45 protein-coding genes and 1 pseudogene are annotated in these 40,691 nt (G+C 71.0%); 27 read left to right on the top strand and 19 right to left on the bottom strand.

Annotated features, from left to right (window positions below):
* Positions 1-210: 210 nt before the first annotated feature.
* From FNH04_RS06930 to FNH04_RS06900, 7 genes are all read left to right on the top strand, one after another.
* Positions 211-1,038, top strand: coding sequence for a helix-turn-helix domain-containing protein (locus FNH04_RS06930; protein WP_322722686.1), 828 nt, complete (start codon positions 211-213; stop codon positions 1,036-1,038).
* Positions 1,035-1,250 carry a DUF397 domain-containing protein gene (locus tag FNH04_RS06925; RefSeq protein ID WP_152781392.1) on the top strand — a complete coding sequence of 72 codons (216 nt, stop codon included), beginning with the start codon at positions 1,035-1,037 and terminating at the stop codon, positions 1,248-1,250. Before FNH04_RS06930 ends, FNH04_RS06925 begins: the two co-directional genes overlap by 4 nt.
* Entirely contained in the window at positions 1,247-1,846 is a 600-nt protein-coding gene (locus FNH04_RS06920) for a histidine phosphatase family protein (RefSeq protein ID WP_152781390.1), read from the top strand. The genes FNH04_RS06925 and FNH04_RS06920 overlap by 4 nt, the downstream gene beginning before the upstream one ends.
* Before the next feature lie 25 nt (positions 1,847-1,871).
* Positions 1,872-2,513 (top strand): hypothetical protein, encoded by a 642-nt coding sequence (locus FNH04_RS06915; RefSeq protein ID WP_322722684.1) that lies wholly within the window; start codon positions 1,872-1,874, stop codon positions 2,511-2,513.
* Between the two features lie 108 nt (positions 2,514-2,621).
* The gene (locus FNH04_RS06910) at positions 2,622-3,044 is read left to right on the top strand and encodes an acyl-CoA thioesterase (protein WP_322722683.1); all 423 of its coding nucleotides are present in this window, start codon (positions 2,622-2,624) and stop codon (positions 3,042-3,044) included.
* A 123-nt stretch (positions 3,045-3,167) separates the two neighbouring features.
* Entirely contained in the window at positions 3,168-3,773 is a 606-nt protein-coding gene (locus FNH04_RS06905) for a 3'-5' exonuclease family protein (protein WP_152781384.1), read from the top strand.
* A 213-nt stretch (positions 3,774-3,986) separates the two neighbouring features.
* Positions 3,987-4,802, top strand: a complete 816-nt coding sequence (locus FNH04_RS06900; protein ID WP_386574057.1) for a chitosanase — start codon at positions 3,987-3,989, stop codon at positions 4,800-4,802.
* 30 nt (positions 4,803-4,832) lie between these two features.
* On the opposite strand, the gene FNH04_RS06895 is transcribed toward FNH04_RS06900, so the two are convergent.
* From FNH04_RS06895 to FNH04_RS06870, 6 genes are all read right to left on the bottom strand, one after another.
* Positions 4,833-6,206, bottom strand: a complete 1,374-nt coding sequence (locus tag FNH04_RS06895) for an 8-oxoguanine deaminase (protein WP_152781383.1) — start codon at positions 6,204-6,206, stop codon at positions 4,833-4,835.
* A gap of 55 nt (positions 6,207-6,261) precedes the next feature.
* Positions 6,262-7,164 carry a factor-independent urate hydroxylase gene (gene pucL / locus FNH04_RS06890; protein ID WP_152781376.1) on the bottom strand — a complete coding sequence of 301 codons (903 nt, stop codon included), beginning with the start codon at positions 7,162-7,164 and terminating at the stop codon, positions 6,262-6,264.
* Positions 7,165-7,170: 6 nt separating this feature from the next.
* On the bottom strand, positions 7,171-7,521 hold the full coding sequence (uraH, locus tag FNH04_RS06885) for a hydroxyisourate hydrolase (RefSeq protein ID WP_152781375.1): 351 nt from the start codon (positions 7,519-7,521) through the stop codon (positions 7,171-7,173).
* Positions 7,521-8,087 (bottom strand): 2-oxo-4-hydroxy-4-carboxy-5-ureidoimidazoline decarboxylase, encoded by a 567-nt coding sequence (gene uraD, locus FNH04_RS06880; RefSeq protein WP_322722682.1) that lies wholly within the window; start codon positions 8,085-8,087, stop codon positions 7,521-7,523. The genes uraH and uraD overlap by 1 nt, the downstream gene beginning before the upstream one ends.
* A gap of 60 nt (positions 8,088-8,147) precedes the next feature.
* The gene (locus FNH04_RS06875; RefSeq protein ID WP_152781372.1) at positions 8,148-8,909 is read right to left on the bottom strand and encodes a class I SAM-dependent DNA methyltransferase; all 762 of its coding nucleotides are present in this window, start codon (positions 8,907-8,909) and stop codon (positions 8,148-8,150) included.
* A gap of 78 nt (positions 8,910-8,987) precedes the next feature.
* The gene (locus FNH04_RS06870; RefSeq protein WP_152781370.1) at positions 8,988-9,524 is read right to left on the bottom strand and encodes a GNAT family N-acetyltransferase; all 537 of its coding nucleotides are present in this window, start codon (positions 9,522-9,524) and stop codon (positions 8,988-8,990) included.
* A 415-nt stretch (positions 9,525-9,939) separates the two neighbouring features.
* Between FNH04_RS06870 and FNH04_RS06860 the strand changes: the two genes are divergently transcribed.
* Positions 9,940-10,965, top strand: coding sequence for a 6-phosphofructokinase (locus FNH04_RS06860; RefSeq protein WP_152781366.1), 1,026 nt, complete (start codon positions 9,940-9,942; stop codon positions 10,963-10,965).
* A gap of 108 nt (positions 10,966-11,073) precedes the next feature.
* Here the strand turns inward: FNH04_RS06860 and FNH04_RS06855 are convergent, their stop codons facing one another.
* From FNH04_RS06855 to polX, 5 genes are all read right to left on the bottom strand, one after another.
* Complete coding sequence (locus FNH04_RS06855; protein ID WP_152781365.1) at positions 11,074-11,973, bottom strand: universal stress protein; 900 nt, start codon at positions 11,971-11,973, stop codon at positions 11,074-11,076.
* A gap of 244 nt (positions 11,974-12,217) precedes the next feature.
* Entirely contained in the window at positions 12,218-12,640 is a 423-nt protein-coding gene (locus FNH04_RS06850) for a hypothetical protein (protein WP_152781363.1), read from the bottom strand.
* A gap of 157 nt (positions 12,641-12,797) precedes the next feature.
* The gene (locus FNH04_RS06845) at positions 12,798-13,211 is read right to left on the bottom strand and encodes a helix-turn-helix domain-containing protein (RefSeq protein ID WP_322722681.1); all 414 of its coding nucleotides are present in this window, start codon (positions 13,209-13,211) and stop codon (positions 12,798-12,800) included.
* Positions 13,208-13,468 (bottom strand): thiamine-binding protein, encoded by a 261-nt coding sequence (locus FNH04_RS06840; RefSeq protein WP_152781362.1) that lies wholly within the window; start codon positions 13,466-13,468, stop codon positions 13,208-13,210. Before FNH04_RS06840 ends, FNH04_RS06845 begins: the two co-directional genes overlap by 4 nt.
* 144 nt (positions 13,469-13,612) lie before the next feature.
* Entirely contained in the window at positions 13,613-15,370 is a 1,758-nt protein-coding gene (gene polX / locus FNH04_RS06835; RefSeq protein ID WP_322722680.1) for a DNA polymerase/3'-5' exonuclease PolX, read from the bottom strand.
* A gap of 241 nt (positions 15,371-15,611) precedes the next feature.
* Between polX and FNH04_RS06830 the strand changes: the two genes are divergently transcribed.
* Positions 15,612-16,661, top strand: coding sequence for a sigma-70 family RNA polymerase sigma factor (locus tag FNH04_RS06830; protein ID WP_152781359.1), 1,050 nt, complete (start codon positions 15,612-15,614; stop codon positions 16,659-16,661).
* A 52-nt stretch (positions 16,662-16,713) separates the two neighbouring features.
* On the opposite strand, the gene FNH04_RS06825 is transcribed toward FNH04_RS06830, so the two are convergent.
* Complete coding sequence (locus tag FNH04_RS06825) at positions 16,714-16,974, bottom strand: YciI family protein (RefSeq protein ID WP_152781357.1); 261 nt, start codon at positions 16,972-16,974, stop codon at positions 16,714-16,716.
* Positions 16,975-17,293: 319 nt separating this feature from the next.
* On the opposite strand from FNH04_RS06825, the gene FNH04_RS06820 reads away from it, so the two are divergent.
* From FNH04_RS06820 to FNH04_RS06750, 16 genes and pseudogenes are all read left to right on the top strand, one after another.
* Positions 17,294-18,250: an ABC transporter ATP-binding protein gene (locus FNH04_RS06820; RefSeq protein WP_152781355.1), complete on the top strand. Its 957-nt coding sequence runs from the start codon at positions 17,294-17,296 to the stop codon at positions 18,248-18,250.
* Positions 18,247-19,017: an MlaE family ABC transporter permease gene (locus tag FNH04_RS06815; RefSeq protein WP_152781353.1), complete on the top strand. Its 771-nt coding sequence runs from the start codon at positions 18,247-18,249 to the stop codon at positions 19,015-19,017. Before FNH04_RS06820 ends, FNH04_RS06815 begins: the two co-directional genes overlap by 4 nt.
* A gap of 3 nt (positions 19,018-19,020) precedes the next feature.
* Entirely contained in the window at positions 19,021-19,824 is an 804-nt protein-coding gene (locus FNH04_RS06810) for an MlaE family ABC transporter permease (protein ID WP_152781351.1), read from the top strand.
* A gap of 11 nt (positions 19,825-19,835) precedes the next feature.
* Positions 19,836-21,086, top strand: coding sequence for an MCE family protein (locus tag FNH04_RS06805; protein ID WP_152781349.1), 1,251 nt, complete (start codon positions 19,836-19,838; stop codon positions 21,084-21,086).
* Complete coding sequence (locus tag FNH04_RS06800) at positions 21,083-22,120, top strand: MCE family protein (RefSeq protein ID WP_152781347.1); 1,038 nt, start codon at positions 21,083-21,085, stop codon at positions 22,118-22,120. The genes FNH04_RS06805 and FNH04_RS06800 overlap by 4 nt, the downstream gene beginning before the upstream one ends.
* Positions 22,117-23,295 carry an MCE family protein gene (locus FNH04_RS06795; protein WP_228031195.1) on the top strand — a complete coding sequence of 393 codons (1,179 nt, stop codon included), beginning with the start codon at positions 22,117-22,119 and terminating at the stop codon, positions 23,293-23,295. Before FNH04_RS06800 ends, FNH04_RS06795 begins: the two co-directional genes overlap by 4 nt.
* Complete coding sequence (locus FNH04_RS06790) at positions 23,292-24,425, top strand: MCE family protein (protein ID WP_152781345.1); 1,134 nt, start codon at positions 23,292-23,294, stop codon at positions 24,423-24,425. Before FNH04_RS06795 ends, FNH04_RS06790 begins: the two co-directional genes overlap by 4 nt.
* Positions 24,422-25,732 (top strand): MCE family protein, encoded by a 1,311-nt coding sequence (locus tag FNH04_RS06785; protein ID WP_152781343.1) that lies wholly within the window; start codon positions 24,422-24,424, stop codon positions 25,730-25,732. The genes FNH04_RS06790 and FNH04_RS06785 overlap by 4 nt, the downstream gene beginning before the upstream one ends.
* Positions 25,729-27,018: an MlaD family protein gene (locus tag FNH04_RS06780; protein ID WP_322722679.1), complete on the top strand. Its 1,290-nt coding sequence runs from the start codon at positions 25,729-25,731 to the stop codon at positions 27,016-27,018. The genes FNH04_RS06785 and FNH04_RS06780 overlap by 4 nt, the downstream gene beginning before the upstream one ends.
* Before the next feature lie 77 nt (positions 27,019-27,095).
* Positions 27,096-27,578: a hypothetical protein gene (locus tag FNH04_RS06775; RefSeq protein WP_322722685.1), complete on the top strand. Its 483-nt coding sequence runs from the start codon at positions 27,096-27,098 to the stop codon at positions 27,576-27,578.
* A gap of 39 nt (positions 27,579-27,617) precedes the next feature.
* Positions 27,618-28,463 carry a hypothetical protein gene (locus FNH04_RS06770; RefSeq protein ID WP_322722678.1) on the top strand — a complete coding sequence of 282 codons (846 nt, stop codon included), beginning with the start codon at positions 27,618-27,620 and terminating at the stop codon, positions 28,461-28,463.
* A 32-nt stretch (positions 28,464-28,495) separates the two neighbouring features.
* A pseudogene (locus FNH04_RS49330) lies at positions 28,496-28,585 on the top strand (2-hydroxy-3-oxopropionate reductase); the annotation flags it as partial.
* 337 nt (positions 28,586-28,922) lie between these two features.
* Positions 28,923-29,498, top strand: coding sequence for a hypothetical protein (locus FNH04_RS06765; protein ID WP_152781337.1), 576 nt, complete (start codon positions 28,923-28,925; stop codon positions 29,496-29,498).
* 130 nt (positions 29,499-29,628) lie between these two features.
* On the top strand, positions 29,629-30,339 hold the full coding sequence (locus tag FNH04_RS06760; RefSeq protein ID WP_152781335.1) for a class F sortase: 711 nt from the start codon (positions 29,629-29,631) through the stop codon (positions 30,337-30,339).
* Positions 30,340-30,477: 138 nt separating this feature from the next.
* Positions 30,478-31,536, top strand: coding sequence for a right-handed parallel beta-helix repeat-containing protein (locus tag FNH04_RS06755; protein WP_152781333.1), 1,059 nt, complete (start codon positions 30,478-30,480; stop codon positions 31,534-31,536).
* 64 nt (positions 31,537-31,600) lie between these two features.
* Positions 31,601-32,629, top strand: a complete 1,029-nt coding sequence (locus tag FNH04_RS06750; protein WP_152781331.1) for a methyltransferase — start codon at positions 31,601-31,603, stop codon at positions 32,627-32,629.
* Positions 32,630-32,712: 83 nt separating this feature from the next.
* Here FNH04_RS06750 and FNH04_RS06745 read toward each other — a convergent pair whose 3' ends face one another.
* From FNH04_RS06745 to FNH04_RS06715, 7 genes are all read right to left on the bottom strand, one after another.
* The gene (locus FNH04_RS06745; protein ID WP_152781329.1) at positions 32,713-33,045 is read right to left on the bottom strand and encodes a TcmI family type II polyketide cyclase; all 333 of its coding nucleotides are present in this window, start codon (positions 33,043-33,045) and stop codon (positions 32,713-32,715) included.
* Positions 33,046-33,122: 77 nt separating this feature from the next.
* The gene (locus FNH04_RS06740) at positions 33,123-33,608 is read right to left on the bottom strand and encodes an SRPBCC family protein (RefSeq protein ID WP_152781327.1); all 486 of its coding nucleotides are present in this window, start codon (positions 33,606-33,608) and stop codon (positions 33,123-33,125) included.
* Position 33,609: 1 nt separating this feature from the next.
* Complete coding sequence (locus FNH04_RS06735; protein ID WP_152781325.1) at positions 33,610-33,867, bottom strand: acyl carrier protein; 258 nt, start codon at positions 33,865-33,867, stop codon at positions 33,610-33,612.
* 28 nt (positions 33,868-33,895) lie between these two features.
* Complete coding sequence (locus FNH04_RS06730) at positions 33,896-35,146, bottom strand: ketosynthase chain-length factor (RefSeq protein WP_152781323.1); 1,251 nt, start codon at positions 35,144-35,146, stop codon at positions 33,896-33,898.
* Positions 35,143-36,411, bottom strand: a complete 1,269-nt coding sequence (locus FNH04_RS06725) for a beta-ketoacyl-[acyl-carrier-protein] synthase family protein (RefSeq protein ID WP_152781321.1) — start codon at positions 36,409-36,411, stop codon at positions 35,143-35,145. The genes FNH04_RS06730 and FNH04_RS06725 overlap by 4 nt, the downstream gene beginning before the upstream one ends.
* The gene (locus FNH04_RS06720) at positions 36,408-36,884 is read right to left on the bottom strand and encodes a cupin domain-containing protein (protein ID WP_152781319.1); all 477 of its coding nucleotides are present in this window, start codon (positions 36,882-36,884) and stop codon (positions 36,408-36,410) included. The genes FNH04_RS06725 and FNH04_RS06720 overlap by 4 nt, the downstream gene beginning before the upstream one ends.
* A gap of 20 nt (positions 36,885-36,904) precedes the next feature.
* Positions 36,905-38,062, bottom strand: a complete 1,158-nt coding sequence (locus FNH04_RS06715; RefSeq protein WP_152781317.1) for a SchA/CurD-like domain-containing protein — start codon at positions 38,060-38,062, stop codon at positions 36,905-36,907.
* Between the two features lie 199 nt (positions 38,063-38,261).
* Here FNH04_RS06715 and FNH04_RS06710 point away from each other — a divergent pair, with 199 nt between their 5' ends.
* Both FNH04_RS06710 and FNH04_RS06705 read left to right on the top strand, forming a co-directional pair.
* Positions 38,262-39,899, top strand: coding sequence for an FAD-dependent oxidoreductase (locus FNH04_RS06710; protein ID WP_152781315.1), 1,638 nt, complete (start codon positions 38,262-38,264; stop codon positions 39,897-39,899).
* A 105-nt stretch (positions 39,900-40,004) separates the two neighbouring features.
* Entirely contained in the window at positions 40,005-40,259 is a 255-nt protein-coding gene (locus tag FNH04_RS06705; protein ID WP_152781313.1) for a hypothetical protein, read from the top strand.
* Positions 40,260-40,691 lie beyond the last annotated feature (432 nt).

The following is a 40,691-nucleotide window of genomic DNA, read 5'->3' as shown; positions in this document are numbered from 1 at the left end:
GCGTTGGGCGGGGCCGTCAGCGGGCACCGCCGAGTGGGCAATCTCGGTGTTCATGTGACTCAGCGTGGCCACTTGTGTTTACGCTGGCCAGCACCGTCGACAGTACCCAGCGTCACTGTCCGGTCGCTGTCCGGATCTGTCCGGGCGGCGCCGCGTGACGTCGTACGCCGATGGGGAGTTGGGTACGGCGGCGCGTGGAGGTGTCGGAGCGTGGACATTACGGTCGGCGAGGACGACGACTCGGGGGCCGTGCTGCGCACGGTCGGCAAGGTCATCAAGATGTGGCGCGAGCGTGCGGGACTCCGGCAGGCCGAGTTGGGCACGGCCATCGGCTACAGCGAGGAGCAGGTGTCCTCGGTGGAGCGGGGGCGGCGGGCGCCGAAGAAGCAGTTCCTCGAGGCGGCTGACGCTGTGCTCGATGCGGGCGGGATGATCTCCGGGTTGATGAAGGACGTGGAGGTTGCGAGATACCCGAAGAAGGTTCGGGATCTGGCGAAGCTCGAGGCGGAGGCCGTTGAGATCTGCGCGTACGACAACTCCGTCGTCAACGGGCTCCTCCAGACACCGGAGTACCTGCGGGCCGTCTTCGGCTCACGATGCCCCGCCTTCTCCGAGGATGACCTGGAGCAACGAGTCGCCGCACGTCTGGCTCGTCAGGCGATCATCGACGGCACCCAGACGACCCCGGCATTCAGCTTCGTCCATGACGAGGCGGCGCTGCGGCGGCATGTCGGAGGCAGAATGGTGCTGCGCCGACAGCTCGAACGGCTGCTGGATATCGGGCACATGCGGAACGTGGAGATCCAGGTGCTGCCTCTGGACCGTGAGGACAACGCCGGTCTCGGTGGGCCCTTCCACTTGCTGCGGCTCAAGGAGGGCACCACGGTGGGGTACAACGAGGTTCAGCGGGTCAGCCGACTGATCTCGGAATCCAGGGAGGTCCAGATCCTTGAGCTGCGTTACGGGGTCATCCGGTCTCAGGCCCTCCCACCACGAGAGTCGCTTGCCTTCATCGAAAAAGTGCTGGGAGAGACATGAGCGTGAAGCCTTCGGCCGGTGACCGTCCCGAGTTGAAGTGGTTCAAGAGCAGCTACAGCACCGACGACGGCCCTGCTTGCCTCGAAGTTGCGACAACACCCGGCACCGTCCATGTACGGGACTCGAAGAACATACAAGGCCCCCGCCTCGCGTTCGGGCCCACCCAGTGGACCGCCTTCGTCTCGTACGCCGCCGTAGCCTGTGACATATGAGTGATCTTCTCCTCGTACGGCACGGCGAGACCGAGTGGTCGTGGTCCGGGCAGCACACCAGCTGGACGGACCTCCCGCTCACCGACAGAGGCCGTGAGCAGGCTCGTATGGTCGCGCCCCTGCTGGGCGGGCAGCGGATCGGGGCCGTGTTCGTCAGTCCCATGAAGCGGGCCCGGGAGACGGCGGAGCTGGCCGGACTGCATGACGTGCGGATCGACGCCGATCTGAGCGAGTGGGACTACGGCGGGTACGAGGGGATCACGACCGCCGAGATCCACCGCACCCGGCCCGACTGGTTCCTGTTCACGGACGGTGTCGCGGCCGGCCCGCCCGAACACCCCGGGGAGACCCCGGAGGAGGTCGGGGCGCGGGCCGACCGGATGCTGGCCAAGGTGAGGGCCGCGTCCGAGCATGCCGAGGGCAGCATCGTGCTGGTGGCCCACGGGCACTTCCTGCGCGTGCTGACCGCGCGGTGGCTGGGGCTGCCGGCCTCGGGCGGGGCGCTGTTCCGGCTGGAGACCGCCACCGTCAGCCGGCTCGGCACGGAGCACGGGCGTCCGGTCATCGCGAGCTGGAATGTCAGTCCCTCCGCCTAGTCTCGAAGGACTGGAAGGAGGGGGTGTGACACGACCGCCGACCGCCGCGCAGCGGCGGGTCATCGACGCCGCCGACCCCGTGACCGGTCGACTGAGGGGCACGGAGGCGCAGCTCACCGCGCTCGTCAGGCGCGGACTCGCCTTCCGGCACCCGCGCCCGCCGCACGACCACTTCCTGACCCCGGCCGGGCACCGTGTACGGGAGGCGGTCCAGGAGGCAGACACACCCGCCGCCTCGCCGCCCCCCGCACCCACTGGGACCGCGGTGTTCGCCGCGCGGATCGGGGGTGAGGAGGGGGCCGAGCCGGCCGGTCCCGCCCGGCTGCGTGAGGTGCGCGGCGCCTGGCAGGGGCTTCTGGAGCTGCGCCGGATGACCAACCCCGACGGCGCCACGGACCGGCCCTGCGCCTGGGAGCGTGCCCATCTCGTGCAGGCCGCCGCCCTCGCCCTGGAGGCGGCCGGCCATGGACCCGCCTCGGGCGCAGAAGGCGGCGGCTACCTCGTACGGGCCACCCCGCAGCCCGAGGCTGTCGCCGTGCACGAGCCTGACGTCGCGGCGCTGCGCGGCTGCGCGGCCACGCTGGCGGACGCGGGCTGGCAGGTCAGTGAGCACGGGGAGCCGCGCACCGGGGTGCGGTACGTGCTGGCTTCGCCGCGCCGGGTGTGAGGCCGCACCCGGCGGGCCGGGTCCCATCGAAAGGGCTTACGGTACAGGGCAGTTGAAGTGATCTCGTGAACCACTCCAGCGCTCCTGTCCGTCGCAAAAGGGGACTTCGTGACCGAGCAGTATGCCGTCAAGGTGACCGTCCGCGGGTACGAGACCGATGCCCTGGGTCACCTCAACCAGAGCGTCTACCTGCAGTACGCGGAGCACGCCCGCTGGTCGTTGCTGCAGGAGGCGGGCATCGCCCCGAGCGAGCTGCTGGCGAAGGGCGTGGGTCCCGTGACGCTGGAGCAGACCATCCGCTATCTGCGGGAGCTGCGCGCGGGCGACGAGACCGAGGTGACGTGCTCGTTCATCTGGGACGAGGGCAAGACGCACCGGATCGAGCAGACGATACGGAAGGCGGACGGCACGGTGGCCGCCGAGATCTCGGTGAAGTGGGGGCTGATGGACCTCAAGGAGCGCAGGCTCGTCGCCGACTCGCGCGAGGTCTTCAAGGCGATGGCGTCCGACGCGAAGGCGTTCGGCCTCTGATCCAACTCCCGTGCGTGCGGCCGGAGTGAGTTCGTACTCGGCCTTGGGCGGCCCCTCGTCGTCCTGTGCGCGGGCTCGGAAATCCGGATGCGCCGCCCGCCCAACTCCCGCCATCCTCACCCCATGTCACCGCGCAAGCTCAAACCGAGCCTCTACATCTCCGTCGACATCGAGGCCGACGGCCCGATCCCCGGCCCGTACTCGATGCTCAGCTTCGGCGCGGCCGTGGCGGGGCGCCAGGACGCCGACGGGTTCGCGCCGGCCGACCCGGAGGAGCGGACCTTCTACCGTGAACTCCGGCCGATCAGCGAGGAGTTCGTGCCCGAGGCGCTGGCCGTGAGCGGGCTCGACCGTGCTGCGCTGGCCGAGAAGGGTGCCGAACCGGCCGTCGCGCTCGCGGAGTTCGGCGCCTGGGTGCGCGAGGTGGGTGCGGAAGCGGGTGCTCAGCCCGTGATGTGCGGGTATCCGGCGTCGTACGACTGGACGTTCCTGTACTGGTATCTGATCCGCTTCACCGGCGAGAGCCCCTTCGGGCACTCCGGCTGCCTCGACATGAAGACGCTGTACGCGACGAAGGCCGGGGTGCCGTTGCGCGCGGTCGCCAAGGGGACCATGCCGCGCGAGCTGCTGTCCCGGCGCCGGCACACGCACCACTCCCTCGACGACGCGATCGAGCAGGCGGAGCTGCTGGCGAACCTGATGACCTGGGAGGGCGCCGCGCGGGGGTAGCCGCGACCCTGGCCCCCTCGCGACCCGGCCGACCGGGGACACGTACGCCCTCGCGGCCCAGGTCAGGGCCCGGCTCACAGCGTCCGCCCAACAGGTCACAGTAACCTGCTACCGCACGCCAACGGCATTGCTACCGCACGCTTACCGCATTCCCACACCGGCACGCGACCCTCGATCACCGCCCTGAAGTACTGACTTGGAGAGCCTGTGCCGTTGCCCACCGGGCCCCTGTCCCGCCGTCTGCTGCTGATCGCGTTCGGCGCCGGTCTGCTCGCCCTTCCGTCCCTCTCGGACCAGGCGGCGGACGCGGCCACGACGACCACCGGGCTGGACGATCCGGAGAAGAAGGACATCGCCATGCGGCTGGTGTCGAGCGCCGAGAACTCCTCGCTGGCCTGGGAGGAGCAGTACGACTACATCGAGGACATCGGCGACGGCCGCGGCTACACGGGAGGCGTCATCGGCTTCTGCTCCGGTACGAGCGACATGCTGGCCCTCGTCGAGCTCTACACCGTGCGCGTCGCGGACAACCCGCTCGCCGACTATCTGCCCGCCCTGCGCGCGGTGAACGGCACGGACTCGCACGAGGGACTGGGTTCGGGCTTCACGGCCGCCTGGCGGAAGGCGGCGCGGACCGCGGCCTTCCGCAGAGCCCAGCGCGACGAGCGGGACCGGGTCTACTTCGACCCTGCGGTGGCCCTCGGTGAGAAGGACGGACTCGGCACCCTGGGCCAGTTCGTCTACTACGACGCCCTGGTCATGCACGGCCCCGGCACCGACAGCCTCAGCTTCGGCGCCATCCGCGAGCGCGCGCTGAACAACGCCGGGACTCCCGCCCGGGGCGGCGACGAGACGGCCTACCTGCACGCCTTCCTCGACGCACGAGTCCGGGCCATGGAGCAGGAGCCCGCGCACAGCGACACCTCCCGCGTGGACACGGCCCAGCGCGTGTTCCTGGAGGCGGGCAACCTGGACCTGGATCTCCCGCTCAGGTGGCAGGTGTACGGGGACGGTTACGCGATCGACTGACACCTGCCTGCCGTCGAGAGGTTCCAGGGCTCAGCCCCGTGCGGCGATCTCCGCCAGGCGCCGTGCCTCCGCCCGGGTGGAGCGGGCGACGGCGTCCTCGTCCACCCGCAGCAGACGGCCGTGCTCCACGATCTGCTCGCCGTTCACGAAGGACGCGGTGACGGGCGCCGCGGCGCCGAGAACGAGCGCGGCGACCGGGTCGGCGATCGACGCGTGGGCCAGGGTGTCCATCCGCCACAGCACCAGGTCGGCGAGCTTGCCCGGCTCGAGGGAGCCGGTCTCCCGGGCGCGGCCCAGGACCTGCGCGCCGCCGAACGTGCCGAGGCGCAGGGCCTGACGGGCGTTCAGCGCGGCCTCCCTGTGCGGGCCGAGGCGGCCCACGAGCAGCGCGTTGCGCAGTTCGGTGTGGAGTTCGCCGGACTCGTTGGACGCGGTGCCGTCAACGCCGAGGCCGACCGGGACGCCGGAGGCCAGCATGTCGGGGACCCGTGCGATGCCGGCCGCCAGACGGGCGTTGGAGGAGGGGCAGTGGGCGACACCGGTCCTCGTACGGGCGAACGCGGCGATGTCGGAGTCGTTCATGTGGACGCAGTGGGCCATCCAGACGTCCTCGCCGAGCCAGCCGGTGGACTCGAAGTAGTCGGTCGGGCCCATGCCGAACAACTCGTGGCAGAACTTCTCCTCCTCCACCGTCTCCGAGCCGTGGGTGTGCAGCCGCACGCCCTTGCGGCGAGCCAGCTCGGCGCCCTGCTTGAGGAGTTCGGTGGAGACCGAGAAGGGTGAGCAGGGGGCGACGGCCACCTGGGTCATCGCGTCGAAGGAGGCGTCGTGGTGCTCGTCGACGGTCGCCTCGGTCGCGGCGAGGGCGCCTTCGAGGGTCTCGACGGCGAAGTCCGGCGGGAGTCCGCCGTCCTTCTCGCTGCGGTCCATCGAGCCGCGGGCGAGGGTGAAGCGGACCCCCGTCTCACGGGCGGCGCGGATGATGGAGCCCGACAGGTCGCCGGAACCCTTCGGGAAGACGTAGTGGTGGTCCATGGCGGTGGTGACCCCGCCGCGGGCCATCATCGCGAGGGACCCCTGCGCTGCCGCGTACGTCATCCGCTCGTCGATGCGCGCCCAGGTCGGGTACAGCGCGACCAGCCAGTCGAACAGGTTGTGGTCCGTGGCCAGGCCCCGGGTGATCCACTGGTAGAAGTGGTGGTGGGTGTTGACCAGGCCCGGGGTCACGAGATGGCCGGTGGCGTCGATACGGCGTACGACGTCCTCCAGGCCCTCGGGGGCCCGTCCCTCGCCGAGCGACTCGATCAGGTTGTCCGCCAGGACCACGTACCCCGAGGCGTACTCGGTGTCGTTCGCGTCCACGGTCGCGATCGCCGCGTTCTCGATGACGATGCGCTGAGCCATCGTTCGTCCTCTGCTTTCCGTGTCGTGCGGTGCGTCCTGGCTGATCGTGTCCGTGTCAGAGGTTGGTGAGGTCGGCCGGGATCCCCGCCTCGCAGCCGTCGCGCAGGACGGTGGCCTCGATCAGGCCGTACGGGCGGTCGGCGGCGAAGTACACGGCTTCGTCGGCGGTGGGGTTCTTCAGCCCGAAGGGCTCCAGGTCCACCAGGAAGTGGTGCCTGTTCGGGAGCGAGAAGCGGACCTCGTCGATCTCGGCCCGGTGGTCGATGATCCGCGCGCCCATCGCGTGGAGCGTCTGCTGGAGCGAGAGGGAGTACGTCTCGGCGAAGGCCCGGAGCAGGTGCTGCTTCGTCTGTTCGTAGGACTCGTCCCAGTCGGGCATCGGCTGGTCGTCGTCGGACCAGTTGAAGCGCCAGCGTCCGGACACGGAGGTCGCGAGGATACGGTCGTACGCCTCCGGGAGCGTCGTGTACTTGTCCTTGACGTAGCCCCAGAACTCGGAGTTGGTCGAGTTCAGCACGGTCAGGTCGGTGAGGCCGGAGACGACCTCCCAGGTGTCCCCGTCGTACGTGATCTGGGCGAGCCGGGTCTCCTGGCCGGTGCGGACGAAGGAGTGTTCGCCCTCACCGGAGTTCTCGATGCGCTCCCATCCGTACTCCTCGATACGGATGCGGGCCCGGTGGATCGACGGCTGGGAGGTCACGAAGTGGCGGGCGAGACGGATGCCGAACTGCTCGGCGGACTCGATGCCGTGCTCCTTGGCGAACGCGTACACCGTGTTCTTGGTGGTGTCCGTGGGCAGGACGTTCGCGTTCGAGCCGGAGTAGTGGACCTCGTCCATGTCACCGGAGAGGGACACGGAGACGTTGAGGTCCTTGATGTGGTGGGTGGTGCCGTCCCGCGTGATCTTGACGACCCGGTTCTCGGCCTTGCCGTACTGGTTCTGTCCAAGGATGGGCATCGTGCGCTAGCTCCCTCGGTATACGGAGTAGCCGAACGGGTTGAGCAGCAGCGGAACGTGATAGTGCTCGCCCGGTACGACGGCGAAGGTGACCGTCACCTCCGGGAAGAACGCCTCGCCGTCCCGGTGCGCGGAGAGGTACGCCTCGGTCTCGAAGCGAAGCCGTACGTGTGTGGTGCCCCGCGGTGGCGGCGGGAGGTCCTTGCAGCGTCCGTCGGCGTCGGTGGCGGAGGCACCGAGCGCGGTCCACCCGGCCTCGGTGCCCGCTCCGCGTGCCGACAGCGAGACGGGGACGCCCTGGGCGGGGCGGCCGATGCTGGTGTCCAGGATGTGGGTGGACACCGATGCGGTGCTCATCAGTCGTCGTCCTCTTCGTGCGCGGGGGCTTCCACGGGCTCTTCCCCGGCCTCGTCCGAGAGGTCTGCCACCAGCCGGGTGAGGCGGATGCGGTTGATCCTGCCCAGTTCGGTGCGGACGATCTCGCGTTCCCGCTCGGGCGCGTTGCCGATGCGGTCCTTGGCCGCGTCGCGCATCTGCTCGCCGGTCAGTCCGGTGGCGCAGATCAGGAACACATGACCGAACTTCTCCTGGTAGGCCAGGTTGAGTTCGAGCATCTCGGCCCTGAGTTCCTCGGAGGCGCCTGCCATGCCGCGCTGCTCCCGCGCGGATGCCGGATCGCCGGGTTTCGGACGGCCGATCGGCGGGTGCCCGGCCATGGCCTCCTCCAGGTCGCCCGTGGTCAGCTCCGCCATGGCGGCGTCACTCGCGGCGAGGAGGTCGTCGACCGTGGCGTACGGGCGGCCGGCGAGCAGCCCGCGCCCCCACTCCGCCGAGGCGCACGCCTCGTGGAGCACCTCGGCGGCCACGCGCCCCTCCAGGGCGTTGAACCGGGCGAGACCGGCAACGGAAGAAGTCGAAGTCACGGCACCAGCTAACGCCCTGCGACGACACGGCGTCAACAGTTTGTTGAAAAACGCGGGCGGCTACCGCGTGGGCGGGACGCGGTAGACGGAGACATGAGAACGAGACTCGGCGGTGAACTCGGTGCCGGACCAGTCGGCGTGCCTGGTCTCCGGTTCGAACCCGGCCAGCTGGGCCATGAGATCGAGTTCGGCCGGCCAGATGTAGCGGTGGGGGCTGCGGAACAGCCGGGCCTGCTCGGTGTCGTCGAAGTGGACGTGGTGCGACACGACGCGCTGGCGCAGGATGTCGTAGGTGTCGAGACCGATGTAGCCGGAGTCGGACCGCCAGACGGTGGCCGTCTGACCCGGCGGGAGCTTGCGCAGCTCGGGCACCCACAGCTCGATCACGAACCGGCCGCCGGGCGTGAGATGGCGGGCGGCGTTGCGGAAGCACTCGACCTGCTCGGCCTGGGTGAGCAGGTTGGAGATCGTGTTGTAGACGAGGTAGACGAGGGTGTACTCGCCCGGGACGACGGTGGTCGCCATGTCACCGATGATCACCGGGATCGTCGCTTCGTCCGCCTTGGTGCGCAGCTGCTCCACCATCGGCCGCGACAGCTCGATGCCGGTGACGGGCACCCCCCGCTCGGCGAGCGGGACGGCCACCCGGCCGGTCCCGACGGCGAACTCGAGCGCCGCTCCGTCACCCGCGAGCCCGGCGAGGCGCTCCACGGTCGGCCCCAGGACCTCGGGCGCGAACATGCCCGTACCGGGCGTGTCATAGCGCCGGGCCGTGTCGGCGTCCCAGATCTTCTCCTGCCGCGTTCCCGTCTCCTGCTGCATTCCGTCAACGCTCGCGGCCGGCTCGTGCGGTGTCCAACGAATTAGCACCCGGTGGACCACTTCACGCCGGGCCGGGCGTCAGCCGACCCGCCGGGCCAGCACCTGGCCCGGCCAGCCCAGGGACTCGGACACGAAACGGTCGGTGGGGGTGAAGCCGTTGCGTTCGTAGTACGCGACCAGTTCGCCCCCGCCGCCCGCCCAGCAGTCGACCCGCAGCAGCTCCACGCCGGCCCGTCGGGTCTCCTCGACGGCATGGGCCAGCAGCGCCGCTCCGATGCCCCGGCCGGCGTACCGCCGGTCGGAGATCAGCAGCCGGACGTACCGCTCGGGTTCCCCGGCCGGTGCGATCGGCATCTGCGGGCTGGGGCCGGAGTCCAGTACGACGGCTCCGACAGGAGTTCCGTCCAGCTCCGCGACGTAGGGGTCGTTCTCGGTCGTGTACCGCTCGATCCTCTCCACCCCGCCGGGTTTCCGCGAGTACGGTGTCGTGCCCCACTGCTCGGTGTTGCCGCGCTCGTTCATCCAGACCACCGCGCCGTCGAGCATGTCCAGGATGGCCTGTGCGTCAGCCGGGCTGCCCGGCCGGATCCGTAAGTCCTGTGTGGTGTTGTGCATGGCGGAAGCCTAGGCGACCCTGACGGCCCCTCACGGAGCGGCCGGTCGTGGGGCACCACCGTGAAAGAGCAGCCCACGTGATGGATGACCGCGTGGGTGACCGGGCCGGTGCGCGGACCACCGGCCGCCCGGCCAGGCGGTGGCCGACGACCAGCGCGACCGAACCCGCCGGGAACCCGGTGCACCCGCTCGGTCCACGCGAGCCCGGCACCAGCGGCTCGGCCTGCTCCGCCGCCTGGGCCTAAGCCGCCTGGGCCGTGCCGGGAGTCCGTGGAGTGGCCACTGCGGATCGGATGGAGAGAGGCTGGAGGGAGAAGTTCCCGCCCCGGCAGCGGTTCCGATCGCGGTTCCGATCGCGGTTCCGATCACCGAGACGCCGCGGCCGGGCGGGGTGACCAGCGGAAGGGAGGCAGCCATGAGGGTCGGCGTACTGACCGGCGGTGGCGACTGTCCCGGCCTCAACGCCGTGATCCGCAGCGTCGTCCGCAAGGGCGTCCAGGAGTACGCCTTCGACTTCGCCGGAGTGCGGGACGGCTGGCTCGGTGCGCTCGAGGGCAACGTCACGCCGCTGGACATCACCAACGTGCGCGGAATCCTCCCCCGCGGCGGAACCATCCTCGGCTCCTCCCGCACCAACCCGTTCAAGCACGAGGACGGGCCGCGACGCGTTCAGGACACCCTTGCCGCGCACAAGCTGGACGCACTCATCGTGATCGGTGGCGAGGACACGCTCGGTGTGGCCGCCGAACTGAGCCGGCAGGGGATCGATCTGGTCGGCGTCCCGAAGACCATCGACAACGACGTGTCCGGCACCGACTGCACCTTCGGCTTCGATACGGCCGTCGGCGTCGCGACCGAGGCCATCGACCGTCTCCACACCACGGCCGAGTCGCACATGCGCACCCTGGTGGTGGAGGTGATGGGGCGGCACTCCGGGTGGATCGCCCTGCACGCGGGCGTCGCGGGCGGCGCCAACGTGATCCTCGTCCCTGAACGGCCGTTCGACATCGATCAGGTCTGCGCATGGGTGCAGAGCCGATTCAAGATCAACTACGCGCCGATCGTCGTGGTGGCCGAAGGGGCCGTCCCCAAGGAGGGGCAGATGATCCTCAAGGACCGGACGCTGGACGAGTTCGGCCATGTGCGGCTGTCCGGCATCGGCGAGTGGCTGGCCCAGGAGATCTCGGACCGCACGGGCACGGATGCCCGTACGACGGTCCTCGGCCACATCCAGCGCGGCGGCACCCCGAGCGCCTTCGACCGCTGGCTGGCGACCCGCTTCGGGCTGCACGCCGTCGACGCGGTCAAGGACGGTGACTTCGGCACGATGGTGGCCCTGCGCGGCAACCGGATCATCCGCCTTCCCCTCGCCGAGGCCACAGCAGGGACCAAGAAGGTCGATCCGTCGCTGTACGACGAGTTCGCGGTGTTCTTCGGCTGAGGTTCGCGGTGTTCCCGGCCGGTTCGGCTTGTTCCCGGCCGGTTCGGCTGGATGTCCGGGCAACCCGCCGCACAGCCGCCGGTCCTGCCGGCCCGCTGCCGGCCCGCCTCAGTCGGCGTACGGTACGACCGCCACCGGGCAGCGGGCGTGGTGCAGTACGGCGTGGGTGACCGGCCCCAGTCGCCCCTCCGCCGCCTGCGGATCGATGCGGCGGCCCACGACGAGCAGGTCCGCTTCCCGGGACGCGTTCAGGAGGGCTTGCGCGGGGTGGAGCAGGACGACGTCGGAGCGGACCGTCACGTCCGGGTACTTCTCCCGCCACGCGCGCAGGGCATCGGAGAGCTGCTGGACCTCCTGGTCCTCCCAGGTGGCGCGGTCCTCCTCGGTCACCACCAGTGTCCGGGGGGAGACGGAGTCGGCCGGCAGGGCCCACGCCCGTACCGCCCACAGGGGCGCCCCGCGCGCCTCAGCGGCCGAGAACGCGAAGTCCGCCGCCTCGCCGACCGGGTGGTGCGCGTCGAAGCCCACCACGACCGGGGCGGCACCGCCCCGCGAGCGCATCGCTCCCGCAAAGGTGCCGGAGGTGCCGGTGGGCTGCTGGGGCACGACGGCGACGGGGCGAACGGCTGCCGCCGCCACCCGCAGGGCCACTGAGCCGACCGCCAGACCGTCGAAGCCGCCCGCCCCCCGTGCGCCGACGACGAGGAGCCCGGCATCGCGCGCCGCGGCGAGGAGTGCCGCGGCCGGGGCGTCCTGCGCCTGCTCACCCCGCACCGTGAGGTCCGGATGACGGTGGCCGAGTTCGGCGACCGCCCGCTGGAGCATCCGCTCACCGATGCGACGCAGCGTCTCCTCGGCCGAGACCGGCACGTCGGGGCCCGGAAGCGGTGGAGAGGCGTGTACGAGGCGCAGCGGAGCGCCTCGCAGCGCCGCTTCCCGCGCCGCCCAGTCGACTGCCGCCAGACTGCGCTCGGACCCGTCGATCCCCGCCACCACGGAGTGACTCATCGTGTCCTCCTCGCCAGGCACGCGCCTCTGCAGGCGCCACACGGCCGGCCTCCTTCCACTGTTCCACGGGGAGACCCGCGGTGCCCGTGCCGTAGGTGGCCTCGAAGGTCCCGGCGCAGAGGTCTCATCGAACAAGAGCGCGGCCGGAGGAGGCTGTTGGAGCCAGCGCATTCTCCTCCGGCCGCGCGGAAAAGGCATCGTGCGTCGATGTGCTCATGATCGCCTTGCCAGGGCTCGGCCGCCCTTACTCACCCGTGGACGACTCCTCACCCTCGGCCGCCGGTACCTCCTCATCCTCCGCACTCTCTTCGCCCGTCGACTCTTCGCCCGTCGACTCCTCACCCTCAGCCGGAGCCGCCTCGGACTCCACGGACTCACCAGCCTCGCCGGCCTCCCCCTCCGCCTCGCCGGCCTCGCCCTCAGCCTCGGCCGCCGACTCCTCGCCCTCGGCCGCCGGCGCCTCCTCATCCTCCGCACTCTCTTCGCCCGCTGACTCCTCGCCTGTCGGCTCCTCGCCCGCCGACTCCTCACCCTCGGCCGCAGCCGCCTCGGACTCCTCGGACTCCACGGACTCGCCGGCCTCCCCCTCTGCCGCCTCGGCAGCCGACTCCTCATCCTCGGTTGGGGTCACCTCGGGTTCCTCGGGAGCCTGTTCGGTGTCGTTCATGTGTTCACCTCCTGCGCGCGGAACGCGGCGCACGGTCAAGAGGTCGGCTTCGGCCGCCTGGGGTCACCGAAACCCAAAGCGCACCACATTCACACGCTTTATGCCCTTTGTCCTATGCCTCGAAGGTGAGGATGTCAACAGGTTCCGGACTGCGGCGTCAGCCGTCCTGCCGCGACCGCTCGTCGCCCTCACGAGCCCTGGCCCGCTGCTCGTTGACGTAGTTGAGGTAGTTGTAGACAGTGAAGCGGCTGACGCCGAGCGCGCTCGCCACGGTCTCCACGCCGTGCCGTACGGAGAAGGCGCCGCGTGCCTCCAGCGTCCGGACGACCTGCTGCTTGGCCTTGCGGTCCAGCTCGGCCAGCGGCCTGCCCCGTTCGCGCGCCATGGCGGCCAGGATGTGGTCGAGCGACTCGGCGAGCTGCGGCAGCCGTACGGCGACGACGTCGGCGCCCTCCCAGGAGAGCACCACGTCGTCCGGGCCGGCCTCGTCCGGCGGAAGCATCTCGCCGCCCATGGCGTCGACCAACGGCTTCACGGCCGTGACGAAGGGATCGTCCCCGATACCGGTCACCTACCGGCCTCCCCGGCCGTGTCGATCACGTTCACCTGCAACGACACCCGGGTGGCACCGGCCTCCAGGGTCCTGCGCAGCACGGCGTCGACGGCACTGAGCACCTCGTCGGCGCGGCCCTCCGCGGTGTTGCCGAACGGACCGACCTCCACCGCGTCGAGATCGGCCACCTCCACGACCTCGCGGGCCACCAGCGCGTGCGCGGGCACGTCGTCGAGGTCGAAGGGCTCGGTCGTGAACTCCACCCGCAATCGCATACTGCCCCCAAACCCGGTCCGGCCCGGCCTGACCTGGCCTGACTGCGCCGTTACCCGGATCGCCCGCCGCGGTCCGTCGCCTGGCAGCGACTCTAACCGACGTGTGGTTCCCGCCGGCCGGGAGTCGGCCTCACCTCGACGCCCTCACGAGCGGCCCCGTTCCTCACGTCCCTTGCGCAGGAAGCGCCGCAGCCGAGCCTCCGGCCAGGTGTTGATCACGTCGTCGCAGGTGAGCCAGCCGCGTTGCGCCGTTCCCACCCCGTAGCGCATCTCGGCCAGGTGGATGGTGGCGTGGGCGTCACTGTCGACGGCGAACCTCACCCCGTGCCGCCTGGCTCGCAGGATGTCGGCGTCGCGCAGGTCGAGCCGGTCCGGGTGGGCGTTGATCTCCAGGGCCGTGCCGGTGCGCGCGCAGGCCGCGAAGATCTCGTCGAGGTCGGCGTCGATGCCCGGGCGCTTGCCGATGATGCGGGTGGTGGGGTGGCCGATGATGTTGACGTACGGGTTCTCGCAGGCCCGTACGATCCGGCGGGTCAGCTCCTCGCGGCCCTGGCTGAAGTGCGAGTGCACCGAGGCCACGCACAGGTCGAAGCCGGCCAGGAAGTCGTCGGGCCAGTCGACGCCGCCGTCGGGGCCGATGTTCAGCTCAGCACCGTGCAGCAGCCGCATACCGCCGCGCCCGCCCCGTCCGCCGTACGCGCGGTCGAGTTCCCGTACGTGCTCCCGCTGGGCCAGCATCCGCTCGTCGGTCATCCGCTGCATGTACAGGTCCGGCCCGTGGTCGGTGATCGCGTAGTAGGCGTAGCCGCGCTCGGCGGCCACCGCGGCCATCTCCTCCAGCGGGGCGAGGCCGTCGGTGAGGTCGGTGTGCGTGTGCAGGTCGCCCCGGATGTCCTCCTCGGTCACCAGGTCGGGCAGTTCGCCGCGCAGGCCGGCCTCGATCTCTCCGCGGTCCTCGCGCAGTGTCGGCGGGATCCACGGCAGGCCGAGCCGGGCGTACACGTCCTCCTCCGTCTCGGAGACGATCTTCCCCCCGCTCTCGACGTCGAACAGCCCGTATTCGGAGAGCTTGAGTCCCTGGTGCACGGCCAGCTCGCGGGTGCGGATGTTGTGCGCCTTCGAACCGGTGAAGTACTGCAGCCCCGCTCCCCAGGAGTCCGGGGGGATGACGCGGAGATCCACCGCCAGGCCCTTGTCGGTGCGGACGGACGTCTTGGTCTCGCCCCGCGCGACGACCTCGGTGACGTACGGCAGCTCGGTGAACGCCTCCATCAGCGGCTCCGACCTCTTCGCCGCGGCGAGGACGTCGATGTCGCCGATCGTCTCGCGCAGGCGGCGCAGCGACCCGGCGTACGCGCAGCGCAGGCAGCCGGTGACCCGGGACAGCCGGGAGACGATGTCCTCGGCGAGGTCCATGGCGACGTCGACCAGGACACGGTCACCGGCGGCCCGCAGGAGACCGATGCCGTGGAGGATCTTCTCCTCCGTCCTGGGCCCGAAGCCCTTCAGGTCGCGCAGCCGCTCGGCGTGGACGGCCTCGACCAGTTCGTCGATCGTGGAGATGCCCAGTTCCTCGTACAGCGCCAGCGCCTTCTTCGGGCCGAGCGTGGGGATGGCCGTCAGCCGCCGCACACCGGCCGGGATCTTCGACCGCAGCTCCTCGACGGCGGACACGCTGCCGGTGTCGAAGTACTCGAGGACCTTTCCGGCGATGGACTTGCCGACGTTGGGGATCTCCTGGAGTCCCTTGAGGTCGAGCGTCGAGACGTCGGCGTGGTAGCCGCCGATCGCCCGGGCAGCCTTCTCGTAGACGCGTGCCCTGAACGCGTCTCCTCCGGTGATCGAGATCAGGTCCGCGTACTCCTGGAACAGCGCGGCGACCTCGTCGTTGGACCGGGCCACGGTTCCAGGGTAGGCGCGGGGGCGGGGCCGTACGAGGTCGGGCGTCGCCGTACGAGGCCAGCAGGCCGGGACGCGCACCGTGGGAGACCGCCACGGCGACGTCAGGGACCGTTCGGCCGGCTCGGTCGGCTCCGGCATCCCGGTTGATGGGGTCCACCCCCTCCACAACCGCGACTACCGGGCGGTAATCTCGCCACCCGCCGGATGCACAGGGCCGGCGGGTGAGCACGAAGGGGTCCTCATGGCGACGGACACGCACGCGGAGACGCCGGCGGCACAGGACCGCTGGGAGCGCATGTGGAGCCACCGCGAGCAGCTGCTCAAGGTGGCCCGGCGCCGGTCGATGAGTCAGGAGGACGCCGAGGACGCCGTGCACGAGGCGATGCTGCGGGCCGCCGAACGGCCGGACCTCGACGACGAGCGCCTCGGCGCGTGGCTGACGACCGTGACCATGCGGCTGTGCGTCGACCGGTACCGGCAGGTCAACCGCGAGGCCGAGGTGCGCAGCAGCCCCACGCTCGTCGCGCCGGGCCCCGTGCCCGTCGAGGAGGCGGTGTGCGACCGGGCCGAGGCCAGGTGGCTGGCCGTGCGCAGCGGTGAGCTGCCCGCCCGGCAGGCGGAGGCGCTGCGGCTCAAGTCCGAGGACCTCGATGTCGGCCAGGTCGCCGTACGGATGGGTCTGAGCTACCGGACCGTCGAGTCGCTGCTCGCACGGGCCCGGCGGACACTGCGCGCCTCGCTGGCCGGGACGCTCGGGGCCGTGCTGTTCCTGCTCGGGCGGGGGCGGCCGCGCGGCGGCGGGAATGCCCAGGCCATAGCGGTCGCCTCGACGGCGGCGACCCTGGCGGTGGTGGGTTTCGCGCTGCCGTACGTGCTCGACGGAAGCGGGGACGACCCGGCTCCGCGACCGTCCGTGTCGGGCACCCCGGAGGCCCTGCGCCCCGACGGCACGGGCCGGGCCGGGACTCCGGACGCGTCCGGCGCCACGACGCCGAAGGCCGCGGAGCCCGGTGCGCCGGCCTCGCCCGGGGACGGGACACTCCTACCGCTGTCCGTGCCGACCCTGCCCGGTGTCCCGGTGTCGCCGCTGCCCGCGCTGTCGGCCCCGGAGGTACCGGCGGTGCCCGAGGTACCGGGCGTGTCGGGCCTCCCGGAGCTGCCGGACGTGCCCGACGCACGGGACGTACAGGATGTGGACCTGCCGGACGCACCGGCCGGTTCCGCCGTCCCGGCGCTGCCGGGGATCCCGTCGGCCGAGGCCGAGGGAACCGCCCCGCCCAGGCTCCCTTGACACTCCCGACCGGATGACCTCCCCGCCGGCGGGTGCGTCGTCGGCCTGGTCGTCAGCCGAGGATCGGCCGCCACTCGCGCAGTTGCTCGACGCGGACGCCCTCGGTGCTGTAGTACGGGTCCTCGCCCAGCAGTTGGTCGAGGGCGGCCCGGTCCGGGACGTCGAAGACGAGCACCGCACCCGAGTCGTCGGCGAGCGGCCCGGCCATCCGGACGCGTCCCTTTTCGTGCAGGGCCGCCAGCTTCTCCCGGTGCGCGGGGCGCGCTGCGAGCCTCTCGGGGGCGTCGGTGAAGGAGAGTTCAACGAGCCACATGGGTGGATGTTCCCTTCGTAGGGCGGAGTGACCAACTGGTCCGGGGACGGTAGCCGCGCCCATTCTGCGCTGATCGACACCTGGATGGCAGCCGTCACTCTGCTTCCAGCCGCCCTGGGCCGCCCTCAAGGCGGCGCCACGACAGCGGCAGGACCGCCCCGGCGACGGCGAACCGGTCCGCCGGAGACCCTTCGACAGACCGCCGGAAACCCCCGCCGAAAAAAATCCGCACTCGCCGCGACGGACACCCCGCCCCTCCCCGTAGAGCAGATGTCAGGAGCTGCGCCGCGGGCTGTACACGGGCTGAAGGGTGGACCGGATGGGTGTCGAGATCTGTGTGGAAGGGCTGACCAAGTCCTTCGGTCACCAGGTCATCTGGCAGGACGTCTCGCTGACGCTGCCCGCCGGGGAGGTCTCCGTCATGCTCGGCCCCTCGGGGACGGGCAAGTCGGTGTTCCTCAAGACGCTCGTCGGGCTGCTCAGGCCGGATCGCGGTTCCGTCACGGTCGCGGGCCGGGACATCACCCGGCTCCGCGAGCACGAGCTGTACGAGGTGCGGAAGCTGTTCGGCGTGCTGTTCCAGGACGGCGCCCTGTTCGGCTCGATGAACCTGTACGACAACATCGCCTTCCCGCTGCGCGAGCACACCCGCAAGCCGGAGGGCGAGATCCGGCGCATCGTGCTGGAGAAGATGGACATGGTCGGGCTGATCGGCGCCGAGGGGAAGCTGCCCGGCGAGATCTCCGGCGGTATGCGCAAGCGGGCCGGGCTGGCGCGCGCCCTGGTCCTCGACCCCGAGATCATCCTCTTCGACGAGCCCGACTCGGGCCTCGACCCCGTACGCGTCGCCTACCTCAACCAACTGATCGTCGACCTCAACGCGCAGATCGACGCCACCTTCCTGATCGTCACGCACGACATCGCCTCGGCCCGCCAGGTGCCCGACAACATCGGGCTGCTGTTCCGGCGCGAGCTGGTGATGTTCGGGCCCCGCGAGCAGCTGCTGACCAGTGAGGAGCCCGTCGTACGGCAGTTCCTGAACGGCCGGATGCAGGGGCCGATCGGCATGGCGGAGGAGAAGGACGCCGCCCAGGTGGAGCAGGAGCTGGCCCAGCTCGGCGAACACCACGGCAGCGGCGAACACACCGGGACTCCGGGCAGTCAGGACCTTCCTCCCCGCCTGCTGCCCGGACCGGGCATCACCCGTCCACCCCGCTGGCAGGCGATCGCGAGACGCGAAGCCGAGCCGCGCCGGAGGGAGGTGACGGGCGCATGAGCCTCTCGCCCACCGGCGCGCTACGGCACTCCGGCAGCCTCTTCGCGATGGCGCTGGACGTCGTACGGGCCCTGCCCCGACGCCCCTTCCAGGCACGGGAGTTCATCCAGCAGGCCTGGTTCGTCGCGAGCGTCACGATCCTGCCCACGGCTCTCGTGTCGATCCCCTTCGGCGCGGTCATCGCCCTCCAGATCGGCAGTCTGACCCGGCAGCTCGGCGCCCAGTCCTTCGCGGGTGCAGCCTCGGTTCTCGCCGTGCTGCGGGAGGCCTCGCCGATCGTCACCGCGCTGCTGATCGCGGGCGCGGGCGGCACCGCGATCTGCGCGGACCTCGGGGCGCGCAGGATCCGGGACGAGATCGACGCGATGCAGGTGCTCGGCATCGATCCGATCCACCGCCTCGTCGTGCCCCGTGTGCTGGCCTCGATGGTGGTGGCCGTCCTCCTCAACGGTCTGGTCTCGGTCGTCGGGGTCGCGGGCGGCTACTTCTTCAACGTGATCCTCCAGAACGGCACACCCGGCGCGTACCTGGCCTCCTTCACCACCCTCGCCCAGCTCTCCGACCTGTGGGCGGCCGAGCTGAAGGCGCTGGTGTTCGGGGCGATCTCGGCGATCGTCGCGTCGTACAAGGGGCTCACGGCGAAGGGCGGCCCGAAGGGCGTCGGCGACGCGGTGAACCAGTCGGTGGTGATCACCTTCATGTTGCTGTTCGTGACGAACTTCGTGATGACCGCCGTGTACTTCCAAGTCGTTCCGCAGAGGGGCTGAGGCATGGCGCTGTCGCAACGTCTGGAGGAGCTGGGTGCCCAGCTGTCCTTCTACGGGCGGTCGCTGGCGTGGACCGGCCGTACCCTGCGCCGCTACAAGAAGGAGATCCTGCGGCTGCTGGCCGAGGTGAGCTTCGGGCGCGGCGCGCTCGCCGTGGTCGGCGGCACGGTCGGCGTGATCGCCTTCCTGACGTTCTTCACCGGCACGGAGGTGGGTCTCCAGGGCTACGCGGCCCTCAACCAGCTCGGCACCTCCAACTTCGTGGCGTTCCTGTCGGCGTACTTCAACACCCGGGAGATCGCGCCGCTGGTGGCCGGGCTCGCCCTGTCCGCGACGGTCGGCGCCGGCTTCACCGCGCAGCTCGGCGCGATGCGGATCAGCGAGGAGACCGACGCGCTCGAGGTGATGGGCGTGCCCTCGCTGCCGTTCCTGGTGACGACGCGGATGATCGCCGGTTTCGTCGCCGTGATCCCCCTGTACGTGGTCGGGCTGCTGTCCTCGTACCTCGCCGCCCGCACGATCACCACCGGCTACTACGGGCAGTCGACCGGCACGTACGACCACTACTTCCAGCAGTACCTGCCGCCCGTCGACGTGCTGTGGTCCTTCGGCAAGGTGATCGTCTTCGCCGTGCTGATCATCCTGGTGCACTGCTACTACGGCTACTACGCGAGCGGCGGCCCGGCCGGTGTCGGCGTCGCGGTGGGCCGTGCCGTACGGACCTCGATCGTGGCGATCAACATCCTGGACTTCTTTCTGAGCCTCGCCATCTGGGGCGCCAACACGACCGTACGGATCGCGGGGTGAGAACAGTGCGCTTGCGCCTTTGGAGACTGCGGTTGTACGGCGTCGTCTTCCTCGCCGTACTCGCCCTGCTGCTGTCGCTCGCCGTGGCCGCGTACCAGCAGGCGTTCACCCCGGTCGTGCGCGTCACCCTGGAGGCCGACCGCCTCGGCAACCAGCTCGATCCGCGCGCCGACGTCAAACTGCGCGGGTTGCTGGTGGGCGAGGTGCGCGGGGTCCGCGCCGACGGGGAGAAGGCGACGCTCGACCTCGCGCTCAAGCCGGAGTACGTCACGTCCATCCCGTCGGACGTGCACGCGCGGCTGCTGCCCAAGACGCTGTTCGGCGAGAAGTACGTCGACCTGGTCGCGCCCCGCGCCTCCTCGGCACGGCCCCTCCGCGCCGGAGATGTCATCACCCAGGACCGTACGGAGGTCGGCATCGAGCTCCAGCGGCTGATGAACGACCTGCTGCCGCTGCTGCGCACGGTCCGGCCCGGCGAACTCAACGCCACGCTGTCGGCGTTCGCCACCGCGCTGGAGGGGCGCGGCGACCGGATCGGCGACAACCTCACCCGTGTCGAGGGCTATCTGCGCCGCCTCAACCCGCATCTGCCGTCCCTGAAGGAGGACATCGCGCGCTTCGCCGACGTCGCGGAGGTGTACGGCGAGGCCGCGCCCGACCTCATGGACATCCTGCGGAACACCGTCACCACCAGCCGCACCCTCGTCGAGAAGAAGGACCGGCTGGCCGCCGCCCTCCGCTCCACCGCGACCGTCGCGGGCACCGCGGAGGACTTCTTCGACGAGAACGGCGACCGGCTGATCACCCTGGGCCGGGTCTCCCGCCCCACGCTGGAGCTCTTCGCCCGCTACTCCCCCGAGTACCCGTGTCTCCTCGAAGGCCTGGTCCGGCAGGAGAAGGTGTCGGAGGAGGCGTTCCGGGGCGGCGCGATGCGGATCACCCTCGAGGCCGTGCGCCCGCAGGCCGCGTACGAGCCCGGTGAGGAGCCGCGCTACGGCGAGCGGTCGGGGCCGAACTGCCGGGGGCTGCCCCATCCGCGCGTTCCCGCACCGGACACACAGCTCGACGACGGTACGGAGTCGGGGAGTCCGGGTCGTGACGGCCTGTCCGGAGGGATCGGGGTGTCCGCCACCGAGGCCGAGCAGCGGGCCGTGGGGTCGCTCGTGGCGCCCGCCATGGGTGTGCCCGCGGACGAGGTGCCGCCCGTCGCGACCCTGCTGTTCGGACCGCTGGCCCGGGGAACGGCGGTGAGCGTCGCATGAGCACGCAAGGAGCGCGCCACACCATGGCGCCGCTGGTCAAGTTCAGCCTCTTCGCGCTGGTCACGATCGCGGCGACGACCCTGCTCGCCGCCACCATCGTCAATGTCTCCTTCACGCCGAAGCACACGTACCACGCGGTGTTCAGCGATGTGACGGGGCTGGAGGAGGGCGACGACATCCGTGTGGCCGGGGTGCGGGTCGGCGAGGTCGAGGGCATCCGGATCAAGGACCGGACCCTGGCCGAGGTCACCTTCACGGTCACCGAGGAACGCCCGCTGCTCGCCGGGACCGGCGCGGTCGTGCGCTACCGGAACCTGGTCGGGCAGCGGTACATCGCGCTGACCGAGGGCGCGGGCGACGGCACCCGGCTGCGGCCGGGCGGCACCATCCCGCTGTCCAGGACCCAGCCCGCGCTGGACCTCAACGCGCTGCTGAACGGCTTCAAGCCGCTGTTCGCCGCGCTCAGCCCGAACGACGTCAACCAGCTGGCCACCGAGATCATCCGGACCCTCCAGGGCGAGGGCGGCACGGTGAACAGCCTGCTCGCGCACACGGCGTCGCTCACGACGACGCTCGCCGACCGTGACGAGCTGATCGGTTCGGTGATCGACAACCTCAACACCGTGCTGGAGACGCTCGACGAGCGGGGCGCCCGTTTCTCCGGGCTGCTGAAGGAGCTGCGGCGGGTGGTCTCCGGGCTGTCCGCCGACCGCAAGCCGATCGGGCAGTCGCTGGTGGGCATCGGCGACCTCACGGAGGCGACCTCGGGGCTGCTGAAGGACGCGCGGCCACCGCTGAAGGACGACATCGCCGGGCTTACCCGGCTCACCGGAACGCTGAACGAGAACGAGAAGACCGTGGAGGGCGTGCTGAAACGGCTGCCGAACAAGCTCAACGAGCTGACGGGGACGGCGTCCTACGGCTCGTGGTTCAACTTCTACCTGTGTGACTTCGACGGCCGGATCGTGCTGCCGAAGACGAAGCAGGTGCTCACCCCCGAGCTGCACGTGGCGCGGGCGAGGTGCGGCGGATGAGCATACGACGCGTCGTGCCGCGCCGAAGGCGGCGACCGGAGCCGTTGGTGAAGGTGCGGGTGCTGCCGCCACGGCTGCCCGGGCTGCCGAGACCGCGGCTGCTCCCGCGCAGGAAGCGACGCCCCGAACCGCTGGTGAAGGTCCGCGTCCTGCCGCCGAAGCCGCCCCGGCTGCTTCCCCGCAGGGGACACCGCCCGAAGCCCTTCCGCGAGCGCAACCCCGTCGTGGTGGGTGCCGTCGGGCTCACCACCCTCACGCTGCTGACCGTCGCCGCGTTCAACGCCGACAGCCTGCCGCTGATCGGCGGCGGCGAGACGTACAGCGCCGCCTTCTCGGAGGCCGGCGGCCTCAAACCGGGCGACGAGGTGCGGATCGCCGGGGTCAAGGTCGGCAAGGTGGAGGACGTCGACCTGGACGGCGACCACGTCAAGGTGACCTTCAAGGTGAAGGGAGACCCGGGGTTCGGCACCGGCACCGGCGCCTCGATCCGGGTCAGGACGATCCTCGGCGCCAAATACCTCGCGCTGCACCCCGAGGGGCCGGGCCAGTTGGAGCCGGGCAGCGAGATCCCGCTCCGGCGGACCGTGTCGGCGTACGACGTCGTGCAGGCGTTCAGCGATCTGACGACCACGACGGAGGAGGTCGACACCGACCGGCTGGCGAAGGCCCTGGACACGATCTCCACCACCTTCCAGGACTCGCCCGCCGAGGTGCGGGCGTCCATCAAGGGGCTGTCCAGGATCTCCCGGACCGTCGCCACACGCGACAAGGCGCTGCGCGGGCTCCTCGACCACGCGAACGGGGTCACCGAGGTGCTGGCCGAGCGCTCGGAGGACTTCTCCGCGCTGGTGAAGGACGGCGACAAGCTGTTCCGGGAGATCAGCAGGCGGCGCGAGGCGATCCACAAGCTCCTCAGGAGCTCCGCGCTGCTGGGCGTCGAGCTGTCGGGGCTGGTCGAGGACAACCGCGAGGAGATCGGGCCCGCGCTGAAGAACCTCAACACGTTCGTCAGGATGCTCGAACGCAACCAGGCGAGCCTCGACCGGAGCGTCAGGCTGCTCGCGCCGTACGTCCGGGTCTTCACCAACACCCTCGGCAACGGCCGCTGGTTCGACTCCTACGTCCAGAACCTGGTCGCCGCTCCTGTGGTCCCGCGGACGGGTGGCTCGCGATGACCGGACGAATCCCGCTGAAGAGGCCTCTCGCCCTGCTCACCGGGCTCGCGGTCGTCGCCGCGCTCGCCGTCGTCCTGTGGCCGCGCTCCGAGCCGGTCCGGGTCACGGCGTACTTCCCGCGCACCGTCGGCATCTACCCCGGCTCGGACGTCCGTGTCCTCGGTGTCCGGATCGGCGAGGTCGCGGCGATCACACCGCAGGGCGACCGGGTGCGGGTGGAGCTGGAGTACGAGGAGGGCCGCAAGGTACCCGCCGACGCGCAGGCCGCCATCATCAACTCCTCGGTGGTCAGCGACCGTTACGTCCAGCTGCTGCCGGTGTACCGGAAGGGCCCCGTGCTGCGGGACGGCGACGTCATCCCCGAGTCGCGTACGGCCGTACCCGTCGAGCTCGACCGGATCTTCGACAGCCTGCACACCACGTCCGAGGCGCTCGGCCCCAAGGGCGCCAACAAGGACGGCTCCCTGTCGCGGCTGCTCGGTGTGAGCGCGGACAACCTCGAAGGGCAGGGCGAGAACCTCAACCGGACGGTCGAGGACCTGTCGCAGGCGGTGACCACGCTGTCCGACGGGCGGGGCGACCTCTTCGGCACCGTGCGGAACCTGCAGGTGTTCACGGCGGCGCTGGCGGCCGACGACAAGAGCGTGCGCTCGTTCAACAGCAGCCTCGCCAAGGTGGCGGAGCAGCTCGCCGGGGAGCGCGAGGACCTCGCGGCGGCGCTGAAGCACCTGGGCGCCGCCCTCGGTGACGTGTCCGAGTTCGTGAAGGAGAACAAGAAGGCGCTGACCTCCGACATACGGGGCCTCAGCAAGGTCACCAGGGTCCTCGTCACCCAGCGGGCGGCGCTGGAGGAGCTGCTGGAGGTCGCCCCCACGGGCCTGTCGAACCTGCAGAACGCCTACAACGCGTCCTCCGGCACCCTCGACACCCGCGACAACCCGCAGCAGGCACAGGACCCGGCCGCCCTGCTGTGCTCCCTGCTGAGGACCACCGGGGACGAGGGCGGCGAGAACCCCGACTGCGAGGAGCTGGAGAAGCTCTTCGACTCCCTGCCCGAGCTGCCGACGGCCCCGCCCTCGACGGGCACGGTCGACCGGACGCTCGGCGGAATCCTGGAGGGCCGCGCATGAGTCGGGGTGTGAACGGACCGCGCAGGGGGCGGGTGGCGGTGTGGACGGCCGCCGGCTCGCTGCTGCTGTCGGGCTGCGAGTTCAACGGCTGGTACGACGTCCCGCTGCCCGGAGGGGCCGCGGCGGACGGCGGTGCCTACCACGTCACGGTCGAGTTCCGGGACGTGATGGACCTGGTGCCGCAGTCCTCGGTCAAGGTCGGCGACGTCACCGTGGGCGCAGTCGAGAAGGTGGAGCTGCACGGCTGGCACGCCCGGGTGCGGCTCCGTGTCGCCGACTCGGTGAAGCTGCCCGGCAACGCGGTCGCCGAGCTGGGGCAGACGAGCATGCTCGGCGAGAAGTACGTGGCGCTGTCCGCACCGGCCGACGCCGAACCCGTGGGCCGGCTCCGGGACGGCGACCGCATCCCGCTGTCCCGCAGCGGCCGGGGCGCGGAGGTCGAGGAGGTGCTGTCCGCCCTGTCCGCACTGCTCAACGGGGGTGGCGTGGCCCAGCTCAAGACGATCACCGTGGAGCTGAACAAGGCCTTGGAGGGCCGCGAGAACCGGGTCGGGTCGCTGCTGAAGGAGCTCGACACGTTCCTCGGCGGGCTCGACGAGCAGCGCGCGGAGATAGTCCGCGCGCTCAAGGGAGTGGACCGGCTGGCCAAGCGGCTCCGGAAGGAGAGGAAGACGATCGCCCGGGCCGTCGACACCCTGCCGCCCGCGCTGAAGGTCCTCGCCGACCAGCGCCGCGATCTGACCCGGATGCTCACCGCCCTGTCGAAGCTCGGCAGGGCCGGCACCCGGGTCGTCAAGGCCTCACGGAACGACACCGTCGCCAACCTCGAACAGCTGCGGCCGATCCTGCGACAGCTCGACAAGGCGGGCAGCGATCTGCCCAACTCCCTTGAGTTGCTGACGACGTACCCGTTCCCGCGCAACGCGGTGGACGCCGTCAAGGGCGACTACGTGAACCTCCGTGTCACCGCCGACCTCGACCTGGCGAACATCTACGGCAATCTCACCGATGGTTCCGGCAAGTCCGGCGAGACCGATGAGAGGGACGGCGACTCCGGCACCCCGGAGCTCCCGGACCTGCCCGACCTGCCGGACGTGCCCGGCCTCCCCGCACCGACCGGGCTGCCCGACACGCCGGACGTGCCCGTCGATCCCTCGGCGCCCACCGACGGGGACGGGGACGGCGGCGACCTGCTGTGCCCGCCCGTGTGCACAGCGGGCTACGGCACCGAAGACGGCTCCGGACGCCTCCCACCCGGGATCGACCTCGCCCTGGCCGAGCTGATGCTGAAGGGGATACAGCCGTGATCACACGTACGGTCAAGGCCCAGTTGCTCGCGTTCGCCACTCTGACCGCCGTCGGGGTGTCGTATGTCGGCGCCGAGTACACCGGTCTGGTGGACGAGGTCCTCGACCGCGGCTACACCGTGCGGGCCGACTTCGCCGAGTCCGGGGGCGTCTTCCCGGGCGCCGAGGTCACCTACCGCGGGGTGCCGGTGGGCCGGGTGGGCGAGCTGCGGCTGACCCGCGGCGGGGTGTCGGTGGCGCTGGAGATCGAGGACGACGCTCCGCGCATCCCGGCCGACACGCTGGCGGTGGTCGCCAACCGCTCGGCGGTGGGCGAGCAGTACGTCGACCTGCAACCACGGCGGTCCGGTGGCCCGTACCTCCTCGACGGCAGCCCGGTCCCGCGCGAGCACACCCGGGTGCCGCTCCCCACGACCGACCTCGTGCTCAGCCTCGACCGGCTGGTGAACTCCGTCGGCAAGGACGATCTGCGCACCACCGTCGACGAGTTGGGCAAGGCCTTCTCCGGCACCGGCCCACGCCTGAGCCGGCTGGTGGACTCGGGGAACGAGCTCGTCGAGTCGGCGTCCGACGCGCTCCCCGAGACGGTGTCGCTGATCGAGGACTCACGGAAGGTCCTCAGGACGCAGGCCGACCAGGGCTCGGCCATCAAGTCGTTCTCACGCGATCTCGCGGCCCTCACGGCCCAGCTGAAGGCGAGCGACGGCGACCTGCGCGAGCTGATCGGCAACTCCGCGCCCGCCGCGCAGGAGATCGACTCCCTGCTGAGGTCCACCCGGCCGGACCTGCCGGTCCTGCTCGCCAACCTCATCAGCGGCGGCCAGGTCACCGTGGCCCGGCTGCCCGGCGTCGAACAGGCCCTGGTCACCTTCCCGGTGGTCGTCGCGGGCAGCCACACCGTCCTTCCCGGCGACGGCACCACGCACTTCGGCCTCGTCCTGGGCGCCGACGACCCGCCGGCGTGCACCCAGGGCTACGGCGGGACGGGACGGCGCGACCCCGCGGACACCAGCACGCGTGAGGCGAACACCGACGCCCGCTGCACGGCACCGCGCGGCAGCGGCACGTCGGTGCGCGGCGCGCAGAACGCGCCCGGCGCGTCGGCGGGTTCGGGCGGTGCCGACCGGGCCGCGCACGTCGCGCCGTACGTCACCCCCTACGACCCGGAGACCGGCACCGCCACCGGTCCGGACGGAACGACCGTCGAGATCGGCTCGACGGGCGGCGAACAGACCGTGTTCGGAAAGGAGTCGTGGCAATGGCTGCTCGTGGGACCGATGGCGTGAACGGCGATGGCGTGAACGGCGCTGGCGTGAACGGCGCTGGTGCGAACGGCGATGGTGCGAACGGCGATGGCTTGAGCGTGAGGCGCGGCAGGGTGCTGTCCGCCGGACTCGCCGCCGCGACCGTCCTGACGACCGTGCTGTCGGTCTGGCTGGCCCTGGGGCTGTCCGAGCAGCACGCGGCGGACCAGCGGCGGCAGGACATCCTGGCGGCGGCCCGCCAGTCGGCGCTGAACTTCACCTCGCTCGACTACCGGCACTACGACCGGGACAGCGGCAACGTGCTGAAGGGCGCCACCGGCGACTTCAAGAAGCAGTTCGCCGCGCAGACCGAGGAGTTGACGGCGCTGGTCGCGGAGAACAGGTCGGTCTCCGAGGGCCAGGTCCTCGAAGCGGGCGTCGTACGGTCCGACGAGCGCTCGGCACGGGTCCTGGTCGTCGCCGACAGCAAGGTGACCAACACCGCCGTGCCCGAGGGCGAGGCGCGCACGTACCGGCTCCAGCTCGACCTCGTGCTCAAGGACGGCCGCTGGCTGACGTCCGACGTCGAGTTCGTCGGCTGACCGCACCCCCTCCCCGTACCAGAGTTGAGGAGACAGACCGTGGTGAACACGACCTCGCGGGGTCGCGGCACCGGCTCCCCCGCCCGCCGCACCCTCACCGCGGCCGCCCGCGCGGCGGCCAAGCGCGCCCGGCGCGTCGAGCCCGCGGACGAGGCACCGCCACGGGCCGAGGAGCGGCTCGCCGGGCGATCCGGGCGCACCGTGCTCATCGAGGCCCCGGGCGGCTGGGACGACCCGCCGGAGCCGGAGCCGGCACCCGAGCCGGAACCAGAGGCCGAGCCGGAACCGGAGGCCGGGAAGGAACCGGAGGCCGGGAAGGAACAGGAAACCGGGAAGGAACAGGAAACCGGGACAGCGTCGCGGGCGGGGGCGTCCTGGCGGCGGCTGCTCGTCCTGGCGCTCTGCGTGCTGCCGGCGGTGGGCCTGGCCGCCGTCGCCGTGCTCGGGTGGCAGTACCGGGAGGGCAGGCGCGTGGAGCAGGCGCGGGAACAGGCGCTCGTGGCCGCGCGTGAGGCGGCGCCGCTCGTGCTGTCGTACGACTACCGGCACCTGGACCGGGACTTCGCCCGGGCCCGCACCCGTCTGACCGGGGCGTTCCGCGACGAGTACCGGAGGACCACGAAGACCGTGGTCGGGCCGACCGCCAGGAAGTACCGCGGTGTGGTGAAGGCGACGGTGGCCGCCCCCTCCGGCAGCGGGGACGGCGGCACTCCGGCGGTCTCCGTCGTGTCGGCCGCACCGGACCGGGTCGTGGTCCTGCTGTTCGTCAACCAGGTCACTCGCTCCACCCAGGTGTCGGGGTCCCGCCTGGACCTGAACCGGGTGCGGATGACGCTGAGCCGTACCTCCGGGGGCTGGAAGGTGAGCGCCGTGGACGCGCTCTGAGCGGCCACCGGGCATCCTTGGCGGCGCCCCCGCACGGCTCGCGCGGGGGCATCGTGACGGACGCGGCCCGCTCCGTGGGCGCCGCGCTCCCCGTCGGCGCCGTGGTCGCCCAGCTGGTCGCGGGCCGTGGAGCGCCTCTCCGGGCCGGTTCTCTGACTGATCGGCGGCGGGCCCTTCGGCGAGGGCGCCTGTGATCCCTTTAGCGAGGGCCGTCGGCGTCGAACGGCAGGCTCGCGCGGCCCCACCCCGTCGGAGCGACGGCGGAGCCGCTGAACGGCCCACTGCCGACCGGGGCGTCAACCGGCGGGTAGCCACTCAAAGAGCCCAGGGAATACCTCGAATGCGGCTCTCCGGTGGTGAGGAGCCGCGTTCGCGCAAAAAGTGATCACGTCGCACCTGCGATCCCCGTGAGTCGGCGACGTGCCGGCCATCGCAGGCGTGGCGAAAGGAACTATCCCCATGCGCATGACCCGGACCCTGTTCGCCTCGGCCGCGATCGCCGCGGCCGTCGCGATCTCCGCTCCCGCAGCGAACGCCATGACGGTGTCCGAGCTCCGGACCTCGGTCGGCGACAGCTGGTCGGAGGAGAAGAAGGGCGACGAGCACGGCAAGGAGAAGAAGCACGAGGAGCACGGCAAGGAGCACGGCAAGGAGTCGTACGAGCACGGCAAGGAGCACGGCAAGGAGCACGAGTACGGCAAGGACAAGCCGCACGGCGGCGTCCACGCCGGTGGCGGCGCCGCCGCCATGTCCGCGCCCCAGGACGCCGGTCACGACGGCGGCCACGGTGGCAAGGAGGGCTACTCGGAGGAGAAGAAGGACTACGGCTGGGCCGAGGAGAAGGAGCACGGCTGGGCCGAGGAGAAGGACCACTACGGCAAGGAGAAGCCGCACGGCGGCGTCCACGCCGGTGGTGGCGGCCTGGGGCAGGCGGGAGGCAGCCTCACCGCGGGCGCGCTGCTGCTGCTCGGTGGTCTCGGGGCCGGTGCCTACAAGCTGCGGCGCCGCAACGCGTCGGGCGCTTCCGTGGCCTGATCGGCGTTCTTCCGCCAGGTTCTGCGCTGTCGCGACTGCCTACGCCCTCGGAGGGCGAGGGCGGCCGCGACAGCGGTGTTTCCACCCACCGCTTTCCCTCCTCACCCAGTCACGAAAGGCACCGTCGCGCATGGCCGCCCCCCAGCCGCCCCAGCCACCCGAGCCGGACCAGTCCCAGACCCAGCCCGCGTCCCGTACCTCCCGGCACGCGCTGCTGTGGCCCGCTGCGGCGATGGCGGTTGGGGCTCTGGTCATCCACAACGGCACGAACGACTCGCCCACCCCCCGGGCCCGGTCCGTCGCGGTCGCCCCCGCGGCGCCCAGGCCGAGCACCACCGGCGCGCAGCCCGGTGGCACCGCCACACGCAAGCCCCTGCCCCGTTCCGTGCCGAAGCGGATCTCCATTCCGGAGATCACCGTGGACGCGCCGTTCACCGGACTGTCCATCGGCGAGTCCGGGCAGTTGGACGCACCGCCGCCCGACGACCCCAATCTCGCCGGCTGGTTCGAGGACGGCGCCTCGCCCGGTGAGGCCGGATCGTCGATCGTCGTGGGCCATGTGGACACCACGACCGGCCCGGCCGTGTTCGCGGACCTGCTGACGCTCAGGCGCGGAAGCACGGTGGACATCACCCGCGCCGACGGCATCGTCGCCCGCTTCAAGGTCGACTCCGTCGCCACCTTCAGCAAGGAGCACTTCCCGAACGAGCGGGTCTACGGCGACACCCGCACTCCCCAGCTGCGCCTGATCACCTGCGGCGGCGTCTACAACCGCACCACGCGCGACTACGAGTCCAACGTCGTGGTGTTCGCCCACCTCGACTCGGCCAAGCGCGTCTGAGACGCGGGCACGCCTCACCGCCGTACCGCCGTACCACCGCGCCCGGCGCACCCGCCGCACCTCCGGATGGCCCATGGAGGGCCGTCCAGCGGAGGAGCGTACGTGGCGAAAGAGATCAAGCACCCTTAGCGTCAAAACATGACAAAACGCCACATCACCTATCTCGCATGCACGATGGTCGTCGTCACGTCGGGTCTCGGCGCCGCCTCGCCCGGCTCCGCCCCGACAACTCACCTGGTGCGTCCGGGAGAATCGATCCAGCAGGCCGTGGACGCGGCGAAGCCGGGCGACACCGTGCTCCTCTCCGCCGGTACCTACCGCGAGAGCGTCCGGGTGACGACCTCCCAACTGACGCTCCGCGGAGCGGGACGGCGCACCGTGCTCAAGCCGGGCATCGCCACCGCCGGCAACAGCTGCGCCCAGGCGGGCAACGGGATCTGTGTGGAGGGGACGAAGGACCGTGCCGTGAAGGGCACCACCGTCGCCTCCCTCACGCTGTCCGGCTTCACCAAGAACGGTCTCTGGGCGACCCGGACCGACCGGCTGACCGTCCGGCGGGTGACGGCCAGGAAGAACGGTGTGTGGGGCATCGCCCAGGAGCGGTCCACCCGCGGTGTGTTCCGGAACAACACGGCCCGGGACAACGGCGACGCCGGCCTGTTCCTCGCCAACACGACCGACACCGAGCAGGGCGCCACGGACACCAGGGGGACGGTGATCGACGGGAACCGCCTCACCGGCAACCGCATCGGCGTCACCGTCAGACGCCTCAGGAACCTCACCGTCGAGGACAACACCCTCACCACGAACTGCGCCGCGGTGTTCATCGTCGGTGACGAGACCCCACCGCGGGCCGGGGCCCTGACCGTGCGCGGCAACAACGTGTTCGAGAACAACAAGTACTGCGCCAAGACCGCCCGGCTGCCCTTCCTGCAGGGCGCCGGGATCATCCTGACCGGCGCCGAGGACACCCTGGTGTCGGGGAACCGGGTCATGGACCACGTGGGCACCTCACCGCTGTCGGGCGGCATCGTGCTCTTCAAGAGCTTCGTGGGCGTCAAGAGCGAGCGGAACCGGATCAGCGACAACCTGGTGCTGCGCAACTCTCCGGCGGACATCGTCAACGAGGAGGCCGCTCAGGGCAACACGTTCCGCACCAACACCTGCGACACCTCCAAGCCCAAGGGACTGTGCTGACCATGCCGGCCCCATACCTCACGGACCACGAGAACCACGAGAACCAACAGAACGAAGGCGGCACATGACGACCGTAAGCACTGCCTGCCCGCCGTCGATGCGGCTGAGGGAGCTCGCGTTCGGGGCGGCGTGCGCCGCCGCCGTCCGCGCGGCGGCCCGGCTGGGCGTCGCCGACGCGCTGGGGGAAACGCCCATGAGCGCGGAGGACCTCGCGGCCGCGGTGAAGGCCGAGCCCCGGCCGCTGCGACGGCTGCTGCGCGCCCTGTCCTGCTACGGGGTGTTCGCCGAGAACGAGGACGGGACGTTCGCCCACACCGACATGTCCCGGCTGCTGCGCGAGGACGACCCGGACAGCCTGCGCTACATCTCCCTGTGGTGCACCGAACCCTGGACCTGGGACGCGTGGCCCCGGCTCGACGATGCGGTGCGCTCCGGTGGCGGCATCGTCCGGGACCTGTACGGCAAGGAGTTCTTCACCTACCTGCACGAGGACGCCCCGGAGTCGGCCGACGTCTTCAACCGCGCCATGACGACCTCCAGCGAGCAGTCGGCGCGGGATGTCGCGGAGTTCCTCGACCTGTCGGGGAGTTCGTCGGTCGCGGACATCGGGGGCGGCCAGGGGCACGTGGTGGCGAGTCTGCTGGAGAAGTACCCGTCGATGCGGGGCACCCTGCTCGATCTGCCGCGTGTGGTGGAGAACGCCGATCCACGGCTGCGCCAGGGCGGTTCGCTCGCCGACCGGGTGCGGGTCGTGCCCGGCGACTGCCGTGCCGCCATCCCGGTCCGGGCGGACGTGTACATCATCAAGAACATCCTGGAGTGGGACGACGACAGCACGAGCAGAACGCTCCGCAACGTCATCGAGGCGGGCGGACCGGGAACCCGGGTCGTGGTCATCGAGAACCTCGTCGACGACACCCCCTCGATGAGGTTCACGACCGCCATGGACCTGCTGCTCCTGCTCAACGTCGGCGGCGCGAAGCACACCACGCAGAGCATGGCCGGCCGGCTGATGGAGGCGGGTCTGGTCATCGACTCGATCCGTCCCGTGAACGCGTACCTCCACGCGTTCGAATGCACCGTCCCCGGCTGAGCCTCCGCTCCACCGGACGAACGAGTGATCGCCGGCCCCGCGTACCTCGCGGGGCCGGCGATCACTGTGTGCCGGGCGGAAGGTCAGCCGGCGGAGTCCCGCTCCCAGCGGTAGAAGCAGTGCGCCATCGCGTCCTTCGGACCACGCCAGGTGTCGGGGTCGTAGGCACTGACGTACGCGGACAACCGCTCGCTGATGTCCTGGAACTCGGGGTGCCCGGCCACCTTGGCGATGGCGGGCCCGGGGTCCTGCTCGGACTCGATGAGGTGCAGGTACACATCACCGAACTGGAAGAGGCTGCGCCGGGTGACCCCGACGAGATGCGGCAGTTCCCCCCGGTCGGAAGCCTCGAACACCTTGGCGATGTCCTGGGCCGCGCCCGGGGCCATACGGGCGACGATCAAAGCTTGGTGCATCGGATGCCCTTCGTCCGTCTCAGGCGGTTCGGTCGGTCGATTCGGTCGATTCAGCGGGTTCGGCGGGTTCAGCGGGTTCAGTCGGTCATGGCCGGCGCGGCCCGGCGCTTGGACGCGGCGGCCTTCTCGACCCGGTCCCGGATGAGGGCCATCTGGACGCGGGAGTTGCGGTTGATCATGTCCGTCATCCCGGCGTCGTCGACGGGCGCGTCGGGCTTCATCGCGAAGTCCTGCGTCCACTCCATCCGGGTGCCGCCGTCCGCCGTCGGCGCGTACCGCCACCGGATGTCCATGAACTCGAAGGGGCCCGTCTCGACCCGGCGGGCCCTGACGCTGAGCGCCTCACGGTCCGTCACCCGCTCCGACACCCAGCTCCACACCTTGCCGTTGTCGTCGGGGTGCATGGTCAGACGGAACGTCGTGCTGTTCCCGTCACGGGACAGCACCTCGACGGACGCGTACTCGCTGAACAGCCGCGGCCAGTTCTCCAGGTCGTTGGTCATGTCCCAGACGAGGTCGACCGGCGCGGCGATGGTGATGGCGTTCTCCGTGTGTCCGACCATGTCAGGCTCCAGCCATCAGCGTGCTGTTGACGAGGTCCAGGAACTGCCGGGGTGTCTTGCAGCGCTCCGCGTCGGGAGGCATCGGCACACCGTGCACGTTCTCCAGCTCACCCACGATGCCGAGCAGACCGAGCGAGTCGATACCGAAGGCGTCGAACCCGGAGGCGGACCGCTGCTCCAGCTCCTGGGGCGCCACGGTGACACCCGCGGCCTTCTTCATGAGGTCGGCCAGATCTTCCACGGTCACTTGAGTACTCATATGTTCCTCTCCTTCACCAAAGGCCCCGCTAGGAGGCGTCAGCGACGCCGCGCCGCAGCACGAGCGCCGAGTTCGAACCCATGAGTCCTCGGCTGAGGACCAGTGCCGTGCGCAGCTCGGCGGGGCGTGCGCGGGCGGTCACCAGGTCGAGGTCATGGCAGATGTCGAAGACGTTGGGGGTGGGCGGCACCATGCCCCGCTCCATCGCGAGCACCGCCGCCGCGACGTCGAGTACGGGTGCCGCGCAGTAGGCCCGTCCGAAGCCCGTCTTCGGGGCCGTGACGGGCACCCTCCCGCCGTGCGCCCCGAGGGCGTCGGCGATCGCGAGCGCTTCGGCGCGGTCCGCCTCCGGTACGCCGAGGGCGTCGGCGAACACCACGTCGATCTCCTCGGGGGCGCAGTCGGACTCCTCCAGGGCGCCGCGGATCGCCTGGGCCAGTCCCTCCCGGGTCCGTTCCCAGCACGACGCACCGGTGAAGGTCGAGGCGTGCCCCGCGAGATACGCCCGCACGGACGCGCCCCGGACGCGCGCCGTGGACTCCTCCTCCACCACGAGCACGGCACCGCCTTCCGCGGGTACGAATCCGCAGGCGCCGGAGGTGAACGGGCGGTAGGCGCGGGCCGGGTCGTCGTGGGTGCTGAGTTCGTCGTACCCGAGCTGACAGACCACCGAGTACGGGGCCAGGGGGGCCTCGGTCGCACCCGCCACGATCACGTCGGTACCGCGTCGTACGGCGCGGGCAGCGTGCGCGAGGGCGTCCAGGCCTCCGGCCTCGTCGGCGGCGACGACCCCGCAGGGGCCCTTGAGGCCCCTGCGGATGGAGATCTGGCCGGTGCTGGCGGCGTAGAACCAGGCGATGGACTGGTACGGCCCGACGAAGCGGCTGCCCTGGCTCCACAGCCGTTGGAGTTCCCGCTGGCCGAACTCGCCGCCGCCGGATCCCGCGGCGGTGACCACACCCGCCGAGAACGGCGCGTCGCCGATGTCGGCCGCGCCGAGCCGGGCGTCGTCCAGCGCGATGTCGGCCGCGGCCATCGCGAAGTGGGTGAACCGGTCGGTCTGGACGAGATAGCGCTCCTCGACCAGGGACGACGGGTCGAACGAGCGGACCTCTCCGGCGACACGCAGCGGCAGGTGCTCGCACCCCTCGCGGGTGACCCGGTCCAGGACGCCGATGCCGTCCTGGCAGGACTTCCAGAAGGTCTCGGTGGTGGTTCCGTTGGGGGCGACGACGCCGATGCCGGTGACGGCGGCGCGCCGTGTGGGCGGTGAACTCATCGCGTCCTCTCCCTCGTTCGGGTCAGGATCACCGCGGACTGGAAGCCCCCGAACCCGCTGCCCACCGAGAGCACGTTGTTCAGCGTCCGCTCGCGGGCGACACGGGGCACGTAGTCCAGATCGCACTCGGGGTCGGGGGTCTCGTAGTTGGCGGTGGGCGGGACGACCTGGTGGGCCAGGGCCAGCACACAGGCCACGACCTCGATCGCGCCGATCGCGCCGAGGGAGTGGCCCACCATGGACTTGATCGAGCTCATGGGCGTGTCGTAGGCGTGGGCGCCCAGGACCCGTTTCACGGCGGCCGTCTCGTGCCGGTCGTTCTGCCGGGTGCCCGAGCCATGGGCGTTGACGTAGTCGATCCTCGACGCGTCGAGGCGGGAGTGGTCGAGCGCGGTGCGGATCGCCTGCGCCATCTCCAGACCCTCACTCGTGAGACCGGTCATGTGGTAGGCGTTGCCGAAGGTGGCGTAGCCGCTGAGCTCGCAGTACACGCGCGCGCCCCGGGCCCGGGCGTGCTCCAGTTCCTCCAGGACCAGGACGGCTCCGCCCTCCCCCATGACGAACCCGTCACGGTCGGCGTCGAAGGGCCGGGACGCGTGCGCCGGATCGTCGTTGTTGCAGGACGTCGCCTTGATCGCGTCGAAGCAGGCCATCGTGATCGGCGAGATCGGGGAGTCGGACGCCCCGGCTATGCACACGTCGGCCCGGCCCTCCTCGATGGTGTGGAAGGCGTATCCGACGGCGTCGAGCCCGGAGGTGCAGCCGGTGGAGACCGTCTGCACCGGTCCGCAGGCCCCGAAGTGCTCGGCGACCGCCGAGGCCAGCGTGCTGGGCATGAACGCGCGGTGCAGATGCGGCTCCGCCTCGCGGTGGTCCACGTCCCAGCGGGAGCCGCGCCTGCTGACCAGTACGTAGTCGTGCTCCAGACGCGTGGTGCCGCCGACCGCCGTCCCGAGGGACACCCCTGTCCGCCAGGGGTCCTCCCGGGAGGTGTCGAGGCCGGAGTCCCGTACGGCCTCCTGGGCGGCGGCCAGCGCGAACTGGATATAACGGTCGGAGCGTTCGGACTGCTCCGGGGTGAGGCCGTGGGCCGCCGGGTCGAAGTCGCACTCGGCGGCGATACGCGAACGGAGGCCCGCCGGGTCGAAGAAGGTGATGCCCCGTGTCGCGGTACGTCCCTGAGAGAGAAGGTCCCAGAAGGCGGGTATGCCGATGCCTCCCGGTGCCACCACCCCTATCCCGGTGACCGCCACGCGCCGGGTCATGACCGCCCCTGGCGGCGGTGCGCCGACCCGGCGTCGCCGGACGCGGCCCCGCCCACGGCTCCCACGGGCTCCGCGACGGGCTCCGCGGGGGTCTCCTCCGTGTCGACATGGCCGAGCTGCGGCGTCGGGGCGAGGGGCCCCAGGTGGAAGACGAGCCGGGCCTCCACCTTGCCGACGTTGCGGAACCGATGGCGCATGTGGGCGGGGATCATCAGCCCCTGCTCGGGTCTGAGCGGGCAGGGCTCGCCGTCCAGGTCCACTTCCAGCTCACCGCAGATGACGTAGACGAACTCCTCGGAATACGGGTGGTAGTGCTCGCCGATGCGATCGCCGGGCTGCACCAGGGCCACGCCCATGAAACCGCTGGTGGAGCCCACCGTGGCGGGGCTGAGCATGGCGCGCAGATCGCCGCCGCGCCTGCGGTTGGGCTCGATGTCGCTGAGCTCCACGATTCGGGGGCGCTGGTTGGTCATGTCTGTTCCTCCAAAACCGGTCAGGCACAAGGTGATCGGCGGTCGGTGATGAGTTCCATACGGGTGGACGTGAGGCCCTGCGCGCTGTCCCCGCCCCGGGGCGGACGCCCGCCCGCAGCGATGGCGTCGCTGTCGAGGAGGGACATCAGCTCGGCCGTCTCCCGGGGGTCCTTCAGGACGGGGGACAGAACCGGGTCGTCCTCGTCGAGGTCGCCCCGTACATCGATGAGCCGCACCACGATGTCGTCGCGCAGGAAGATCGTGCTGCTGTAGACCGGGCTCCGCTCGTCGTCCGCGGCCTCCTCGGCCTGCCGGGCGAGCAACTCGGCCAGCCGCAGTCCGCAGCCCGGGCGGGCCGGGTAGTACAGCGCCTGGCGCCGTGCGTTCTCCGGCAGGGATCCGCCGATGGTCACGGCGTGGACCGCGGGCAGCGCGGCGCGGGTGAAGAAGAGCCGGGCGGACTCGGGGTCGTTGAGGTCGCGAGCCTGCTCCAGATAGGGGTTGATGGCCTCCTCCACGGCCCGCGCCTCGGGCTGCCGGGCGACATGGCGCAGCGCCGCGAGCAGGTCGCCGCGTACCTCGATGGCCCGTACGACCCGGTTGCCGCTCATGAACAGCGAGGTGCGGCACAGCCGTGTGGTCTCGTCGACCTGCGGCTGGGGCGAGGAGTAGTCGGCCAGGAGCCTGGCGACGGCCTGCTCGCTGCCCGGCTTGACGGTGAAGGTCAGCGCGTGGCGGGTCACGCCGTCGCCGATCCGCGGAGACGCCTGGAGTCTGCGCGTCGCGGACTCGGACGCGGACACTCCGGTGGTCTCGCGCAGTACGTGGAAACGCATCGACCTGGTGTCCTTCACACAGCTGTGCAGCGGCCTGACCATCTGGACGTGCTCTTCGCTGTTCACCCAGGCGAGGAAGGGCGGAGCGCTCTCCCACTCGCTGCTGATGAGCCACTGGGAGGGGTTCTCGATCGACTGGCACAGCTGGTCGCTGATGTGGCCCGGGACGGACGCGACGCCGTTGCGCAGGTGTTCGTACGCCTCCATGAACTGCTCCTGGGCCCCGTCGTACAGGTCCAGGAGCAGAACGACACGGAGCCTGGAGCCGTCGAACACGGACTGCGAGACCCGCTTCGACACCCGTTGCGTCAGCGGCTGCGAAAGCTGTTCGGACATGGTCATCCCGCGCACATCTCCTTCGTGGGGGCAGAGGTGACGGCCGCACGTGTGTGGGGCGACATCAGTGGATCTCGATCGTGTGCCGCTGGTGAGCAGTCGCGCGAGTCGCATGAACCACCTGGGTGATCAGCAGGCAGATCCGCTCCCGAAGGGGCATGGAAATCACATCGCCCCCTCACTCCCCCTCTGCCTGGAGGCACTCATGAACCAAGCCGAGCACCGTGTTCCGGTCCTCATCGTCGGCGGCTCCCTGGTGGGGCTGTCCCTCTCCCTGTTCCTGGGCCGGCACGGCGTACCGCACACGCTCGTCGAGCGGCACGCGGCCACTTCGATCCACCCGCGCGGACGCGGCAACAACGTCCGCACGATGGAGCTGTTCCGGGTGGCCGGCATCGAGCCGCGGATCAAGGAGGCCGCGTCGCTCCTGGCGGACAACCACGGCATCCTGCAGACGTCGTCACTCGTCGGTGACGCGGGAGAGTGGCTGCTCAAGGAGATCGACCCGGGTGGCGGACTCGCGCGGTTCAGCCCCAGCGGCTGGTGCCTGTGCAGCCAGAACGACCTCGAGCCCGTGCTCCTCGAGAGTGCCCGGGAACTCGGCGGTGATCTGCGCTACTCCACGGAGCTGGTGTCCTTCGAGCAGGACGCCGAAGGGGTGACGGCGCTGGTGCGGCACCGGGACACCGGGCAGGAGCAGACCATTCGCGCGGACTACCTGGTCGCGGCGGACGGCCCGCGCAGCCCCGTCCGGGAACGGCTCGGCATCGGGCAGACCGGCCCGGGCGAGCTCTTCAGCAACGTGAGCCTCACCTTCCGGTCCAAGCTGCTCGCCGATGTGGTGGGCGACCGGCGCTTCATCGTGTGCTACCTGACCGACCCCGAGGGCGACGGTGCCCTGCTGCCGGTCGACAACAAGGAGAACTGGGTGTTCCACGCGCCCTGGCACCCGGAGCGCGGCGAGACGCTGGAGGACTTCACGGACGAGCGGTGCGCGCGGCACATCCGCCACGCCGTCGGTGTCCCGGACCTCGATGTGGAGATCACCGGCAAGGCCTCGTGGCACGCGGCCGAGCGGGTCGCCGACCGGTACTCGGCCGGGCGGGTGTTCCTCGCCGGTGACTCCGCGCACGAGATGTCCCCGACGGGGGCGTTCGGCTCCAACACCGGCATCCAGGACGCGCACAACCTGGCGTGGAAGCTGTCCGCCGTACTGGACGGCTGGGCGGGCCCGGGCCTGCTGGAGACGTACGACGCGGAGCGGCGCCCGGTGGCGCAGGCGACCAGCGCCCGCGCGTCGGGCCGCTCCGTGGAGCACAGCCACCCCGGCTTCACGCCGGAGCCCGGCATCGGCGGTGGCGGCAGGAAGGGCGGGATCCTCAATGTCGCCCTGGGCTACCGCTACCCCCAGGGCGCCGTCGTGGGCGCCGACTCCGCGACGCCGGTGGTGCCGGAGGAGATGCGGCTGACGGGCGGGCCGGGAAGCCGGGCGCCCCACATGTGGCTGCGGCGGTCCGCCCAGCGGCTGTCCACGCTCGACCTGTACGAGCGGTCCATGGTGCTGCTCAGCGACGAGCGGGGGACGACGGACTGGCACGCGGCCGCCCGGCGGGTCGCCGGTGAGAGGTCCGTACGGCTGGACGCGTACCGGATCGGCACGGGCTCCGAGGCCGAACTGGCGCCGGAGGACGGGGCCGACTGGGCACAGGTCCACGACGTGACGGCGGACGGTGCGGTGCTGGTGCGGCCGGACGGGTTCGTGGCCTGGCGGTCGCGGGGACCGGTGCGGGACCCGGAGGCGACGCTGCGGGAGGCCATGGAGGAGGTGCTCCGGCTGCCCTGAGCCGGTGCGGGGCTGTTCGGTGCGGGGCGGTGTGGGTGCCCGGAGTGCGGAGTGCGGGCTGCCGGCCGGGGTGCGGAAACGCGGCTCCGGCAGCAGCCTGGGGATATGGACGCTCCGCACATCGTCGTACATCCTCCGGCCCTGGACGGTTCGCGGCGGGTGACGGCCGGGGACGAGACCCTGGGCACCGCCGGTCATCTGGAGGACGTCGTCGAGATCCTGCGGCGGTCCGATCTGGAGGGGATCGACCTGGACGCGCTCGACCCGGAGACGCTCGACGTCGAGGACGGCGGTCTCGTGGAGTGGCAGGGCGGCGGCCCCGAGGACTGGCCGGGGCTGTCGGAGCACCCGGCGCGGTGAGGCGTACAGGTGAGGCGTACACACGTGTGCGTAGCCCGTCTACGACACCCTCAAATGAAGCTCTGAAGACGTGCCCGGAGGCTTCACCCGCCCCCGGGCGCGGGCACATTCTCGGCACAGGGGCCCCGCCGGCACGGGGGCGGCGGGCCTCGGTACGGGGGAACGAGGGAAACGGGGGAACGGTACGGGGGATCTCCTGGGCGGCGGTGCGGCAAAGCGGCTCGCCTCGTGCGAGGCCGCACCGCTCTGGGAGCCTTCCAAGGCCCGGGGCCCGTCATGCCCCCGGGACCCCGGTCGAGATGTTGGTGACGCGCTCCAGGATCACCTCGACGACCACCGGCACCCGGTGCTCGGCGGCAAGGGGCGCGGTTCCGGCGAAGCGGTGGCGGTTCTCCGGGCGTTCCGGTGTCGGTGCGGGCCTCCGTGGAGGAC

The organism is Streptomyces phyllanthi (genome assembly GCF_009377205.1).
GTDB lineage: Bacteria > Actinomycetota > Actinomycetes > Streptomycetales > Streptomycetaceae > Streptomyces > Streptomyces phyllanthi.
This window is presented reverse-complemented; position numbering and strand designations above follow the sequence as displayed.

Excerpts from the sequence above, each read along its gene's own strand:
- FNH04_RS06925 (WP_152781392.1), top strand. The coding sequence starts at position 1,035 with ATGAGCGTGAAGCCTTCGGCCGGTGACCGTCCCGAGTTGAAGTGGTTC.
- FNH04_RS06920 (WP_152781390.1), top strand. The coding sequence starts at position 1,247 with ATGAGTGATCTTCTCCTCGTACGGCACGGCGAGACCGAGTGGTCGTGG.
- FNH04_RS06905 (WP_152781384.1), top strand. The coding sequence starts at position 3,168 with ATGTCACCGCGCAAGCTCAAACCGAGCCTCTACATCTCCGTCGACATC.
- FNH04_RS06895 (WP_152781383.1), bottom strand. The coding sequence starts at position 6,206 with ATGGCTCAGCGCATCGTCATCGAGAACGCGGCGATCGCGACCGTGGAC.
- pucL (WP_152781376.1), bottom strand. The coding sequence starts at position 7,164 with ATGCCCATCCTTGGACAGAACCAGTACGGCAAGGCCGAGAACCGGGTC.
- uraH (WP_152781375.1), bottom strand. The coding sequence starts at position 7,521 with ATGAGCACCGCATCGGTGTCCACCCACATCCTGGACACCAGCATCGGC.
- FNH04_RS06875 (WP_152781372.1), bottom strand. The coding sequence starts at position 8,909 with ATGCAGCAGGAGACGGGAACGCGGCAGGAGAAGATCTGGGACGCCGAC.
- FNH04_RS06870 (WP_152781370.1), bottom strand. The coding sequence starts at position 9,524 with ATGCACAACACCACACAGGACTTACGGATCCGGCCGGGCAGCCCGGCT.
- FNH04_RS06860 (WP_152781366.1), top strand. The coding sequence starts at position 9,940 with ATGAGGGTCGGCGTACTGACCGGCGGTGGCGACTGTCCCGGCCTCAAC.
- FNH04_RS06855 (WP_152781365.1), bottom strand. The coding sequence starts at position 11,973 with ATGAGTCACTCCGTGGTGGCGGGGATCGACGGGTCCGAGCGCAGTCTG.
- FNH04_RS06850 (WP_152781363.1), bottom strand. The coding sequence starts at position 12,640 with ATGAACGACACCGAACAGGCTCCCGAGGAACCCGAGGTGACCCCAACC.
- FNH04_RS06840 (WP_152781362.1), bottom strand. The coding sequence starts at position 13,468 with ATGCGATTGCGGGTGGAGTTCACGACCGAGCCCTTCGACCTCGACGAC.
- FNH04_RS06830 (WP_152781359.1), top strand. The coding sequence starts at position 15,612 with ATGGCGACGGACACGCACGCGGAGACGCCGGCGGCACAGGACCGCTGG.
- FNH04_RS06825 (WP_152781357.1), bottom strand. The coding sequence starts at position 16,974 with ATGTGGCTCGTTGAACTCTCCTTCACCGACGCCCCCGAGAGGCTCGCA.
- FNH04_RS06820 (WP_152781355.1), top strand. The coding sequence starts at position 17,294 with ATGGGTGTCGAGATCTGTGTGGAAGGGCTGACCAAGTCCTTCGGTCAC.
- FNH04_RS06815 (WP_152781353.1), top strand. The coding sequence starts at position 18,247 with ATGAGCCTCTCGCCCACCGGCGCGCTACGGCACTCCGGCAGCCTCTTC.
- FNH04_RS06810 (WP_152781351.1), top strand. The coding sequence starts at position 19,021 with ATGGCGCTGTCGCAACGTCTGGAGGAGCTGGGTGCCCAGCTGTCCTTC.
- FNH04_RS06800 (WP_152781347.1), top strand. The coding sequence starts at position 21,083 with ATGAGCACGCAAGGAGCGCGCCACACCATGGCGCCGCTGGTCAAGTTC.
- FNH04_RS06795 (WP_228031195.1), top strand. The coding sequence starts at position 22,117 with ATGAGCATACGACGCGTCGTGCCGCGCCGAAGGCGGCGACCGGAGCCG.
- FNH04_RS06790 (WP_152781345.1), top strand. The coding sequence starts at position 23,292 with ATGACCGGACGAATCCCGCTGAAGAGGCCTCTCGCCCTGCTCACCGGG.
- FNH04_RS06785 (WP_152781343.1), top strand. The coding sequence starts at position 24,422 with ATGAGTCGGGGTGTGAACGGACCGCGCAGGGGGCGGGTGGCGGTGTGG.
- FNH04_RS06765 (WP_152781337.1), top strand. The coding sequence starts at position 28,923 with ATGCGCATGACCCGGACCCTGTTCGCCTCGGCCGCGATCGCCGCGGCC.
- FNH04_RS06760 (WP_152781335.1), top strand. The coding sequence starts at position 29,629 with ATGGCCGCCCCCCAGCCGCCCCAGCCACCCGAGCCGGACCAGTCCCAG.
- FNH04_RS06755 (WP_152781333.1), top strand. The coding sequence starts at position 30,478 with ATGACAAAACGCCACATCACCTATCTCGCATGCACGATGGTCGTCGTC.
- FNH04_RS06750 (WP_152781331.1), top strand. The coding sequence starts at position 31,601 with ATGACGACCGTAAGCACTGCCTGCCCGCCGTCGATGCGGCTGAGGGAG.
- FNH04_RS06745 (WP_152781329.1), bottom strand. The coding sequence starts at position 33,045 with ATGCACCAAGCTTTGATCGTCGCCCGTATGGCCCCGGGCGCGGCCCAG.
- FNH04_RS06740 (WP_152781327.1), bottom strand. The coding sequence starts at position 33,608 with ATGGTCGGACACACGGAGAACGCCATCACCATCGCCGCGCCGGTCGAC.
- FNH04_RS06735 (WP_152781325.1), bottom strand. The coding sequence starts at position 33,867 with ATGAGTACTCAAGTGACCGTGGAAGATCTGGCCGACCTCATGAAGAAG.
- FNH04_RS06730 (WP_152781323.1), bottom strand. The coding sequence starts at position 35,146 with ATGAGTTCACCGCCCACACGGCGCGCCGCCGTCACCGGCATCGGCGTC.
- FNH04_RS06725 (WP_152781321.1), bottom strand. The coding sequence starts at position 36,411 with ATGACCCGGCGCGTGGCGGTCACCGGGATAGGGGTGGTGGCACCGGGA.
- FNH04_RS06720 (WP_152781319.1), bottom strand. The coding sequence starts at position 36,884 with ATGACCAACCAGCGCCCCCGAATCGTGGAGCTCAGCGACATCGAGCCC.
- FNH04_RS06715 (WP_152781317.1), bottom strand. The coding sequence starts at position 38,062 with ATGACCATGTCCGAACAGCTTTCGCAGCCGCTGACGCAACGGGTGTCG.
- FNH04_RS06710 (WP_152781315.1), top strand. The coding sequence starts at position 38,262 with ATGAACCAAGCCGAGCACCGTGTTCCGGTCCTCATCGTCGGCGGCTCC.
- FNH04_RS06705 (WP_152781313.1), top strand. The coding sequence starts at position 40,005 with ATGGACGCTCCGCACATCGTCGTACATCCTCCGGCCCTGGACGGTTCG.